This is a genomic window from Anabaena sp. 4-3 (genome assembly GCF_001597745.1).
GTDB lineage: Bacteria > Cyanobacteriota > Cyanobacteriia > Cyanobacteriales > Nostocaceae > Trichormus.
Window position 1 is genome coordinate 375,886 of record NZ_LUHJ01000026.1, and the last position, 57,671, is coordinate 433,556.

General features: G+C 40.7%; 45 protein-coding genes, 1 pseudogene and 1 CRISPR repeat array (1 of these 47 running past the window's edge). Of the genes and pseudogenes, 25 read left to right on the forward strand and 21 right to left on the reverse strand.

The features are described from left to right. Positions 1-205 (forward strand): hypothetical protein (locus A3775_RS24990; RefSeq protein WP_231866966.1); only part of this gene is annotated, 205 nt, incomplete at its 5' end. Between the two features lie 34 nt (positions 206-239). Further along, positions 240-3,006: direct repeats of the CRISPR family, unit length 37 nt; unit sequence GTTGAAACATTAACTAATCCCTATTAGGGATTGAAAC. A gap of 145 nt (positions 3,007-3,151) precedes the next feature. Here the strand turns inward: A3775_RS24990 and A3775_RS08165 are convergent. The 4 genes and pseudogenes from A3775_RS08165 to A3775_RS08180 form a co-directional block, all read right to left on the reverse strand. Continuing rightward, positions 3,152-3,544: a peptidoglycan-binding protein gene (locus A3775_RS08165; protein WP_066424494.1), complete on the reverse strand. Its 393-nt coding sequence runs from the start codon at positions 3,542-3,544 to the stop codon at positions 3,152-3,154. A 194-nt stretch (positions 3,545-3,738) separates the two neighbouring features. After that, positions 3,739-4,725 carry a sodium:calcium antiporter gene (locus A3775_RS08170; protein WP_066377782.1) on the reverse strand — a complete coding sequence of 329 codons (987 nt, stop codon included), beginning with the start codon at positions 4,723-4,725 and terminating at the stop codon, positions 3,739-3,741. Then, positions 4,726-5,389, reverse strand: a pseudogene (locus A3775_RS08175) (hypothetical protein). 230 nt (positions 5,390-5,619) lie between these two features. Continuing rightward, positions 5,620-8,148: a mannose-1-phosphate guanyltransferase gene (locus A3775_RS08180; RefSeq protein WP_066424495.1), complete on the reverse strand. Its 2,529-nt coding sequence runs from the start codon at positions 8,146-8,148 to the stop codon at positions 5,620-5,622. 586 nt (positions 8,149-8,734) lie between these two features. Here A3775_RS08180 and A3775_RS08185 point away from each other — a divergent pair. Further along, a complete protein-coding gene (locus A3775_RS08185; protein ID WP_066377802.1) occupies positions 8,735-8,926 on the forward strand; it encodes a hypothetical protein in 192 nt (63 codons plus the stop codon). Between the two features lie 65 nt (positions 8,927-8,991). On the opposite strand, the gene A3775_RS08190 is transcribed toward A3775_RS08185, so the two are convergent. The 5 genes from A3775_RS08190 to A3775_RS08210 form a co-directional block, all read right to left on the reverse strand. Continuing rightward, a complete protein-coding gene (locus A3775_RS08190) occupies positions 8,992-9,261 on the reverse strand; it encodes a YciI family protein (RefSeq protein ID WP_066424496.1) in 270 nt (89 codons plus the stop codon). A 94-nt stretch (positions 9,262-9,355) separates the two neighbouring features. Next, positions 9,356-10,462, reverse strand: a complete 1,107-nt coding sequence (locus A3775_RS08195; RefSeq protein ID WP_066377776.1) for a hypothetical protein — start codon at positions 10,460-10,462, stop codon at positions 9,356-9,358. A 494-nt stretch (positions 10,463-10,956) separates the two neighbouring features. Continuing rightward, positions 10,957-13,392 (reverse strand): phenylalanine--tRNA ligase subunit beta, encoded by a 2,436-nt coding sequence (gene pheT, locus A3775_RS08200; RefSeq protein ID WP_066424499.1) that lies wholly within the window; start codon positions 13,390-13,392, stop codon positions 10,957-10,959. A gap of 720 nt (positions 13,393-14,112) precedes the next feature. Further along, on the reverse strand, positions 14,113-14,490 hold the full coding sequence (locus tag A3775_RS08205; RefSeq protein ID WP_066424500.1) for a type II toxin-antitoxin system VapC family toxin: 378 nt from the start codon (positions 14,488-14,490) through the stop codon (positions 14,113-14,115). Continuing rightward, on the reverse strand, positions 14,487-14,729 hold the full coding sequence (locus tag A3775_RS08210; RefSeq protein ID WP_066424502.1) for a hypothetical protein: 243 nt from the start codon (positions 14,727-14,729) through the stop codon (positions 14,487-14,489). The genes A3775_RS08205 and A3775_RS08210 overlap by 4 nt, the downstream gene beginning before the upstream one ends. Positions 14,730-15,022: 293 nt before the next feature. On the opposite strand from A3775_RS08210, the gene A3775_RS08215 reads away from it, so the two are divergent. Further along, positions 15,023-15,673, forward strand: coding sequence for a hypothetical protein (locus A3775_RS08215; RefSeq protein ID WP_066377773.1), 651 nt, complete (start codon positions 15,023-15,025; stop codon positions 15,671-15,673). Positions 15,674-15,691: 18 nt separating this feature from the next. On the opposite strand, the gene A3775_RS08220 is transcribed toward A3775_RS08215, so the two are convergent. Continuing rightward, the gene (locus tag A3775_RS08220) at positions 15,692-16,021 is read right to left on the reverse strand and encodes a hypothetical protein (RefSeq protein ID WP_156481579.1); all 330 of its coding nucleotides are present in this window, start codon (positions 16,019-16,021) and stop codon (positions 15,692-15,694) included. Between the two features lie 128 nt (positions 16,022-16,149). Further along, positions 16,150-17,523, reverse strand: a complete 1,374-nt coding sequence (locus tag A3775_RS08225) for a response regulator (protein WP_066424506.1) — start codon at positions 17,521-17,523, stop codon at positions 16,150-16,152. 605 nt (positions 17,524-18,128) lie between these two features. On the opposite strand from A3775_RS08225, the gene A3775_RS08230 reads away from it, so the two are divergent. The 19 genes from A3775_RS08230 to A3775_RS08325 all read left to right on the forward strand — a co-directional run bounded on the left by A3775_RS08230 (position 18,129) and on the right by A3775_RS08325 (position 43,571). Continuing rightward, positions 18,129-18,803: a VWA domain-containing protein gene (locus tag A3775_RS08230; protein ID WP_082803698.1), complete on the forward strand. Its 675-nt coding sequence runs from the start codon at positions 18,129-18,131 to the stop codon at positions 18,801-18,803. A 54-nt stretch (positions 18,804-18,857) separates the two neighbouring features. Next, positions 18,858-19,640, forward strand: a complete 783-nt coding sequence (locus A3775_RS08235) for a PP2C family serine/threonine-protein phosphatase (RefSeq protein WP_066377770.1) — start codon at positions 18,858-18,860, stop codon at positions 19,638-19,640. A 207-nt stretch (positions 19,641-19,847) separates the two neighbouring features. Then, the gene (locus A3775_RS08245) at positions 19,848-22,046 is read left to right on the forward strand and encodes a tetratricopeptide repeat protein (protein ID WP_066377766.1); all 2,199 of its coding nucleotides are present in this window, start codon (positions 19,848-19,850) and stop codon (positions 22,044-22,046) included. Between the two features lie 582 nt (positions 22,047-22,628). Beyond that, positions 22,629-23,402 carry a glucose-1-phosphate cytidylyltransferase gene (gene rfbF / locus A3775_RS08250; RefSeq protein WP_066377764.1) on the forward strand — a complete coding sequence of 258 codons (774 nt, stop codon included), beginning with the start codon at positions 22,629-22,631 and terminating at the stop codon, positions 23,400-23,402. A gap of 350 nt (positions 23,403-23,752) precedes the next feature. Further along, positions 23,753-24,850, forward strand: a complete 1,098-nt coding sequence (gene rfbG, locus A3775_RS08255; RefSeq protein WP_066424563.1) for a CDP-glucose 4,6-dehydratase — start codon at positions 23,753-23,755, stop codon at positions 24,848-24,850. A 122-nt stretch (positions 24,851-24,972) separates the two neighbouring features. Further along, a complete protein-coding gene (locus tag A3775_RS08260) occupies positions 24,973-25,920 on the forward strand; it encodes a glycosyltransferase (RefSeq protein WP_066424508.1) in 948 nt (315 codons plus the stop codon). An 88-nt stretch (positions 25,921-26,008) separates the two neighbouring features. Next, positions 26,009-26,578, forward strand: coding sequence for a dTDP-4-dehydrorhamnose 3,5-epimerase (gene rfbC, locus A3775_RS08265; protein WP_066377762.1), 570 nt, complete (start codon positions 26,009-26,011; stop codon positions 26,576-26,578). A 102-nt stretch (positions 26,579-26,680) separates the two neighbouring features. After that, on the forward strand, positions 26,681-27,994 hold the full coding sequence (locus tag A3775_RS08270; RefSeq protein WP_066377761.1) for an NAD(P)H-dependent oxidoreductase: 1,314 nt from the start codon (positions 26,681-26,683) through the stop codon (positions 27,992-27,994). A 103-nt stretch (positions 27,995-28,097) separates the two neighbouring features. After that, positions 28,098-29,186 carry a glycosyltransferase gene (locus A3775_RS08275; RefSeq protein ID WP_066377759.1) on the forward strand — a complete coding sequence of 363 codons (1,089 nt, stop codon included), beginning with the start codon at positions 28,098-28,100 and terminating at the stop codon, positions 29,184-29,186. 103 nt (positions 29,187-29,289) lie between these two features. Further along, complete coding sequence (locus tag A3775_RS08280) at positions 29,290-31,521, forward strand: polysaccharide biosynthesis tyrosine autokinase (protein ID WP_066377757.1); 2,232 nt, start codon at positions 29,290-29,292, stop codon at positions 31,519-31,521. A gap of 1,403 nt (positions 31,522-32,924) precedes the next feature. After that, complete coding sequence (gene hepC, locus A3775_RS08285; protein ID WP_066377754.1) at positions 32,925-33,710, forward strand: heterocyst development glycosyltransferase HepC; 786 nt, start codon at positions 32,925-32,927, stop codon at positions 33,708-33,710. Between the two features lie 314 nt (positions 33,711-34,024). Then, complete coding sequence (gene hepA / locus A3775_RS08290; protein WP_066377750.1) at positions 34,025-35,875, forward strand: heterocyst formation ABC transporter subunit HepA; 1,851 nt, start codon at positions 34,025-34,027, stop codon at positions 35,873-35,875. Positions 35,876-35,982: 107 nt separating this feature from the next. Continuing rightward, the gene (locus tag A3775_RS08295; RefSeq protein WP_066377748.1) at positions 35,983-36,822 is read left to right on the forward strand and encodes a hypothetical protein; all 840 of its coding nucleotides are present in this window, start codon (positions 35,983-35,985) and stop codon (positions 36,820-36,822) included. Between the two features lie 2 nt (positions 36,823-36,824). Beyond that, positions 36,825-37,949: a glycosyltransferase family 4 protein gene (locus A3775_RS08300; RefSeq protein ID WP_066377746.1), complete on the forward strand. Its 1,125-nt coding sequence runs from the start codon at positions 36,825-36,827 to the stop codon at positions 37,947-37,949. Between the two features lie 40 nt (positions 37,950-37,989). Further along, positions 37,990-38,976, forward strand: coding sequence for a glycosyltransferase family 2 protein (locus A3775_RS08305; RefSeq protein ID WP_066377738.1), 987 nt, complete (start codon positions 37,990-37,992; stop codon positions 38,974-38,976). Between the two features lie 95 nt (positions 38,977-39,071). Continuing rightward, complete coding sequence (locus A3775_RS08310) at positions 39,072-40,274, forward strand: glycosyltransferase family 4 protein (protein ID WP_066424513.1); 1,203 nt, start codon at positions 39,072-39,074, stop codon at positions 40,272-40,274. Next, complete coding sequence (locus tag A3775_RS08315; RefSeq protein WP_066424515.1) at positions 40,192-41,157, forward strand: glycosyltransferase family 2 protein; 966 nt, start codon at positions 40,192-40,194, stop codon at positions 41,155-41,157. The genes A3775_RS08310 and A3775_RS08315 overlap by 83 nt, the downstream gene beginning before the upstream one ends. 121 nt (positions 41,158-41,278) lie before the next feature. Continuing rightward, positions 41,279-42,715 carry an O-antigen ligase family protein gene (locus A3775_RS08320; protein ID WP_066377734.1) on the forward strand — a complete coding sequence of 479 codons (1,437 nt, stop codon included), beginning with the start codon at positions 41,279-41,281 and terminating at the stop codon, positions 42,713-42,715. Between the two features lie 121 nt (positions 42,716-42,836). Next, positions 42,837-43,571: a phosphoadenylyl-sulfate reductase gene (locus tag A3775_RS08325; protein ID WP_066424516.1), complete on the forward strand. Its 735-nt coding sequence runs from the start codon at positions 42,837-42,839 to the stop codon at positions 43,569-43,571. A 55-nt stretch (positions 43,572-43,626) separates the two neighbouring features. On the opposite strand, the gene A3775_RS08330 is transcribed toward A3775_RS08325, so the two are convergent. From A3775_RS08330 to A3775_RS08365, 8 genes are all read right to left on the reverse strand, one after another. After that, complete coding sequence (locus A3775_RS08330) at positions 43,627-44,166, reverse strand: DOMON-like domain-containing protein (RefSeq protein WP_066377730.1); 540 nt, start codon at positions 44,164-44,166, stop codon at positions 43,627-43,629. After that, complete coding sequence (locus tag A3775_RS08335; RefSeq protein WP_066377728.1) at positions 44,163-45,281, reverse strand: phosphotransferase enzyme family protein; 1,119 nt, start codon at positions 45,279-45,281, stop codon at positions 44,163-44,165. Before A3775_RS08335 ends, A3775_RS08330 begins: the two co-directional genes overlap by 4 nt. 107 nt (positions 45,282-45,388) lie before the next feature. Further along, positions 45,389-45,733 carry a hypothetical protein gene (locus tag A3775_RS08340; RefSeq protein ID WP_066424517.1) on the reverse strand — a complete coding sequence of 115 codons (345 nt, stop codon included), beginning with the start codon at positions 45,731-45,733 and terminating at the stop codon, positions 45,389-45,391. 5 nt (positions 45,734-45,738) lie between these two features. Beyond that, positions 45,739-46,107: a hypothetical protein gene (locus tag A3775_RS08345; RefSeq protein ID WP_066424518.1), complete on the reverse strand. Its 369-nt coding sequence runs from the start codon at positions 46,105-46,107 to the stop codon at positions 45,739-45,741. Positions 46,108-46,185: 78 nt separating this feature from the next. Continuing rightward, on the reverse strand, positions 46,186-47,367 hold the full coding sequence (locus A3775_RS08350; protein WP_066424565.1) for an AGE family epimerase/isomerase: 1,182 nt from the start codon (positions 47,365-47,367) through the stop codon (positions 46,186-46,188). A gap of 259 nt (positions 47,368-47,626) precedes the next feature. Next, the gene (locus A3775_RS08355; protein WP_066424520.1) at positions 47,627-48,736 is read right to left on the reverse strand and encodes a glycosyltransferase family 4 protein; all 1,110 of its coding nucleotides are present in this window, start codon (positions 48,734-48,736) and stop codon (positions 47,627-47,629) included. 148 nt (positions 48,737-48,884) lie between these two features. After that, complete coding sequence (locus tag A3775_RS08360) at positions 48,885-49,670, reverse strand: PIG-L deacetylase family protein (protein ID WP_066424522.1); 786 nt, start codon at positions 49,668-49,670, stop codon at positions 48,885-48,887. Positions 49,671-49,887: 217 nt separating this feature from the next. Beyond that, positions 49,888-52,098, reverse strand: a complete 2,211-nt coding sequence (locus tag A3775_RS08365; RefSeq protein WP_066424524.1) for a hypothetical protein — start codon at positions 52,096-52,098, stop codon at positions 49,888-49,890. Positions 52,099-52,897: 799 nt separating this feature from the next. Between A3775_RS08365 and A3775_RS08370 the strand changes: the two genes are divergently transcribed. The 3 genes from A3775_RS08370 to A3775_RS08380 all read left to right on the forward strand — a co-directional run bounded on the left by A3775_RS08370 (position 52,898) and on the right by A3775_RS08380 (position 56,662). Further along, positions 52,898-54,067: a glycosyltransferase family 4 protein gene (locus A3775_RS08370; protein WP_066424527.1), complete on the forward strand. Its 1,170-nt coding sequence runs from the start codon at positions 52,898-52,900 to the stop codon at positions 54,065-54,067. A gap of 92 nt (positions 54,068-54,159) precedes the next feature. Continuing rightward, positions 54,160-55,290: a glycosyltransferase gene (locus A3775_RS08375; RefSeq protein WP_066377715.1), complete on the forward strand. Its 1,131-nt coding sequence runs from the start codon at positions 54,160-54,162 to the stop codon at positions 55,288-55,290. Between the two features lie 229 nt (positions 55,291-55,519). After that, the gene (locus tag A3775_RS08380; RefSeq protein WP_066424529.1) at positions 55,520-56,662 is read left to right on the forward strand and encodes a glycosyltransferase family 4 protein; all 1,143 of its coding nucleotides are present in this window, start codon (positions 55,520-55,522) and stop codon (positions 56,660-56,662) included. Positions 56,663-56,731: 69 nt separating this feature from the next. Here the strand turns inward: A3775_RS08380 and A3775_RS08385 are convergent, their stop codons facing one another. After that, positions 56,732-56,995: a hypothetical protein gene (locus A3775_RS08385; protein WP_066424567.1), complete on the reverse strand. Its 264-nt coding sequence runs from the start codon at positions 56,993-56,995 to the stop codon at positions 56,732-56,734. A 184-nt stretch (positions 56,996-57,179) separates the two neighbouring features. Continuing rightward, positions 57,180-57,671 carry the 3' portion of a mechanosensitive ion channel family protein gene (locus tag A3775_RS08390; protein ID WP_066424569.1) on the reverse strand. 1,140 nt of this gene lie beyond the right edge of the window, so the window shows 492 of its 1,632 coding nt (coding positions 1,141-1,632); its start codon lies off the right edge, out of view — the gene reads right to left on this strand; the stop codon is at positions 57,180-57,182.

The window sequence follows — 57,671 nt, forward strand, 5'->3', positions numbered from 1 at the left end:
CTCACCCCCTCCCCGCGCGGATGGGGGGGTGTTAAAAATCGGCTTTGAGCAACAACGGCTGAAGTTTAGGCAGAGTCAGGCTTTTGGCGATTTTCTGTTTCAAGACACCCGCGCACCTTATCCCGCAAGGGTTTCAGGCATTTTGGTACTTCCCAATCAGAATTTTTCATGCTACAATTACACCATCCGCGCAACCGAACCTTGAAAACTAAATACAGACCGTGTTTCAGGTCGCCGCAGTTGAAACATTAACTAATCCCTATTAGGGATTGAAACGCTGACGACACAGAGGAAGATGATTTTGTAGTTGCGTTGAAACATTAACTAATCCCTATTAGGGATTGAAACGTAATGCTCGTTTTCTTCAGTAGGCTTGTAATAGTTGAAACATTAACTAATCCCTATTAGGGATTGAAACCAATTGCAACAGCTTGCAATTTCACTCCATCATTGCGGTTGAAACATTAACTAATCCCTATTAGGGATTGAAACCCGGTGGGATATCCGGTGGGATATCCGGTGGGATAAATCGAGGTTGAAACATTAACTAATCCCTATTAGGGATTGAAACACTTGGTGAAGTATGGTATTCCTGTTGCTGTCAGCTTTGTTGAAACATTAACTAATCCCTATTAGGGATTGAAACTCTTGAAATAGCTTTAATGCACTTGATTTGATACGTTGAAACATTAACTAATCCCTATTAGGGATTGAAACTTTGTGGTAAGAATGTCCCCAAGAACCACACATGGTTGAAACATTAACTAATCCCTATTAGGGATTGAAACGCGAATATCTTCATCGGTGAAAATGCCAAGCTTTGCTTTCAGAGTTGAAACATTAACTAATCCCTATTAGGGATTGAAACCCCGCTCCTACTCCGGTATTGTCAACTGAGATACTATGTTGAAACATTAACTAATCCCTATTAGGGATTGAAACACAAGACGATTTCTCAACCCCCCAATATTGAATATATTGTTGAAACATTAACTAATCCCTATTAGGGATTGAAACATTGCTATCAGCGATATATGGATTACCATAGGATACGTTGAAACATTAACTAATCCCTATTAGGGATTGAAACTATTCTTTGTTGGTAGTAATCTCCATAAATTTTTCGATCTGTAGTTGAAACATTAACTAATCCCTATTAGGGATTGAAACATCCCTACGACCAACGACCGAAAATTAGACAACTGTTGAAACATTAACTAATCCCTATTAGGGATTGAAACTTTTAAACATCAAGAATTGCCGAAATTCTTCCTGTTGAAACATTAACTAATCCCTATTAGGGATTGAAACTCGGCATCGGTTACAGGGATATAAATCATAGTTAATATATTGAAGTTGAAACATTAACTAATCCCTATTAGGGATTGAAACAAATGAATCTTCTTTGCGACGCTCGTAGCCGATTTTTGTTGAAACATTAACTAATCCCTATTAGGGATTGAAACTGGCACTACAGATCCCAATTCCTTACCCATGTTCACGTTGAAACATTAACTAATCCCTATTAGGGATTGAAACCTCACTCCAATGAATCCCGAAAAATAGTGTTGTATGTTGAAACATTAACTAATCCCTATTAGGGATTGAAACGAAGATCAAATCTGGACATATACTCCGATGCCGGTCGGATGTTGAAACATTAACTAATCCCTATTAGGGATTGAAACTATCCCATCATTAATTGATGAGCCAATATTTTTGTTGAAACATTAACTAATCCCTATTAGGGATTGAAACTCTTAATAGACCAGATAGCCCCTCGATTTGTGACCATTGTTGAAACATTAACTAATCCCTATTAGGGATTGAAACCCACTGTGAAGCGGTGAAGAGAATGCGCTCTAAAGTTGAAACATTAACTAATCCCTATTAGGGATTGAAACTACCAAAACAACATAGCTGGGCAAGCTGCAACTTCCCCAGCTTGTTGAAACATTAACTAATCCCTATTAGGGATTGAAACGATGATAGATTCGACTATGCAGAAGATTGCGAAGAGTTGAAACATTAACTAATCCCTATTAGGGATTGAAACTCTTGATTTCGCCGTAGATGGTGGGTGCGGTCTGTTGAAACATTAACTAATCCCTATTAGGGATTGAAACTTTTTTACCCTCCTTAAATGCAACACGTACCAGAGGTTGAAACATTAACTAATCCCTATTAGGGATTGAAACTTTGTACCTTTCTTTTTGATGCGTTTGCCTGACAGTTGAAACATTAACTAATCCCTATTAGGGATTGAAACTAGAAACCTGATGCTGGAAAGGCTCGTACAGCTAGGTTGAAACATTAACTAATCCCTATTAGGGATTGAAACGGATCAGGAATTCCATCGCCGTCATCATCCAAGTTGAAACATTAACTAATCCCTATTAGGGATTGAAACTTACAATTAATTTTGGCGACATCTAAACCCGAACGGTTGAAACATTAACTAATCCCTATTAGGGATTGAAACATAGTAGCCAAGTGAAGAATGTTTGTGAATTGTCCATTGTTGAAACATTAACTAATCCCTATTAGGGATTGAAACTCTCCTCGGAGGAAGCAGACCGAATTAAAGTTCTGTTGAAACATTAACTAATCCCTATTAGGGATTGAAACAGATGCCATTAGAGCCAAGCATTCTTCTTGGCCAAATCCGTTGAAACATTAACTAATCCCTATTAGGGATTGAAACTACTGGGCTTCGGCTGCTTCACAGGAGGCGAGTTTTTATCCTGTTGAAACATTAACTAATCCCTATTAGGGATTGAAACCTGGGATTGGGAAGCGGAGAAAATTATCGGAAGGGTTGAAACATTAACTAATCCCTATTAGGGATTGAAACAGGCAAAAAATAGACGATTCCATTAGTATCATCGCTAACCAGGTTGAAACATTAACTAATCCCTATTAGGGATTGAAACAATTCATGAGTAGACCAAAGTCAGATGATCCTAGGTGTTGAAACATTAACTAATCCCTATTAACCCAAGTTGCTAGTTATCAAAAAACGTCTAACTTTGAGTAAATATTTATGAGTTTGAGTATTAATAAATACTTTAAAACAGTGTTTTTGTATGAGACATATACTGTTATGGGACAGTAGCTAGCAACTTACGTTATTAGGGATTGAAACTAATGCTTAAAAAGGATTACGATCAACGGGTGGTATACTGTCACGTAATGCTTGCCAGGTTAGCGTTCCTACTCTACCATCACCGACCAATCTCTGCGATCGCTGAAAAGCTACCACTGCTCTAGAGGTTCTAGGGCCATAGATACCGTCAATAGCTCCGTTATAAAATCCTAGCCATTTCAGAACAGCTTGCACATCTCTCACAGGTTGTCCACGAGAACTACGAGTCAAAAGGGGAGCTTCTAAAGGAGAGTATTTTGAAAGTCTACCCACAATTTGGAGATTAGTATTATTTGCTTGTGCCTTAGTTGGTGCAGAAATGAAAGTAAATCCACTTAAAGCTAATGCAAAAACCAAGCTCAACTTGAGAGTTATTGAGCTACAAAATCGAGTATTCATTGTATTTTTCCAAAGCAGATTGTGGTAAAATATATCCAGCCTATTTGATATTTTTGTTCAGTAGCTTGATTGTGTAACTACAGGTAGCACGAGTACCAAACATTTCATCAAGTATAGAAAATACCAAGCAGCAAATCTTCTACTCATAGGTAGAATTTAGGTATAATTTTGCTACACCGTAAGCATCACCAGATTCACAAAACAGCGTATATCATCACAGCTAAATAAGCAAAATAGACACCGTTGAGTGCGATGACTTCCCAAAGTTGGAAACTGTTTTTATCAGCACCCCAATAAATAAAAGCTGCATATACTGCGCCTAGCAATGCTACAAAACCTAAGTTGACGGAAAATATCAATAAATTTTCTACAGGTAAATTGACTAATGCTAGTGGAAAGAAAGCCAGCGTCATAGTAACTGTATTGTCAGCAATGACATTTGTCGTAGCAGCTGTCACCTGACCGCTACGCGCCACACTCCAGGTAGCAAATATTTCTGGTGCAATGCTCATAGTCGAGGTGATAAATAACCCACCTATTAACTTAGAAATTCCTAACAAAGAAACAATATTTTCTGTTGCGGTGACTGTTAAATAAGCACCCAAACCTAACAACAAAACACCAATCACAGCAACGCTAATTTCTTTTTTATTCCAGCGCACAGCTTGAGCATCTTGGCGTTCACGCATAATTGCTTGGGCTACATAAATGAAGTAAGCTACCAACATAATCCAACCGTCAATAGGTTGCAGTCCCCGCCAGGGCTGAGGAACAGTTAATATAGCAGCCAAAGCGATAATTGCTAGATAAGGCAGGGCTTGTACATACAAAGCCTCTGGTTTAACTCGCATAGAATGTTGACTGCGGCGACTAGACTCAGAAGAGTTTCTGGCATTTTTGCGCGAGGCGATATAAGCAACAGTCACAATTGCCGGCACAGAGATAATATTTGAACCGAGTAAATTACCCAAACCAATATCTTTCAAACCTTGAACAGCACTAGCAACGTTAGTACCTACTTCTGGGCTAGCAGTAGCAAGAGCAATAAAAGTAGCACCTGCGGCTTCTGACAAACCCCATTGTTGTCGTAGTTTTTTGAGTGGTTCAGCCAGTTTGTCTGCTCCCCAGTGCGCCCCCCATGCAGCAGCAGCCAGAACCAACACCCAGAATAATAATTTCAATTAACGAAACCTCTCTAATAATTCATCCCGCGATAGTTGAAGTAATAAAGGAGTAAATTCTTCTGGAGATAAAGCCAATAAAGCTGGCATAATTGCTCTTAATTCCCCATCTAATTCACCAAATCTAAATCGCAACAAATTTTCTATAATTGTACGTCTTTCTTCTTGAATTCCTTCTTGTTTAGTTGCTGCTAATTTTTGCTCATAAATGGGTGATAAACGCATAATTAAATTTCTATCCTCCTCGTCTACATTTTGATTCACTTCTAAGGTAGTTTTCAAACTCAATAATAAATCAATAGCTTTGTCACGGAAGGGATGATTTTCGGGAAGTGCTGCTAGTTCATCTATCGCTTGTTGCTGAACTCGTCCCTTACCTAAAATTCTCAACCATAAAGTTTCTTCCGTACAGGGTAATTGATGAATGGCTACAATTGCTGTTCGCAAATAATCGCCTAAAAAATAGACTCCCTCTCCCCAGGTTTCTATATCTAGGTTAGCTCTAAAACCATTTAAGATAGATTCCGAGGCGGTGGGTGACAAAATCCACATCAATTTCTCGAATTTCTGCGGGAACTTTCCGACTTGTTTCCACTGTTCCCAATGGTTGTAATAATTCTTTCTGATAATCTTTAGCAAATTGGTCGTAGGGAAACCTGGTCATATTATGTCTGGTTGAACACTTATCATATCTGTTGAGGCAGGGAATAGGGAACGGGGACAAATCAATTCAAAATTCAAAATACCCTACGGGAAGGCTTACGCCTACAAAATTCAAAATTCAAAATTATTGATTGTTGACTGTTGACTGGGTAAAAGATTCTTCCTTGCCTCCCCTGCCTCCCCTGCTTCCCCTGCCTCCCCTGCCTCCCCACTCCCCCATCCCCGAAGTCCTTAAACTTCTGCTGGGTGATATTCTTGCTGTCTTTCTACAAAACGCTGCACCCGTGAACGATAGTCTCTCACGGTTTCATCTACCCAGTCGCGGTCATTGCTGTTAGCATATAAATGTACTAATGGCTCACTGGCATCAGGTAAGACTAACAACCAACTATCATCAAAGGTTTGACGAATTTTTACACCGTCGATGAGTTCTAGGTTTTGGGCGGGGTGAGTTTCCACTAAGTAGCGCATCAATGCACCCTTAGCCGACCAAGGACAACGTATGGTATAAGTTCTGTGAATGACACGGGGTAATTCTGATCTGACAGTAGCGAGCGATCGCTCTTGTATCGTCAACATTTCAATTAGTTTAGCAATACAGAACATCGAATCAAAGCCCGGATGTAACTGCGGGAAAATAAACCCAGTCTCGCCGCTACCCCCTAACACCACATTGGGATTTTTCTGACAAGCTTCCATTAAAGCTGTTGGGTTAGCCTTAGTGCGAATTACCCGCCCATCATGACGACGCGCCACTTGTTCCACCGCACTCGACGAATGTACAGGTACTACTACCGTCCCTCTGGGGTTAGAAGTGAGAATCATATCCACCATCAAAGCGGTTAACAATTCCCCCCGAATCGGATAACCCGACTCATCGACTAAAATCAACTGTTCCCCATTGGCTGATACCTGTACACCAAAGTTCGCCTTTAATGCTTCTACCACATGACCTAACTGATTAAGTAAAGCTTCCCTGTCAGTAGTAGATACGGCATTTTTATTCAGACTGGCGTTAAGCACCACCGCATCAGCCCCAAATTTATCTAAAAGTTGGGGTAAGACTGCACCAGACACCGCATACATATAATCAATTACCACTTTGGCGCGACTGTTGCGGAGGGCGGAAACATTTAACAGTTTCTCAAAAGCTGTGCAGTAAAGTTCAATCACTTGGCTGGGGTAAGCCACATCACCAATTTCATGGGTAAGGGCGCGACGCATATCTTCTTTAAAGAAAGCCCCCTCAATTTTCTTTTCTAGGGCTTTCGAGATATTAATCCCCTTACCATCCATGAATTCAATTAAAATATAATCCGGGCGGTCTGGGTGTACCCGCACATGAAGACCACCGGCTATCTTCATTGTGGGGATAACAGTCCGTGCTATGGGAATTGCTGTTGCATCTAAGTTCTGTACATCCACACCCACAGACATAAAACCCGCAATCAATGACCTGGTAATCATCCGGGAGACGTTGCGTTGGTCACGGGATACCGCTACCTTAGAACCAGGTTTTAAAGTTGAACCATAGGCAGCCCCCAATTTTACCGCAAATTCTGGGGTAATGTCAATATTAGCTAATCCCTGGACTCCACGTTGTCCAAATAGGTTACGTTGGGCTGTACTACCCCAAATCAGGTTAATGTTTAAGATTGCCCCTGATTCAATTTTTTTACTCGGCCATACCCGCACACCGGGGCTAATTTGGGCTTCTTCTCCAATGGTAGACAAAGAACCAACTACAGCCGCTTCTAAAACATGGGCGCGTCTGTCTACACGAGTGCCACGGGAAATTACACAAGCACTTAATTGGGCTTCGTCCCCAATAATTGCCCCATTCCACACAATCGGACGTTTGAGGTTAGCATCCGCCCCGATGGTGACATTATCCCCGATCACAGTTCCGGCTTCAATCTGGACTCTCGCACCGATGCGGCAATTGTTACCAATTAAGGCGGGAGGGTCAATATGTGCTGAGGGGTCAATGTAAGTATTCTGCCCTACCCACAAGCCTGGGGACTGTTCTTGATAGGCAAAATCCAGTTTAACTTTTTGGTATAAAGCATCATACTGGGCTTCACGATAAGCATCTAAGTGTCCGACATCACACCAGTAACCCTGAGCAATGTAACCATACATCGGTTCATCTTTAGCCAGCAGTAAGGGAAATAAATCTTTAGAAAAGTCGGTTTCTGTGTTTGCTGGTAGATATTCTAAAACTTCTGGTTCGAGGATATAAGTCCCAGTGTTGACGGTATCAGAAAAAATCTCACTGGTGGAGGGTTTTTCTAAAAAGCGGTTAATTTTGCCTTCTGCATCGGTGATGACTACGCCAAATTCAATTGGGTTGGGTACTCTGGTTAATATCAGAGTGGCTTTTGATTTCTTTTGTTTATGAAAGGCGATCGCAGCTGAAAGGTCAAAATCTGTGATACTATCACCACTAATTACTAAAAAAGTTTCATCCAAAAGTTCCGCAATGTTTTTGACACAACCTGCTGTACCTAAAGGTTGGTCTTCTTCCACTGCATAGGTCATCTGTACGCCGAAATCGCTGCCATCTTGAAAATAATCCCGCAAAACATCAGGTAAATAATGTAATGTGGCAATTACTTCCGTGATTTCATGCCTTTTGAGTAAATTAATGATATGCTCCGCGATGGGTCGATTCAGAATCGGCACCATCGGTTTAGGTAAGTCGCAAGTTAACGGGCGAAGTCGCGTCCCCGAACCGCCTGCCATCAGCACTGCACGCATAAATCCTCCTTAACTTTTTGCAGTTGTGACTGCTTTGAGAACCGTGAGAGTATATTGTGTTTTTCTTTAGTCTCCCCTCTACCCTGATTTTTCTGGCACTCCCACAAGAAACATCTGGCCAGGAATAAGTATAATTACTTGTATGCCAGCTTGTGGTAACAAGCAAATCAAGCTAGGTCAATAGTTGCTCATCAAGGGTGTTACTACTGATCAGGTTTAATTATGGTAGCTACCAGAGCCTTAAGACACAACAACCCAGTAGGAAAAAGTAATATAGAAATCTAGAATACTATGTATTTCTCTGTTGATTAATTTGACTTGCTTGGGTTGAGATTATATTTTAGTAATAGATATTTGTATTAATTGTCTGGTAACAATTGTTGCCAAGTAACAAGATGTTATGTCAACAGATTTATATATAAAAAATTGTTGCTTTCGGCACAATTCAATTAATCTACACTAACTGACTGTATATATTTAAGAATGAATGGTTAAGTTACACTGAGATAGTATAGATTATGAAATAACTACATGATGCTGTAAGACTTACGTTAAATTTTGTGATTGACTAGCGGAGTTGATGGCGATGGTTAAGTTAATTATTTTTGGCTTGATTGTGGTTTATGTAGGTGGGGCTTGGAAGTTTTGGAATGGTTTTACTAGAACTAATTTCACTCGTTCTTTACCCAATCGAATTATTTTAACTTTGTTATGGCCGGCTTTGTTTATTGCGAATACATCCTATCGCAATAACTTCAGAAAGGCTTTGAAAGGTTAGCAATTGATTGTTAATTTCATAACAGGGATGGGCTAAAAGTCCACCCCCCAAGATTTTAATTTAATTTAAAAGGCTTGAATCCACTCTTTGATGGTGTATTCTGTCCAAATCCCATTTTGCCAGTAGGGGTCATTTTCAACTAACTGGCGGACTGTGGCTTCGTCTTCTGCTTCGTAAATGCCAAAAACTTTAGTAATATCTTTGGTGGGGCCGATTGTAATTAACACACCGGATGCTTTTTGTTTGGCTAATCCTTCTAAGTGTGCTTCCCGGTAAGGTGCGCGTTTTTCTAAAACGTCTTCGCAGTAACTACCCCACATTATATATTTAGACATGATGATTTGCAGATTGATTAACTACCTGTGGTCATCTTATGGGAAAATGGGGTTAAGATTGCATATCATTACTAGAAAAAATTTAAAACTCAGGTCAACCAAAAACTTCGGGTGAAAACATCTGCGGCAATACTTGAAAATATGGCATGAAACTATTAGCTTGTTCAGAAGTTAGACGAGCTTGGATTTCTTTACCTAGTAAATGCAGCATTTGACGAATGAGTTCCCAATGTACTTTTAATCTAGGATAAAGCATGACACATAGGGGAAATAATTCTTGTTGAATTGCTGAGATATTGCCTTCTAAAGCCGATACCCACAGGTAAACCTGAAACATTTCTACATCCCTAATACTAGAAATTCTCACCTCTGGGTCACTCAACTTACCTGACATAGAGCCGTAATTGGGATACATTTCTATGACTCTTTGACATACCCTCTGAGCAATTTGTGTACTCACTGGTAATAAGTTTTGTACTGCTAACAAGACTGTGGAATTATAATCATGTTCGGCTGCGGCTTCATAAGCACGTTGTAGTGGCATATATAAGTGGTCATCAATAACTTTAAAGTATGCACGAACAAGCGATCGCTCTAAAGTATCCAGTTGTTCTAAAAGCATTTGACTTGTGTAATGAAATTGCATACTTACAAAGCCAATAACTCTAGGATCAGAACTAACATATTTTTTTCGCATAGCTCCGATATCTGCACCAATTATTGTTGTCAATTGGCTAGGAGCAATCTGTTGAGTGTAAACTTCTAATGCCTTTTCATTAAGTTGGCTACCTTCTTGTGCTAATTGCACAACTAAAGATAAAGGTCGAGTAATTCCTTGTTGTGTGTAGACTTGCAAAACTTTTTGATAAATTTTAAATGAATCTCCTGCAATCTCCCAGGGATTAATGTGATCAGGATGTATGTTATGTCTGGCAACTTCTACCGATAACAATGCTTCAGTTTTATTCCAAGCTTTAGCACTGGCACTGCGTAAAGAATCTAAAATTTTATGGGCTGTTTTTTGTCGTCCAAAGGGTGAGACTAAATCTGATAAAGTTAATGTCTGAGAATCTTCTTCAACAATATCTATCTGAAGATTCTGCATATATTTTTTAGCCCATTGCTGCGCTAAAGATTCTATATTGCCCGGATTGGGTATATCTGTGATTAGTGTCGAATTATTGTTTAAACGCTGTAACATACAGAATTTACCTACTACTACCTGTGTTCATTAATATTTTTTATACTGAAACTTAGCCTTTCATATATCTTAATATATAGTTACTATTTATTACAATTACTTAGCTGAAATTTTATTTACAGTGATTATTAAGTATTGAGTATCAGAAGTTTTACCAGTAAATTTATTGAAAGTGCCACTGATATAAACAGTAATTTGGCAATAATAATCAGAAAAAATACGGTTGAGTATGATGTGATAAATATGGTTCTAGTTATGATTTGAGATTCTGGCAAAAAAAACTTAAAGAACACAAACGGCATATACTGGTTGGTAGGCTGGGTTGACTCATATTTCGACTTGTTTGGTGAGAGCCGTTTTCATACCTCTAGGGAAAAGTCAGCTAGGTGGTAGCGTGGGATAGCAAATAGAAGAAGACCCCCGCTAAAACGGTAATTTAACGGGGTCAGAAACTTAAATGACTTTGCAGAAGCTACCTTGGGTAATTAGCAGTGTTAACTTCTGAGGTTAACGCCGAATTTTTCTACTAAAGCTTCCCGGACTTTGTTGTGTACTGGTTCGACTTCGTTATCGGTGAGGGTGCGATCGCTCGCCCGATATACTAGACGAAAGGCTAAACTACGTTGTCCGGTGGGGACATTTTCGCCACGATATTCATCGAACAATTCCACAGATGCCAGTAAACCTTTACCAGCTTTGGTAATGGCTTTTTCTAGTTCAGCCACGGAGACTTTCACCGGTGCAAAAAAAGCAATATCGCGATCGCTCGCTGGGTAGGTAGAATAAGCTGAGAAGGTAGGCGTGAGAATTTCATCTTGGTCTACCGCATCTAATAGTACATCTAAATCCCACTGGAACAAGTACACCGATTCAGGTAAATCTTTGTCCCGGCGTAGTTGGGGATGCAATTGACCAAAAATCCCTAACCTATTCCCCCTCACCCATAACGAAGCGGTACGTCCTGGGTGCAGACGCTCATCACGGCAATCAGGCTGATATTCTACTTGTATGCCCATTTGCTGGAACACACTTTCTAAAATCCCCTTGGCTTCAAACCAGGTCATCTGTTGTTCTTTGCCACCTTTTGACCATTTGCCCAGGGTTCTATCTCCCCCCATGATACCAGCTAATGCGTCTGCTTCTCGCAAACCTTCTTCCCCTTGCCAGAAAATTCGCCCAATTTCAAAACCATTGAGAGAACCGTTACCTTGTTCTAAGTTATATTGAAACGCATCAATCAACCCAGTTAACAAATCGGTACGCAAAGCCGAATATTCGACAAATAAGGGGTTACTCAAAACAATTTGTCGGTCTTCCCCAGGTTTAACTAAAGAATATTGCATTAACTCTGTCAAACCTTCCGCCCGTAAAGCTGCGCGTAACTTGCGAATTAATTCTTGGTCAATGGGTAAATAACCAGCTTCGGCTTTATCTGGTAAGGTATCACAGAAATTATCATAACCGTAGAGACGGGCAACTTCTTCAATTAAATCTATTTCCCGTTCTAAGTCGCGGTAACGATAGGGTGGAACTGTCACATTCCAAGTTCTCTCACCTGCGGGAGTTAGTTGACAACCGAGTGCGGTGAGGGTTCTTTCTACATCTTGTGCTTCTATTTCTCCGGTTTCCTCACCCAAAATTACAGGCCCTAAAACTTCATTTATTCTGTCTAAACGCAGGGAAATAGAACGACTCCAGGTAGTAGGATCAGGACGGGTATCTGCGATTTCTTGATGAACAATCACACCCCCAGCTAATTCTATAATTAGGGATAAAGCGCGACGACAAGCAACTTCTAATTCTGCACGGTTAACACCCCGTTCGTATCTTCCCGAAGCTTCGCTACGTAAACCCACACTGCGGGAGGAACGGCGAATGGCGACAGAATCAAATAATGCTGCTTCTAAAACTAAGCTTTGGGTTGCGTCATGAACTTCGGTTTCTTCCCCACCCATGACACCCGCTAAAGCTACGGGTTGATTATTAGCTGTGATTAATAAGTTTTGGGGTGACAAATTGCGAGTTTGTCCGTCTAGGGTTTTTAGGGTTTCCTTGGCGTTAGCAAAACGCACTCCGATGCTAAGATTACCATTACCCGCGACGGTGGTTAAACGCTCTTGATCAAAGGCGTGTAGTGGTTGTCCCCATTCCAACAACACATAGTTAGTAATATCCACCACATTATTAATAGGTCTTACCCCAGCAGAACGCAAGCGTTGTTGTAACCATTCGGGGGAAGGGGAGATTTTTACTTGGTCAATAACAGTTCCAATGTAAGCTGGACAAGCTTGGGTATCGGCGATTTTTAAGCTTAACGCGCCTGGGTTTTGGGATATGGATATTTCCCCAGGTGCAGGGATGCTGAGTTTTCCACCAGTCAAAGCGGCGACTTCCCGCGCTATCCCGACCATACTTAAAGCATCTGCACGGTTAGCGGTGGCGGTGACATCTAAAATTACATCATCTAACCCTAATAAGGGACGGACATCACTACCCAAGGGAAGATTTTCTTGAGTAAAAATATGAATTCCGTCTACATCAGCAGGTAAACCGAGTTCTTTTAAGGAGCAAATCATCCCTTGAGATGGGACACCCCGCAGTTTGGCGGGTTTGATTTTTAAATCGATGTTTGGTAAATAAGTTCCGGTTGTCGCCACGGGGACATAAATATCCGCCCGGACATTCGGCGCACCACAGACTATATTTAATGTCTCAGATGCACCGATATCTACTTGACATACACTTAGTTTATCAGCGTTGGGGTGGGGTTGACGCTCAAGCACTTTCCCCACGACAACGCCGTTTGCCCATGTGCGACGGTCTTCTATATCTTCGACTTCAAACCCAGCCATTGTCAGGGTGTGAGCTAGTTCTTCGGGGCTTAATTTTATCTCTACCAGTTCCCGCAGCCAATTCAGAGAGATTCGCATGAGTGTGCTTGTTTTCTGTTTCGTCTTTTGCTCTAATTTTAGGTCGCCTCGTGACTGTTGAGGTTTCCCCGTTCCTCATCCTACTACGTTGTTAGAGGTTGTTGGAAACAGGGTTTAGGGGTGGGTTTTTTCGCGCATACCGCTAAAGCGGAACCGCAGGGAAGGCGCAAAAGCTCAGAATTTTATATGTTGTATTAAAACTCTCTTGTGGTGTAAGCTCTCTAGCCCGTCCGGTGCAGGCTAGAGAGCTTACACCACAAGAACTATATTTTTGCACTACTTTAGCCTTGCCACGCTACTACAGATATTTGATGTTTAATTAAGTTGACTTACTTAGTTCATCAAATACGAAGCTAATAGCACTACTTCAGAGTCTGCACATCAGGAAAGTTGAGAATTTTCTCATCAGCAGTTAGCAAAGGACAATGTTGACACTCTCCGCCCTAAAAGTGCGGAGATTCTTGGGCTGAATCCTGCCTCCACCAACGATGTTGATTTTGGTCTTACAGTTTCATGTCTAGTCCGAAACATATCTCTCGATATACCCCACTTAAGGACTACTCCCCAAGCGTAAATTTGGGTATGCCCTACCCTATTTAATTGCTTTTCGACCTTACAGTTTGGACTTATTTTTACACCATTGACTGTTAGGCATTTTGAGATCACGGAGTAGGACGTTTTACCTGTTTCCTCATCGTTCTCACGGTCTACAACCTACTGCTAGTATACCAGAAAGCCGTCGTAGAACGACGGGGTTTTCAACCCAAATTTTCGATAAAATCTGGCTGTAGCCACAATCATTTGATCAAACGGGTCGCTATGGAAGCCGCTTAATTGAGTTGAATCAATGATGATCGGCAAGGACAAATTTAATAGTTGTATTCCTGGATAAGCTAAAGCAACTTCTAGCCATTTATCGATAGTCAAAGGTAAAGTTAGTCTGTTTTTTTCTACCAATTTGGCGATTTCCCAACAAGAAAGAATGCTGACACCTAAACCGTCAGACTCATAATTTTTTAACCATTGTCGCTGTTGTTTAGTTAGCCGTGAATCATTCTGCACCCACCAAACCCAAATATGGGTGTCAAGTATAATCATTGCAAAACTTCCCAGTCTTCTAAAGCTACGGGTTCTGTTGGGTATTCATAACTGTATGGTTGGGTGTTATGCAAAGGATAAGGATTCGCATCTATTGGGGCTGTTTGTGATGCTTGATGTTGTCGATTTTTAGTTTCCATAATAATTACTTCTACAGCATCCCCAGCATTAAATGGTAAACCCTGTAGTGTCAGATTTCCATCTTCTGTTAAAACAACTTCTACTTTATGAACGTTCATAATTAAACACAATCGTCTGAGTTTTTAGCCTTCACTAAAATTAGATTAACAAACCCCTTGCTGGGAAGAGGTAAGCGGAAAGTCCGCCGACTGAAATCTTCACTGGAAGCAGGTTCTAGAGACGAATGTCAAACATCAAGCTGATAAGCATATTGTAAAGCGATCGCCTACTATTGTCGAGTCCGTTGTTACACACATACACAAACCCACCCGTTAGGAATTGCGAAAAGCGTCATTGCTATTTTGAAGTTATCAGCACTCTATTCTGTAAACGGCTGAGTTTTCAGGAGACAATGATGACAGTTGACTACAAGCACATCCAGAGGTGGATTTTACAACCTGCGCTGATCGGTTTAGCAACAGTAGGTATGCTAGCCTGTCAACCACAAGCAACTTTTTCTAGTCACGGTGCGATCGCTACACCTAAGTCTACACCAAAACAGGTGTCACAAAAACCCGGTACTTACCGGAGCGATCGCTTGCGGTTTCAATTTAGCTACTCTGCCAAAGATTTTGTCATAGATAATCAGATATCCACCCCCAGAAATAACGTTGATTCTCCTTTGTCCACTATTGATATTTGGACTAAAAACCACGCGCAAAAAATCCGCGCTGGTGCATATCAAGGAGGTACAGAATACCCAGCTAATGTTAATATTACTGTCAATAACAATCCGCGAAAATTGAGTTTACAAAACTGGGTGAAGCAGAGTCAACAATTCGGTGTAACTCGTGATTTTCAATCGGCTAGAATTGCTGGACAAACAGGAATTAAGTTTCAATCTAGTGGCTTATACGAAAACGAACACGTTGCTTTTTTCAGTCCTAAAGATTCTCGCATTATTGTGCTGACATTATCGAAAACTGGGTATGGTAATAATGATGCTATTTATCGCCGAGCATATCAACAGATAATCAATTCCTTTGCTTTTGTTAGCAGATAGAATATTAAAGGTGTCTGCCTAAGTTCGCGTTTTCATTACTAAAGAAATCAACATTCCAATCACACCTAAAACACCAGATGGAATAGTGATAATTCCACCCCATGCGCCAATAAATATCATTCCTGTCACCAAACCTGCCATCTGGGGATTTTCAGGACATTTATAGGATATACCAATATCTACTTGACAGCCAAAGCGTTGAGCTAAGATTAAGCCTATCCCAGCGATGATAAACGGCAACACACCGTAGAGAATGCAAACACCAAGCAACAGTAATTGCCACCGAACTGCTAAAGAATAGTATAGAGCGATCGCTGCTAATCCTGGCCCTACAAGAAACAATATCAAAAAAAAGATTGAGTAAAACATAGCAGCCAAAATAGCCTCTATACAAATTAGACAGTGATTTTAAGTATTGCTTTGTTCCCTATTCCCAATGCCCGATGCCCTATTCCCTAAATAGTATTTTACAGCCTTTAAGCTAAGTGCATGAATACTATTTTTAACAATTCTGCACGGGTAAATGGTTTAGTTAAATATCCCGAAGCACCGACTAATCTGGCTTTTACTTTGTCTACCAGTCCTTTATTGCCTGTAACAAAGATAATCGGTGTTTCTTTAAACATAGAATTATTGCGGACAATCCGACATAATTCATAACCATCAATTCCCGCCATATTCAAATCTAGTAAGATTAAATCTGGTTTGTGTCTAATAATTGACATAGCGGCTTTTAATGGGTCATTAATGGCTATGACAGTAAAATTTTCATTTTCTAAGAAGTAGCTAATTTCTTTTAAAATTGTGGGGCTATCATCCACAGACACAATTTTGTATTGCTTTTCTGGGGTAGTGGTAGCAGGGGTTACTCTTTCAGGAACAGAATTTGTGTTATTTAGTTGTTGAGCGATGGCTGTTGTATCAGCAGAAATCCGCGATCGCCTAACATGAGTGACATTTTTTATCTCTACATTTGGGTTGATAGGAGTAGCATTTTGACTCAATTCTACCACTGTATCAACTAATTTCTTCCCTAGGAATCCAGTTGTATACTCAGGTATTTCTGGCAAATTGACCACCATTTTGGGTAAGAGGTCATAAGGTGGATCTGGTTCATTTAAAATAATCTCGCCAGTCAGGATGTAAGGGTATAAATATTGCGCTAGTTGCAGTTCATCTTGATTCATAATCACAGCCAGGTGTCGCAAACTAAAACCCTTCATCCAATAAGTTAATTTTGGCTGGAGTTCGGTTGCCACTTTGCCAGAAATTGGATTACTCAGTAACAAGTAAGGACGCTGATAAGGAGATGTAAATTTTGGTAGGTAAGTTTGCCAATGTTGTAATTTTGCTTGACAAAAGTTGATAACTTTAGCTACATCTAACCGACAAATTACAGGCAATTTTTGAGACGAATCACTTAAACTATAAGTGCCATTTTGAATCAAAATAAATGCTTCCATTACTTCTTTAACTACTTCTTGTATGAGTAATGAAGCTTGGTGATTATCTAGATATCCTTGATTCATCAGCCATTGAATCGCCTGATAATCCGGTGGGTGATTTTCGTTAACTAGATAGGGTGAGTCAGTCTCAAATAACAAGCGCAGTTGCACACGAATTTCTGGCGTTACCAGGGGACATTGGTGACTGAGGCGGCGGAGATGGCGTTCTAGTCTGTCAAATGGCTCTACAGAATGGGTAGCATAGGTGAGTATTCCATTTTCTAGGTAAATTAACCAAGTAATTAAATTACTCTCAGCTTGTAAACAAGTGGTATCCAAACAACTAGATAATTGTCTTAATAAATTCTGAGGTCGGAGTGTTGTAAATGTGCCGATATTATTCATGTTGTAGGATGGTTTTGGAGAAACACACAGGATTTAAGTAAAATTTTCTCATTGAAAATGTGAATATTTATGTGATTTTACAAGCTTTTTGTCCATTAACTCTGCTCCAGAAGAGACATATACTTGACAAAGTAGTAAATTTTTCTTTTTAATAGTTTGTCAAATCCTCACCTATATTTGGGGTTAATATTTTCTCAAAAGTTGAGCGGAAAGTTATCTTAGTTACATTAGGTATAAATTTATGGTAACTAATTTGATTGTAAATTTATTATTTATATAGAAAAATAAAATTCTCACATCAAATCTTTAAAAATTTATATAGGCAAATGCAAATTATTTATTATATTCTGTGGTTGCTGTAGATAAATTATGGCAGATGGGCGTTCGCCACCCATGCGAACTTTAATCTATGTTTTTATGTCTCTACATCCTGATTAAAATTTGCTTAAATCTGTAGAGCTTACGGTGAAAATAATCTTTTAAATGAAGATTAAAGCATCTACCAGCAAACATCTACCTGTGGTCTTGTTGCCTGCGACTGTGGCAACTATATACTTTGGAAAAAGGAAAATAGAGCGTTGAACTATAACATAACACAAAAGGTTATGAATGAAACCTTAATGCTAGATGAAGTAGTAGAATTTGCGGAGAATCCAGAACCACGTTGTCCTTGTGTGTTGTTGCTCGATACATCTGGTTCGATGCAAGGCACACCTATAGAGGCATTAAACCAGGGCTTGCTAAATTTTCAGGATGAGTTAGTCAAAAATTCCATAGCCGCCAGACGGGTAGAAATAGCAATAGTTACCTTTGATAGTCATATCAATGTGATACAAGACTTTGTAACGGCGGATCAATTTCAACCGCCGATTTTGACAGCCCAAGGATTAACCAGTATGGGTGCGGGGATTCATAAAGCCTTGGATATGGTGCAGGAGAGAAAATCTTTGTATCGTGCCAACGGTATTGCTTATTATCGTCCGTGGGTATTTATGATTACTGATGGTGAGCCACAAGGAGAATTAGACCATTTAGTAGAGCAAGCCGCAATACGTCTACAAGACGACGAAGCCAATAAACGCGTCGCCTTTTTCAGCGTCGGTGTAGAAAACGCGAATATGACGCGTTTAAACCAGATTGCCGTGCGGACACCCCTGAAACTCAAAGGATTGAACTTTATCGAAATGTTTGTTTGGTTATCAGCTAGTATGTCAGCAGTTTCCCATTCTCAGATAGATGAGCAAATAGCACTACCGCCGATTGGCTGGGGATCTATTTAGATAGGGTGCGAATTGCGGCCTCACACTTTCACAGCTAGCTGACGAAACAAGTATATGAAAACATCAAAACAGAACCCTCATTGGCAAGTAGTCGCCGCCTCTGTTTGTGGTACAAGCCACCTCAAAAATAAGCAGCTGTGTCAAGATGCTCACCACTGGCAACAGTTGCCTGATAACGTGTTGGTAGCAGCGGCCGCAGATGGTGCGGGTTCTGCCAGTCAAGGAAAAGTCGGGGCGATGGTAGCTGTAGAAACAGCGATTGAGAATTTATCGCTCAAAAACATCACTAGATATTCCTTGGCTGATGATGAAACTGTACAATTGTTGTTAACTGATGCTTTGGTAGCCGCTAAAAAAGCTGTAGAAGATGAAGCGGCGGCTTGCCAACAACAGCCCCAGGATTTAGCAACTACCTTAATTATTGCGATCGCCTCACCAGAAATGGTCGCAGCCGTACAAATTGGTGATGGATTAGCAGTAGCTAAGGATCGCACAGGCCACCTCTTAGCCTTGACCATACCTCACAACGGCGAATATATCAACGAAACGACTTTTTTAACTTCACCAGGTGCCTTAGATACAGCGCAGATGAGATTATGGCGGGAAGCCATAGTCAACATTGGAATCCTTACCGATGGACTACAAATGCTGGCTTTGAACATGGTTGTTGGTGAACCTCACAAACCTTTCTTTTTTCCTTTATTCGAGTTCGTCGAAAAAACAGAGGATAAAACAGCAGCGAAAGAACAGTTAGTGAGGTTTTTAAGTTCTGAACGGATTACACAACGTACTGATGATGATTTGACGCTGATTCTCGGTGCCTTCAACCATTCATGAGCCAGGATTCTGCAAGTTCGGTAAACAACAAGGCAGAAAGTAAGGGAGTAGGGAGTAGAGGAAGATGAGGAAGCAGGGAAGCAGAGGAAGCAGGGAAGCAGAGAGGAAAAATCTCATCCCCAATCCCTTCCAATCCCCAATCCCCAATCCCCAATCCCCAATCCCTTCCCATGCCTTTGCCAATAACCCCTTAATCGTGATTTGATCATGAAGGTACTACGTTATCTTCCCCAAGAAGAAATTCTCAGCCTCAGCGTTAGCTTAGGGCGTGGCGGTGAAGCTTGTATTTATGCTGTGCCATCGGCGGGCGATTTAGTCGCAAAGGTTTATCATAAACCTACGCTGGCTCATGGTAATAAACTCCGGGCGATGCTTGCCAACCCACCGGAAAACCCAACGGCGAGTTTGGGGCATATTTCCATTGCTTGGCCGCAAGAATTACTGTGGGGGGTAGATGAAAACACCAGCATCATTGGCTTTTTAATGCCTCGCATTCGCGGAATGCGTCCCATCATCGACTTTTACAACCCCAAAACCCGCCGCCAACACTGTCCATTATTCAATTATCAGTATCTCCTGCGTACAGCTCGCAATCTGGCCGCAGCTTTTGCCGCTTTACATAACAGTGGTTATTGTGTCGGTGATGTCAACGAGTCAAATATCCTCGTCAGTGACACAGCATTAGTCACCTTGGTAGATACAGATTCCTTCCAAGTGCGTGAACCAGAAAACGATATAGTTTATCGTTGCCCGGTGGGTAAACCTGAGTTTACACCCCCAGAGCTACAAAATAAAATTTTTGCTCATCACGACCGCCAAATTAGTCATGATTTATTTGGCTTAGGAGTCCTCATCTTCCAATTATTGATGGAAGGGACACATCCTTTTTCTGGTATTTATCAGGAAATTGCCGAACCACCGCCCTACGAAGCCAGAATTGCTTCTGGACATTTCACCTACAGTAAAAAGCGGCAAGTTCCCTACTTACCTACACCGATTGCACCACCTTGGCAAACACTTCATCCCAGACTGCAAGCCTTGTTTTTGCAGTGTTTCGAGGATGGACACTATACCCCCCAAAAGCGTCCTCATGCTCAAACTTGGTTGTCTGCCTTAGCGGAAGCCGAGGACTCTCTGACTACTTGTAGTGTTAATCCCCAGCATCGCTACAGCAATCACTTGCATACTTGCCCTTGGTGTGAACGGGCGGTACGTTTGGGTGGTAGAGATCCTTTCCCCTCAATGCAAGCGATTGAGAGAAGAGAACATCTACGTCCCCGCAAGACTACCAAAAAAGGACGCACCCTAACTGTACAACCGGCTGCTTTACCACTGCCAGTTATGCCCTTGTACCAAAGTCACTGGCAGCTACCCACCTCTAGTTTTGCTCCCTATCGCCCTCGACGGCGAAAAAGACTTTATCCTCTGGTTAGTTGCTTGCTGGGGTTAGGGGTATTGGGGTACTTGGATGTGATGATGAAATTTACCCGCCCCTTAGTTTCAGCTAATAATTATGCCCAACAAAGCTTGATTACACAGCCAGCGACAAGTAGTCAGACTCAGACTTTTGCAGATTACTACCAGCAAGGTGATGCTGCTTATCAAGAACAAAATTACAAGCAAGCGGTAGATAGCTTTAGCCTGGCGATTCAAAAAGAACCTACCAACGCCAAAGTCTACATTAATCGCGGGAATGCCCGCTATAACCTCAAAGACTACGAAGGCGCAATGATAGACTATACAGCCGCTTTGCAAATTAACCCGCAAGAAGTCAAAGCCTTTGTCAATCGGGGTAATGCCCGCTATATGCTGGCGGAATTTAGCAAAGATCCTGATCGAGAATACAAGCTAGCGATCGCTGATTTCAACCAAGCCATCAGCGTCAACCCCAAAGAAAGCGAAGCCTATATCCGTCGGGGAATTGTTTACGCCCAAATGGCTAGATATAGCGGTGACACTCTCAAAGACTATCAACTAGCGATCGCGGATTTTGACAAAGCATTGGAAATCAACGATACCAAATCTGAAGCTTACTTTCAGCGTGGTTCTGTCCGCTATCAAATCGCTCAATATAGTGGTGATTCTCACTGGGAATATCAGCAGGCGATCGCTGACTTTGACCAAGCCTTAAAGATTAACAACCAATTGCCCAAAGTTTACCTGAAACGCGGCATGGTGCGCCATGAACTCGCCCAACTCACTGGTACATCATCTGATCCTAGTCATCTCAAAGCCATTGCCGATTTACAGATTGCTGCCCAACTTTCTCTAGAACAAGAAGATACAGAAACTTACCAGCAAGCATTAAGTAGTATCTGTATCATTGAAGAAAGCAAATGTAACGCTTTATTCCAGAGTGCTAACTTGTGGCGATTTGCAGATACAAACTCCACCCTTACACAGTAACTAGCATCAGAATTCAGCATTCCAAACCTAAAATTTTTGAGAAGATATTTGGTAATTGGCTTCCAGATGTATAGCATCCTCCTGTGGACAAGGACTTGCTAACAACTATTCTCGATTCAAAATACTGTATTCTGAGTTTCTCGCTAGTTATACCCATGAGAAACAAGAATGTAAGAGATAGATTTACTAGGGGCGCAAGGGCTTGCGCCCCTATAATAATTGATATCTTGCCGAGATTTTTTGAATTCGTAGTGTATCTTGAGGAATTAACATATTATTTAAGAGTTTTTAGTGTTGATTTTTACAATCCTAAAATACTCAATGTAGAAATTCATCACTCTAATTTATTAGAAGTATTTTACTACTTGCAGTCAATTATTTAGCCAAATATTTGGATTTATCAAGGTTTAACAGATAAAAGTTTTTTATTTATCCTTTCTTTATACAATTTCCGAGAAGAATAGTTAGACTGTGTACGAAGAAAACTACAAGAGAAATCAAGTTTTCTCCCATCCATGTGCATCCTCTTCATCCTGATAAATTTCTCACAACAATTAATTTATAAATCTCCGAGGTAGTTGCATGAAAGCGGTGATTTTGGCTGGAGGACTGGGTACACGCCTCAGTGAAGAAACCAGTATCAGACCGAAGCCGATGGTTGAGATTGGTGGTAAACCAATTCTCTGGCATATTATGAAAATTTATTCTAGCCACGGCATTAATGATTTTATTATTTGTTGTGGTTACAAAGGTTACATCATTAAAGAATATTTTGCTAACTACTTTTTATATATGTCTGATGTAACTTTTGATATGCGATTTAACCAGATGAATATCCATTCTGGTTATGCTGAACCTTGGCGTGTCACCCTAGTAAATACAGGTGATAACACCATGACAGGCGGACGCTTGAAGCATATCAGAGAACATCTTGGGAATGAAACTTTTTGCTTTACCTACGGTGATGGTGTCAGCAATGTGAATATTACCGAACTAATTAAATTTCATCAAGAACAAAAGACACTAGCAACACTCACAGCCGTACAACCAGCCGGTCGTTTTGGTGCGATTTCCCTAGGACAAGAACAAACTAAAATTACCAGTTTTCGAGAAAAACAAGATGGTGATGGTGCCTGGGTAAATGGTGGTTATTTCGTCTTAGAACCAGCCGTAATTGATTTTATTGCTGATGACACTACAGTTTGGGAGAAAGAACCATTAGAAAAGTTAGCAGATTTAGAACAATTATCAGCTTTCAAACATAATGGTTTTTGGCAACCAATGGATACATTAAGAGATAAAAACTACTTAGAAGAATTATGGAATCTTAACCAAGCTCCCTGGAAAGTTTGGTAACACCAATACACACAATACCAGTGAGGAGATAATTACAACAACTACAAACTCCTTTGGCGTAAGCTTTTGGCATTTTGCCAAAGATTATTAGCAATACTGTTGTATGGTAATACTTAACAGATGTCACGGAGTTTATTGCAAAACAACCGAATTTATTCCCAACCCAGGGGCAATTTACGCCTAAATCTAGAATTGATGTAAATCCCCCCAATGGTAGAAATCAGATGATATCTACCCCAAATAAAAACATGGAAGTATTTATGTCTTTTCGTAAGTAATAAATACTAGATGTCATAAAAATTAACCGCAAAAGTTAGAAATTCTGCTCAACTAAAGTGAACGGTTTGGTGATGGAATCAAATTTTTGGCATAGAAAAAAAGTTTTTCTCACAGGACACACAGGTTTTAAAGGCAGTTGGATGTCCCTATGGCTACAAATGCTAGGGGCTGAAGTGTATGGTTACTCTTTAACTCCGCCAACATCTCCGAGTCTGTTCGAGTTAGCTGATGTCGCTGAAGGCATGACATCAGTAGTGGGAGATATCAGAGATTTAGACTATCTGCAACAAGCAATGCAGACTTTCCAACCAGATATTGTCATCCACATGGCAGCTCAACCCTTAGTGCGGGAATCTTATCAGCAGCCAGTAGATACCTATGCAATCAATATCATGGGAACAGTCAACGTACTGGAAGCAATCCGCTATGTATCCAGCGTCAAATCAGTAGTCATCATTACCTCTGATAAGTGTTACGAAAACCGAGAATGGATTTGGGGCTACCGCGAAACAGATCCGATGGGCGGATATGATCCATATAGCAGCAGTAAAGGATGTGCAGAGTTAGTCACTACAGCTTATCGTCAGTCATTCTTCAATCCTGCTAACTACTCTCAACATGGCGTGGCTGTAGCTACTGTCAGAGCCGGAAATGTAATTGGTGGTGGGGATTGGGCTAAAGATCGTCTCATTCCTGATATTCTCCGCGCTTGGTTGGGAGGAGAAGAAGTTGTGATTAGAAATCCCCAAGCAGTTCGCCCTTGGCAACACGTTCTAGAACCACTTCATGGTTACTTGATTTTGGCGGAAAAATTATTTACTCAAGGTTGTCTGTATGCAGGTGGCTGGAATTTTGGCCCTGATGAGTCAGGAGTGAAAACAGTCTCTTGGGTAGTTGAGCAACTCCAGCAATTGTGGGGGAACAATGCTAGTTGGATTCAAGATAGTAGATTTCAACCTCACGAAGCCAATTATTTAACCTTAGATTGTTCTAAAGCTCGTAATCTGATCAATTGGCAACCCCAATTAGACTTAGCAACGGCATTAGCCTGGATAGTAGATTGGACTAAAGCCTGGGAACAAGGCTATGACATCAAGCAAAAAACTCAATCTCAAATTCAGCAGTTTATGCAACTATCTAGCAATGCTGAACAGCTAGTGTCAGTTTAGTCCAAGTCACAACAAATAACTCCCTACTTTTCCAGGGGAGTTGCGGCAATATAGGACTCCTATTTGATTGTGGCAAAGCTAGGTGCAAATCAAAGAGCCTTCTTTCCTATTGCCTATTGCTTATGAGCAAATTATTAACCATTGCCATTCCCACCTATAATCGTGCTGAATTACTTGATCAACAGTTATCTTGGTTAGAACGATCTATCAAAGGTTTTGAATCAGACTGTGAAGTATTAGTTGCTGATAACTGTTCTAGCGATCATACTCCAGAGATTATAGAGAAATGGCAGAAAAAGCTGATTAATCTCACTTTTAAATCACACAAGCATCCGCAACATTTAGGCATAATGCAAAATATTATGTATTGCCTAAATTCAGCAGCAACCCAATATGTTTGGGCAATTGGTGTTGATGACCACATTCAAGATAGAACAATAGCTGATGTTATTGATAAACTTAAACAACAGCAGAATCTATCATTGTTATTTCTCAACTTCTCTGGTTGCAATAAAATTACTGGGCATCCAATATATCCACCAAGTATTATTGGTAATCGCTGGTTTGATGCTGATTGTGAAGATGGTTGTAGTGATGGTAAAGCGATTTTTGAGCATTGTTTTGCTAAAAGTTTGGGTGCAGTTATCTTTTTGAGTGCTAGTATCTATCGCACTGATTTAATAAAACGCGCTCTGCAAAATTGGTCAGATGCTGCAAATAACTGGATGTCATTAGCATACATAGCGGGCTATTGTGCTGCACACGGCAATGTGATTGTCACAAAAAAAACTTATTTAGAATGTGCTTTTGGTGCGACTTTTTGGCACAAAAAGCCCAAAGCGGTGCTATTAATGCAATACAAACATATACCTGAAGTCATATCTAAACTGGAAGCAAGTGGATATTCGCAGGAATTTTGCAGACGGATACTTTTGCAGTTTTGCCAAGAGATTGACACAAAGGTTTTATTAAATAAGTTGCGACGATGGCCGATTGCTGCTATCAGAACAGTCATGCCTTTTTTGATTTTAGTTAGGATGGCAACTGTTGATGTGGTGTTTTTTCAATAGATAAAGTTCCTGTTGAGCATCTTTATCTAGAGTAAATACTAAGTGATTAGTAATTATTTCTTCTGTTCAAATTATATTCCTGTCAACTATGATTTTCACTCCTACATCGCTACAAGACGCATTTATTATTGATTTAGAAGAAAAGTCAGATAACAGAGGTTTTTTTGCTCGGACTTTTTGCGCTAGAGAATTTACAGACCACGGTTTAAAACCAGTAGTTGCTCAGTGCAATATTGCTTATAACTATACAAAAGGCACAGTCCGGGGAATGCACTATCAACTCAAACCAGCAGCCGAAACTAAACTGGTGCGTTGTATTAAAGGTGCTATTTATGATGTAATTATTGATATGCGTCCTGACTCACCGACATTTTTATCTCACTTTGGTGTAGAACTCACAGCAGAAAACCGCCGCGCTTTATATGTACCAGAAATGTTCGCTCATGGTTATCAAACTTTGAGCGATGATGCTGAAATTGTCTATCAAGTCGGTGAATTTTATACGCCAGGATATGAAAGAGGGCTACGTTATAATGACCCATTTTTTAACATTGAATGGCCGTTAGAAGTCACATTAATTTCTGAGAAAGATGCCAATTTTCCCCTGTTAGAAACCATTCCCATCGGTAGTTCTAATCCAGTGGAAGCAGTTTGTTAGGCATGGGAAGGGATTGGGGATGAGATTTTTTCCCTCTACTCCCCTGCCTCCCCTGCTCATGCCTCCTGCCTCAAAACAATACGAAATAAAGGAATTAACAAAATGATTATTATTGATCGCGCTCTAGAAGCTCGTGCTGCTGCTGGTAATCCCGTGAGAGTGGGAATGATTGGGGCTGGTTTTATGGGTCGAGGGATTGCTAACCAAATTATCAATTCTGTTCCTGGTATGGAGTTGGTAGCAATCTCTAACCGTAGCCTGGATGGTGCTAAACGTGCGTATACAGAAGCAGGTATTGAGGAAATTCAAATTGTTGAGAGTGTAGGCGCATTAGAGACAGCGATCGCTCAAGGGAAATATGCGATTACTGAAGATGCCAACTTCATCTGCCAAGCCCAAGGTATTGATGCGATTATCGAAGTGACTGGTGCAGTGGAATTCGGTACTCAGATGGTGATGCAAGGAATTGCTCACCGCAAACATATTATTATGATGAACGCCGAACTCGACGCTACTATCGGCCCCATCCTCAAAGTTTATGCAGATAAAGCCGGCGTGATTCTCTCCGCTTGTGATGGCGACCAACCAGGAGTAGAGTTGAACCTTTACCGATTTGTCAAAAGTATTGGTTTGACTCCCCTATTGTGCGGAAATATCAAAGGATTGCAAGACCCCTACCGCAACCCGACCACTCAAGAAGGATTCGCCAAACGTTGGGGACAAAAAGCCCACATGGTGACAAGCTTTGCCGACGGTACAAAGATATCATTCGAGCAGGCGATCGTTGCCAACGCCACAGGCATGAAAGTTGCCAAGCGGGGAATGTTGGGTTACAACTTCACCGGTCATGTAGACGAAATGACCAATATGTATGATGTGGAACAACTTAAAGAACTCGGTGGCATCGTAGACTATGTAGTTGGAGCTAAACCCAGCCCTGGCGTGTTTGTCTTTGCTACCCATGACGACCCCAAACAACGCCACTACCTCGACCTCTACAAATTAGGTGAAGGCCCTCTATATAGCTTCTACACCCCCTATCACCTCTGCCATTTTGAAGTACCCTTATCTGTAGCCCGTGCAGTTTTATTCCAAGATGCTGTGATGGCTCCTTTAGGCGGCCCCTTAGTGGACGTAGTAGCCACTGCCAAAATTGACCTCAAGGCAGGAGACACTTTAGATGGCATAGGCTATTATATGACCTACGGACAATGTGAAAATTCCAATATTGTCCAACAACAAAAGCTTCTACCAATGGGTTTAGCCGAAGGATGCCGTCTCAAGCGTGATATTCCCAGGGATCAAGTCCTCACCTACGATGATGTAGAACTACCAGCAGGCAGACTGTGTGACCAACTCAGAGCCGAACAAAATCAATATTTTGCCTCAGAGAAAGTCCTCGCCACAGTTAGCTAGCATCTGACTTATTTGGCAATCGTAATTTAGAAATATTGCCCCCCTTCGGACAAGGGGGGTTCAGGGTATCTGATCGGCGGTTAATTAATAATTTGAGAAGACCATGAAAATTGCCCTAGTTCATGATTATTTAACGCAGCGTGGTGGAGCAGAACGCGTCTTTGAACTACTTTGTCACCGTTATCCAGAAGCGGATATTTTTACATCTTTATATGATCCTGAGAGAACTATCGATGTAGGCGATCGCATAGTTAAGACAACTTTCTTACAAAAAATTCCTGGTGCAGCCAAATATTTTAGATTAATGGCTCCCTTATATTTTCCTGCCTTCCGGGCTTTAGATTTGCAAGACTACGATTTAATTATTAGCAGTAGTACCAGCTTTGCCAAAGCAGTGAAAAAGCGACAAGATGCCAAACACATTTGCTTTTGTCATAATGTCACTCGTTTCTTGTGGGATACAGAAACTTATTTACGAGAATATAGTGACTATCGCTACTTTGCCCCCTTCATCCAAAGAATTTTTCAATTAATGAGAGATGTAGACCTGAAATATGCTCAGGAACCTGATATCTACATTGCCAATTCCAGCACAGTTGCCCGCCGCATTCACAAGATTTACGGCAAACAAGCACTGATGATTAACTATCCTATCGATACCAGTAACTTTATTTTTTCAGATACCAAAGATGAATACTATTTAGCATCGGCGCGGATGATTAGTTATAAGCGACTCGATATCATAGTTGAAGCATTTAACTGGTTAGGATGGCCGTTATTAATATCTGGAGATGGCCCAGAAAGAGAACGATTACAAGCTAAAGCGTTGGATAATATTCAATTTTTAGGTCATGTCAGTGACAGCCAACGTAAAGATTTGTTTGCGAAAGCGAAATCCATAATAGTAGCAGCCTTAGAAGACTATGGTTTAGTACCTGTAGAGGCTAATGCTAGTGGTACACCAGTGATTGCTTATGGCGCAGGTGGTGTATTAGATACGCAAATACATAGACACACCGGAGTATTTTTTACCAGACAAACACCGGAATCTTTACAAACTGCATTATTAGAGTCCGGAAAAATTGCTTGGAATTATGAAAATATTCGTAATCATGCTGTGAATAATTTTTCAGAACAAGTCTTCTTTAACAAAGTTGAGCGAGTTATTGACGAAACTTGTGGTGTCAATTGAAGAAGAAGACTGTCCTTTTATTTCAGCTTGGGCAATTAGTGAAAATTACCAAATCTGATTTGTTAGTAGTTCACGTAGCGTCTCGCAGATAAGGATAATAAACGTGGTTCAAAGCAGTCTAAGCACCAATATCGTCACTTCAAATCAAGATACAGAACCTAGCTATGGAAAAATTTTTACGGTACTTATTCGGAGATTTCCTTGGTTTTTAGCAGTATTGTTCACCACAATTGCCTTAGCAGCTTTCATCACTTCTAAAACCAAACCTACCTACAAAAGTACAATGCAGTTGTTGGTAGAACCTAACTACCAAGGTAGAAGAGAGACAGCCGGGCCAGAAACTCAATTTCTCGAACCTGATGTCCAGATAGATACTGCAACTCAACTTAATTTGATGCAGAGTTCAGGACTGATTCAAAAAGCAGTTACAAAACTACAATCTGAATATCCAAATATTACTGTCGCTGACATTAAAAATGCTTTAGTCTTGAATCAAATCAAGACGAAAGAAGATAATGTAGCGACTAAAATTTTCCAGGTAGACTACACAGCTAACGATGCCGAAAAGACGCAAAAAGTTCTGGCTGCTATTCGTCAAGTTTATGTGGAATACAACAAAGAACAGCAGGATATGCGTCTGCAAAAAGGTCTACAAGTTATCAGAGAACAATTAAGCAAAGCCAGCGAAGAAGTAAACGCGGCTGAAGCCAACTTACAACGGTTCCGCAGAAATCAGAATTTAATTGATCCAGTTGCACAGGCTAAAGCTTTAGAAGATGCTTTGAACGCTGTTGAACAGGAACGCCGTACTACTCGTTCTCAGTATCAAGAGGCTTTAGCCAAGCAAAAATCTTTGCAAGAACAACTCAACCGTTCTCCTCAAAATGCTTTAGTTGCTTCCCGTCTGAGTCAGTCTACTCGCTATCAAGGCTTACTCAACGAAATTCAAAAAACAGAACTGTCGTTGGCTCAAGAACGCCTACGCTTTACAGATGAGACTCCTAGCGTGCAGAAGTTGAAAGAACAACTGCAAAGCCAAAAGGAATTATTGCAACAAGAAGTAGGCAGAACTTTAGGCTTTAAAGGAGTCAGTGTTTTCAATTCCAGGGAACCGCTTCTGGAACAAGGACAACTAGGTGAAATTGACCTTAACCTTGCTAGTCAACTGGTAGAAACACAGACAACTATAGTTGCATTAAGTGCGCGTGACCAAAGTTTGGCACAGAAAGAAAATCAGCTACGTCTAGAAATCAAACGCTTTCCGCCCCTATTGGCTTATTACAACCGCATACAACCACAGTTACAATTTAGTCGCGAAAGATTGGAGCAACTGTTGCGGGCAGAACAGCAATTGCGCCAAGAATTAGCCAAGGGTGGATTTAATTGGGAAGTTGTGGAAGAACCCCAACTAGGTGTGAAATTAGGCCCTAACCTCCAGCAAAATCTGATGTTGGGTGCAGTGGTAGGGTTAATGTTGGGTGGTATTGCCGCCTTTATTCGGGAAGCATCTGATGATTCTGTTCACACTACGGCTGAGTTAGAAAAACAAGCTGCTTTGCCTTTGTTGGGAACTACTCCTAAACTAGCACCAGCTAAAACCAAAGAATCTATGATTAAGCTACCTTTTGGTAAGCCAGAAATACCTGCACCTTGGACGATTGAGGTTTTACAATCTCCTCACCGTTGGGAATCTTTGGATCTGATTTACAAAAATATCGAACTTTTAAATTCTGTCTCTAGCTTGAAGTCGTTGATGATTTCCTCGCCTGTGGTGGATGAGGGTAAGTCAGCTTTCGCTTTGGGTTTAGCGATGAGTGCGGCGCGGTTACATAAACGGGTACTGTTGATTGATGCTAACTTACGTCATCCGAGTCTGCATGAACAGCTAAATATTCCCAATGATCAAGGGCTTTCTACTCTCTTGGCTAGTGAGATCACTTTGCCTAATCAGATTGGAACTCATTCTGTAGGCTCAACCTATATTGATATTTTAACGGCTGGCCCTCAACCTGCTGATGCTGCTAATCTTTTGAGTTCTCCCCGGATGCAGGAATTGATGAACGCATTTGAGGAGAACTATGATTTAGTAATTATCGATGCGCCGCCTGTTTTGGGTTTGGTGGATGCGATGCTGACGGCTTCCTCTTGTCGGAGTGTGGTATTGGTAGCTAGCATCGGTAGGGTAACTCGCAGCCAAATCGCCCAAGCTACAGGTATGTTGAGTAGGTTAAACCTGATTGGAGTTGTGGCTAATGGGGTGGCTAACTCTGATAGTACCTATGTACAGTATGCTAGGGAATATCGATATGCTCTACAACAAGCGGTAGAGAAGTAGAAGGGATTGGGGATTGGGGAATAGGTAAAAATTCTTTTCACCTGCTGCCTCCGCTTCCTGCTCCCTGTTGAATTCATCTGACTTGAGTCATACTTTTTGATTGTGCGATCGCCTGTTCAGGGTTGCGATCGCACTTGTGTTTTTGCTGGGCTGATATATTAGTCATTAGTCATTGGTCATTAGTCATTAGTCATTGGTCATTAGTTACAGCAGGGAACAGGGAACAGGGAACAGTCCCCAATCCCCAATTCCCAGTCCCCAATTCCCAGTCCCCAATCCCCAGTCCCCAATCCCCAATCCCCTGCCTCCCCACTCTCTGTGTTTCTTAGGAGTTATAATCTCTTCTGCCTTCTGACTTGATTGACAAATTTATATAATTTAATAATTTTATGTCCAAAAAATGTTGAAATAAACTTGACTTTTTTAAATGTACAATTTAAACTTTTTTTGTGTTAAAATTAACTCTAAAATTATTACTAAATAAATAAGTATATTTATGCCAGCTTTATATTTTGGCTGGGAAACACTTTTTATTTAAAGAATAAATAAAGAATCAGTTTTGCTATATAGTTATTTATATGGATTCTTATATCCTAGATATTGAAATTAATTTTAGGTGACTCAACGGTAATAGTGGACTAGCTTTCTTAAATTTATTGAACATAGTAGACAAGTAGGCAAAATAAACATAATTACAAAGTTATTAAGCTCATCATGGGGTAACATACCTCTACATTTACCCAACATCCCTAATTTGTATCCGAGACATCTAAATTTCCAGTTAACTTTCTAATTATGTTGACTACTACCTATCTACTTAGTATGTCATCCAGCACGACGTAAATTCAATAAATATATTTCTGCAATTCAAGACAACAGGGAACTCTTAACAGGAACGTTTGAAGGGGGTTCAATCCCCCATGAACGCCAACCGTCAATAGGTGGGGGTATTAAACGCTGTGATTGGCAGAGGAAACAGCCAACAAATCTCAATTAAACTCAAAAATTGACTGTTGCCCGTTGTCTATTAAGAGTTCCCTCTCCCGTTGGCGCAGCCTCTTGTAGAGAAGGGAGATAAACAGGCTACTAGAAAGTTAAACAGCACAAAACATCGGTCATTTGGCTTTTAACTGAATATCTCAAATCTAGCAGAATTACCAAAGTGTCATATCTTGCACCATTCTCAATCAGAATAGGCGATGCACAGCCCACAACGTAAAACTCATAATCTTAGCTACCTGCTAGCAATGCCCACCCTACAAAAATTGTCATCAAGCAACGGGTGCAAGATGTGTAAATATCTATAACTTTGGGCTAGAAAGCACGATTCACATCGCCGTCTTTGACATTGATAGCCTTTGATATCAACTCAGCGATTTACTTGACATAAATCCCAAGACATTATGACAAGCACAATAGTTCCAACTCTTCTTCATAACTATCCTGTAACCCCACAACAGCAAGAAAATCGCGCCTCACGCTACACTCTCCAATGGCGGCGGGGTCAACTGTTGGTAAAGGCTTCTACAAAATTGCCACAGCCATATTTACCTTCTCTAGATAATCAGCAATTGTTAGTAGAATGCTTAAAACATTCACCAGTCAACTTGGTGAGTATAGATGCCAAACTGGGTAAAACTGTGTTACAGTTCTGGGCTGAGGGCTGTGAACAAGCTAATAAACCTATATTCCTCCGCATACCTTCTGGTTCTAAATTTTTCCAACGAACTAGCCAAAATGGAATGTGGTTGCAATTGATAAACAGGGTGATTGCCGGCGGATTATTGCTGTTGTTAAGTCCAATCATGGCAGTATTGATAATACTGATGCAAGTTTATTCACCCAAGTCAATCTTTACTCGTGAATGGCGTGTAGGACAAAGGGGTAAACTGTTTCGCACGATTAAGTTTTGTACTACTCATCAGCAAAATACCACTGTTTTGGGGCGTTGGTTGAGTAAATCAGGTTTAGATCATCTGCCACAATTATGGAATGTGCTACGAGGTGAAATGAGTTTGATAGGAACTCGTTGTTGGACTTTAGAAGCAGCCATAAGTTTGAGTTTAGAAAGACAACATCAACTCAAGCAACTACCAGTAATTAACAATTCATGGGAAGTGAAGGCAGAAGCCCAGGTGTTACATTTGGACGGACAAACCTGTAGTTTAAAAGAGGGTGTAAGGGTGTAAGGGAAAGACTCTTTCATGTTTGGTTATCGGTTTTGCTCGTGATTAACTGTGATGTAACTGTGTTGAGTACAAAGTGGTGCCAATAAAACTACCATTCAGCAGTGCTGAGTTGAAGTATTCACTCAGCACTACATCTGTAAATAGAGTATGATTTTTCTGTAAAATTTTACTACTTTACAACATCTTTAAATCAGTGAGTTTTTTTGAGGATTATGACAGTAATTGATAAATTTATCTGTTGGCTGATAATAAAGCCGAATTAGTTACTTAGCGTATATCGCTGATAAATAACCAAGTCTGATTAGAAAATAATCATGCGTTTTCAACCAAATCAACTCATCCGTAATCTATTAAAAGCTACTAGCTTCTGGAAAGATAACTATTTAATTTTGCAAGAATTCAAAAAATTCCGCAAAATAGCAATCTTAGCTTTGGTGTTCTCAGTGCTAGCGGCTACTTTTGAAGGTGTAAGCATTGGATTTTTACTTTCATTTTTGCAAAGTTTAACCAGCCCAGATGCTCAACCAGTCAAAACAGGTATAGAATGGTTTGACATTTTAATTTTAGGGGCGAAAGAACCAGCGATTAATCGGTTGTATCGGATATCTGTACTGATTTTATTCAGTGCTTGGTTACGAGCAACCTTTAATTATTTTAGCCAAGTTTATATAGAATTAGCGCAATTATATCTTGGCGATCGCCTGCGAAAAAGTATTTTTGAACAACTGCAATCTTTCCAACTGAGTTACTTTAGTAAAATTTCCTCTGGGGAACTATTTAACACGATTACCACAGAAATTGAAAGAATTAAGCAGGTTTTCAGTGGTGCAGCCTTTTTATTGACTAGAGGCTTGGCAGTTCTGGTTTATGTAATTTCCATGTTTGTGATTTCATGGCAGCTAACATTAGTATCTACCATGTTATTTTCATTGTTAGCGGTAGGCTTATCTAATTTGAATGCCAGAGTGCGCGAAACCAGTTTCGGAATGTCGGTGGCTAATGGAAATTTTACATCAGCAGCCGTAGAATTTATTAATGGGATGCGGACAGTTCACGCCTTTGGAACTCAAAATTTTGAACGCGATCGCTACTACAAAGCTAGTCAAGAAGTCGTCAGTTCTACTACCAAAGTCATCATCACCTGGACATTGGTAAAACCAATTGCAGAAGCTATCGCTACCACTGTCTTAGTCGGGATGATTGTATTAGCATTCACTAACTTTGTCTCTGATGGTCAGTTACAAATTTCTTCTCTATTAACCTTTTTCTTTGTACTCTTCCGACTTGTCCCATTTATTCAAGATATTAATGGCACTAGAGCATTTTTAAGCAGCTTGCAAGGTTCGGCAGACAATATTAAAAACCTGCTGAGAACGGATGATAAGCCTTATTTCCAAAATGGTAAAATCAAATTTACCGGCTTAAAAAGGTCAATTGATTTAGTATCTGTAGATTTTGGTTACAGTCCTGATCACTTAATTTTGCGTGACATTACCTTGAGCATTGAGAAAGGTAAAACTACAGCTTTAGTTGGTGCGTCTGGTGCTGGTAAAACCACACTAGCTGATTTAATTCCTCGCTTTCATGATGCTACTCAAGGCGATGTTTATTTAGATGATATCGACATTAGGAAGTTTGAGATTAATTCCTTACGTCGCAAAATCGCTGTCGTTAGTCAAGACACGTTTATTTTTAACACTTCTGTTTGGGAAAATATCGCCTACGGTACACCAGAAGCGACTCCAGAACAAATTAAAGAAGCGGCAAAACTAGCTAACGCCTTGGAATTTATTTTAGAAATGCCTGAAGGCTTTGACACCAAACTAGGAGATAGGGGTGTACGCTTATCTGGAGGACAAAGACAAAGATTAGCAATAGCTCGTGCTTTATTACGTAACCCAGATATTTTGATTTTGGATGAAGCAACTAGCGCGTTAGATTCTGTATCAGAGCGATTAATTCAAGACTCATTAGAAAAGCTATCAGCAGGGAAAACAGTAATTGCGATCGCTCACCGTCTTTCTACTATTGCTAAAGCCGATAAAGTCGTAGTTCTTGACCAAGGACGCATCGTAGAACAAGGCGGTTATCAAGAATTACTAGAGCAAAAAGGTAAGCTGTGGAAATATCACCAAATGCAATATGAAATGGGACAAGCTGGATAGAAATATTTCGGGAGAATTTCTTTAATCTTTGATGAAGAAAACCAACAAACTGCTGTATTCAGCAACAAGCTAAGTAAATAATTCTATCTCTTACTCAGGGAAAACGAATGGTAAATATTGGCTATCATACTGCGCGATTTCAAGGAAAAATAAATCGTTCTCTATATAAGTCTCTGCTACCTCAAATAGTTAAACGTTCCATTCCCCACCCTGGTAATGTGACGATTAATGTCTATGCTTTATCTTGTGAACGTGACTTACCAGAACAAGTAGCTAGTATTCGCTCATTTATTCGGAATATCGGCATTCCCCAGACATTTACTGTGATTTCGGATGGTAGCTACACTGATGCTAGTTGTCAGTTACTGCGTTCTATTCATCCCTGCGTTGAGGTAGTACCTTTAAACAAGTTGATCAGAACCGACTTGCCGCAATGCGTTTCTGATTATGCCCAACAGCATCCGATGGGGAAAAAGTTATCAGCATTGATGTCAATTCCCGTTGATGGTGCAACTATTTACACTGACTCAGATATTTTGTTTTTTCCTGGTGGAAGTGATTTAGTTGATTTAGCTAATTCAGATAGTAAATCCTCTTATTATCTGCCTGATTGCTCAGTGTCTTTAGATGCACGCATCATTTATGAGCCAGAAGAAAAATTAAATCCTGTCAATGGTGGATTTATTTTATTTAAGCATGAGTTTGATTGGAATTTGGCAATTGAACGTTTAGCAAACCTGTCCGGACTGCCGATCTACTTTACTGAACAAACAATTGTACATTTAACAATGCACCATAATCATGGTGTACCACTATGTACAAAAAAATATGTTTTGGATGTTACAGACCAATTTATTTATCCTGATAAATTTGCCAGTAAAGAAATTGCTTTACGGCATTATGTAAGTGATGTCAGACACAAGTTTTGGTTTAATTTTGGTTTTTAAGGATGATTGCGAACATAATTGATTCCCCAATGATTTATCACTGTTCTCAAACAGATATTAGAGGCGGTGGCGGTATTGAAACTTACGTGGCTTCTTTAGTATCGGCTCAACTTCCAGGGGTAAGCGATCGCACTATTACGTCTTTAAAAACAGTAGATCAAAAGCAGTTCAAGTTACTGCATATTCACGACCCGGATATGTTAGTTGATTGGCGGCAAGAATGTCCAGCAATTTTGACTTTGCATAATCACTCTATTTACTGTCCCAGTGGTACACAATATCTAGCAGATAGGGGTAGAGTGTGCGATCGCGCCATGCACCCTTTAGGATGTGCTTGGGGTCATCTAGTCGATGGCTGTGGTAGTCGCAGACCACAAAATATTCTCCAAGACTGGCGAAACACATCTCAGGTGCTAGAAGCCCTCAAAAAATTACCTATTCCGGTAATTGCTAATAGTGATTATGTCCGTCAGCAAGTCATTAGTAGTGGTATACCACCGGAACGGGTAATAACATTGCGCTGTGGTGTCCAACCACCCAAAACTGAGACTGCACCTTTGAGTCAAGACATCCATCAACAGCAGCGCATTTTATTTGTCGGTCGGATTGTTCCGTACAAAGGCATTGAATGGCTAATTAAAGCCTTAGTGAAAACTCACCCAAGTATCCATTTAGATATTGCTGGTGATGGTTGGGGTAAGCCGAGTATGGAACGTTTAGCAGCGAAAATGGGGTTAAGCGATCGCATTACTTGGCATGGTTGGTGTAGTGGCGAAAAATTAGCCGCACTGTATCAACAATGTTTGGCTGTGGTTTTTCCCAGTTTGTGGCCGGAACCGGCTGGTTTAGTCACACTGGAAGCCTATAGCCATTATCGACCCGTAATAGCCAGTGCAGTCGGAGGAATTCCAGAACATCTGCGAGATGGTGAAACAGGTATTTTAGTTCCACTCAATGATGTGCAGAAGTTAGCCAATGCCATCAATGAACTAGCATCAAATTATCTCAAATGTCGGCTTATGGGTCAACAAGGTCAGGCTTGGTTCCAGGAAGAATTTACACTTGATGTGCATGTGCAACGACTCGAAAAAATTTATGCCAGAACTATTGCTGAATTTCAACCTTAAATTCTGAATCTGAACCAATTTCGCCAGCCTAATCACAATTATGAATCATCTTAATTCTTCAGAACCTCTGGTTAGTGTAATTATCCCCACGTATAACAGAGCAGAATATTTAAAACAGGCGATCGCCAGCGCAGTTAAACAAACCTATCACAACATTGAAATTATCGTTTCTGATAATTGCAGCCCCGAAAGTCCCCAAGCAATTGTCGAATCCTTTCAAGACTCGCGGATTAAATTTTGGCGACATCCAGAAAATATGGGGATGTTGCCCAATCAAATGAACGCCTTCAAAATGGCACAAGGTAAATATGTCGCTAGCCTCCATGATGATGATATTTGGCATGAGGATTTTTTAGCCAAGTTAATACCACATTTAGAAGCAGATTCTCAGTTGATTTTAGGTTTTTGCGACCAGTATATTATTGATAGCAAAAGTCAAATTAATCACGAAAAAACAGAAGTATATACTCGTGATTATCAGAGAGATAAATTAGCCGAAGGAGCTTACCAAAATTTTGTCAAAATAGGCTTAATTGACAAAAGTATCCCCACAGCTTCAGCTTGTGTCATTCGCAATCATCTGATTGATTGGGATAGTATTCCCCCAGAAGTTGGCGGAATGTGGGACTTATATTTAACTTATCTATGTTGTATATCAGGTTATGGAGTTTACTATTATCCCGAAAGATTAACCCTATATCGTGAGCATGAACAAACTGATACTCAACTCAGTGGTAGTAGAAATGCTCAGGCAAAAATTCGTAAAGCTCAGAGCGAAATTTTCTGTTACAAAATCTTCATGGAAGATATGCGTTTAAAAGAATTTCGTTCCTACTTTCAACAAAAGTGGTTGGAAGCTCATACAACTTTAGGAATTGGTTTATTACGTAATCAACAAACAACAGCAGCACGTTCCTATCTTTGGCAAGCATTCACGCAACAAAAATTTAATTTACGGACTTTCGTAGCATTAAGTTTGAGTTTTACTCCACGAACTTTAGCTAATCCCCTGTTGGGAGTGAAGTAAGTAGGGAGGTAGGGGAGCAGGGGAGAAAAACTAATGACTAATGACTAATAACTAATGACTAATAACTAATGACTAATAACTAAGGACTATAATAGATGAAAATCTGTATTGTGACCCATAAAGTTAGAAAAGGTGATGGTCAAGGTAGAGTCAATTATGAAGTTGTGAAAGAGGCTCTACGTCAGGGGCATCACCTCACATTATTAGCTAGTGAGATTGCACCGGAATTAGCAGAAAATCAAGCTATAAATTGGGTGAAAATTCCGGTTGATGGCTATCCGACGGAATTTATTCGCAATTTCATTTTTGCTCAAAAAAGTGCTGATTGGTTGCGAAAAAATCGCGCTAATTTTGACTTAATAAAAGTAAATGGAGCGATTACAAAAGCTACAGCCGATGTGAATGCTGTGCATTTTGTGCATAGTTCTTGGTTGCGATCGCCTGTGCATATTTCCCGTGTGCGTCGAGACTTGTATGGTGCGTACCAGTGGCTATACACAGCCCTAAATGCCCATTGGGAAAAACAAGCTTTCCAAAGAGCCAAAATTGTCGTCGCCGTCTCGGAGAAAGTCGCCCAAGAATTAGTCGAAATTGGTGTACCCCGTTCCCGAATCCGGGTAATTGTCAATGGCGTGGATTTACAAGAATTTGCGCCCGGTGTAGCCAACCGTCAACAATTAGGGCTACCAGAAAACGTCACCTTAGCGTTATTTGCCGGAGATATCCGTACACCCCGGAAAAACTTAGATAGCGTGCTGCAAGCTTTAGTCAAAGTTCCCGACTTACATCTAGCTGTAGTCGGAAATCCCGAAGGTAGCCCCTTTCCTGAGTTAGCAGCAAGTTTGGGGTTAAGCGATCGCGTTCATTTCGTCGGCTATCGTCGTGATATCGCCGATATTATGCGAACCGTCGATTTATTCGTGTTTCCTTCTCGATACGAAGCCTGCACCTTGGTATTGTTAGAAGCACTCGCCTCTGGATTACCCGTAATTACCGCCACCGCCACCGGGGGAGCAGAATTAGTCACCCCAGAGTGCGGCGTAGTTTTACCCGACTCAGATGATACTGACGCTTTAGCAACCGCCTTGTTGTCAATGGTGAGCGATCGCCAGCGTAGGCAACAAATGAGTCAAGCCGCTAGGACTTTAGCCGAAAAGTACAGTTGGCAGACTATGGCACAAACCTATATGGATCTATTTGAGGAGTTCATTAGCCATGCAGAACACAGTTCTTATCCCCACCTATCGCCGTCCTCTCGATCTATCACGTTGCCTTACGGCACTACAAGCGCAAACTAAACCAGCCAACCAAATAATAGTAGTTGTCCGCGACACAGATACAGAAACAAGGCAATTCCTCGCCAACTTCGATCCTCAACACCTACCACTACAAACCGTCACAGTCACACAACCAGGGGTAGTTGCCGCCCTCAACGCTGGCATGGCAGCAGTCACAGGTGATATAGTTTCCATCACCGATGACGATGCCGCCCCCCGTCCTGATTGGTTAGCAAGTATCAACGCCCATTTTCTCAAAGATACTGCTGTCGTTGGCGTTGGTGGTCGTGACTGGATTCACCAAGGCAACCAAATATTAGACGCATCCCGCCCAATAGTCGGACAATTGCAGTGGTTTGGACGAGTCATTGGCAACCATCACCTAGGAGTAGGAGAACCCCGCGAAGTCGATATTCTCAAAGGCGTAAACATGAGTTTTCGCACCCAAGCCATCGGAGAATTACATTTTGATCAACGGATGCGAGGCACAGGCGCACAAGTACATTTTGAAATGGCCTTCACCCTAGCCTTAAAACGTGCAGGTGGAAAAATAATTTACGATCCCCAAATTGCCGTAGATCACTATCCAGCCCAAAGATTTGACGAAGACCAACGTCATAATTTTAACGCGATCGCCCAAATAAACCTAGTCCATAACGAAACCCTCATCCTATTAGAACATCTCCCACCCCTACGCCGTACCATCTTCCTATTGTGGGCAATCATCATAGGTACAAGAGACTGCTACGGCTTCCTCCAATGGCTGAGATTCTTCCCCAGCCAAAGCCAACTAGCAACCCGCAAACTCATAGCCTCACTACAAGGACGTTGGCAAGCCTATCAACAATTCCAAACCCAAAACCCACTCAAACCGCCCCTAACACAACTACAAAACTCAAACTAATTTTGTAGGCGCAAGCCTTCCCGCAGGCTATGCGTGAATTTTGAATTTTGAATGAGAGAATTTTGAATTTTGAATTAACATTAGCGTGCCTCTGCGTTTAAAAAAATTGTAGGAAATACCAGTGATTTCTCAACAAATACTCTTTAACACCTTTTCAAACCAAAAATTTTCACCCAAACAGCGATCGCTAGAAGGTTGGCTAGTCATCCTCGGCTTTATACTACTAACAACAACTTGCTATTTTGCCGGTGCTGCTAGCCTACTCCGGATAATTTATCCAGCCACAGCTTTTGTTGTAGCGATATTTTTATACTTGCGCCATCCCATCCTGTATATCGGCTTCAACTGGTGGATTTGGTTTCTCACCGCCTTTGCCACCCGGCTAGTTGACTATCGCATCGGTTGGGATCCCACCCGCCAAATGATGGTAGCACCCTATTTAGTATCATTTGTCAGCATTGCTACCTTCATCAAATACTTACCCAGTGCAGCCCGCCAGGGAGGCTTACCCTTTATTCTCCCCGCCTTGGGTGTATTTTATGCCTTTCTAGTAGGATTAATTTTTAATGCACCGCTTCCCGTAGCCAGGGGCTTTTTAGATTGGGTTAGTCCCATCATTTTCGCCTTTCATTTGTTTGTCAACTGGCGAGACTACCCCAGCTATCGCCAAAATATGCAACGAGTATTTTTCTGGTGCGTATTACTCACAGGGGCTTACGGCGTGTATCAATTTGTAGTAGCTCCAGAGTGGGATCGTTATTGGCTAATAGAATCAAAACTTTACACCAGTTCCGGCTCACCTGAACCCTTTGGGATGCGGGTATGGAGTACAATGCACTCTGTTGGCCCCTATGCAGCCGTCTTACAAGCTGGCTTATTGTTAATGTTTACCAGCACTCAAGGGGCGTTAACTTTTCCAGCGTCCGCCTTTGGTTATTTATCATTCCTACTTACCCAAGCACGTAGCAACTGGGGAGGTTGGCTACTGGGGGTAGTGATGATTTTCATATCAGTAAAAACGCGGATTCAAATGCGTTTAATCGCCATCATTTTGATGATGGCAATCTGCGTTGTACCCTTGACAACTATCGAGCCAATTTCTGAAGTTGTGGCTGAACGGATGGAAAGTTTTACCAATCTGGAACAAGATACTAGCTTTAGAGATAGATCAGGGAACTATGACAGAAACTTGAATCTTGCCTTAACTAATGGACTGGGTAACGGTTTAGGAAATATTTGGAAAGTCAACGAAGAAACAGGACAAATCGAAGTATTTGTAGTTGACAGTGGAATTTTAGATATGTTTTTCACCTTGGGATGGTTTGGAACAATCCCATATTTAGGCGGATTAATCTTATTACTTTACAACGTTTGTAGCTATAGTGAAGCCCGGTTTGATAGTTTTGTCAGTGCTGCCCGTGCTATTGGTATAAGTTTTTGCGCCCAGCTAATTATCAGTAGTGGAATGCTGAGTATCATGGGGATGATTTTGTGGGGATTTTTAGCGATGGCAATGGCAGCCCACAAGTATTACAAGCAGCAAGGAATTAGTTATTAGTCATTAGTCATTAGTCATTAGTCATTAGCTTCCTTCTCCTCCGCTTCCCCTACTCCCCCAACTGTACTGGTGCATCTGAAATTGGTACAATTCAGGGTGCAAGAGAGGAGAACATTCACAGATGGTAGCTACCCATACGGATTTAAATATTGCTGCTCTAGAGGCAGAATACAGTCAGAAATCACCAAGGGAAATTCTCAAGTTTGCCTTGGATACTTTTAACAACATGGCAATTTCCTTCAGTGGTGCTGAGGATGTTGTTCTCATTGATATTGCTTCCAAGATTACCAAAGATTTCCGTGTGTTTACCCTTGACACAGGACGCTTGCACCCAGAAACATATCAGTTATTGGATCAAGTTAGAAAACATTATGGTATCAAATTAGAAGTAATGTTCCCTGATACGGCAGAAGTTCAAGCTTTGGTAGAAGAAAAGGGAATGTTTAGCTTCTACGAAGATGGTCATAAAGAATGCTGTGCAGTTCGCAAAGTTAAGCCCCTGCGCCGCAAACTTAACACCCTTGATGCTTGGGTAACAGGACAACGCAAAGACCAAAGTCCCAGCACCCGCAACCATATTCCTGTAATTGAACTTGATACTGCCTTCTCTACAGAAGACCATCAATTAATTAAGTTTAACCCCTTAGCCAACTGGTCTTCTGCTCAAGTGTGGGAATATATCCGCGCTTTAGATGTACCTTACAACAAATTACACGAGCGCGGTTTTATCAGCATTGGTTGCGAACCCTGCACCAGACCTGTTTTACCCAACCAGCACGAACGGGAAGGCCGTTGGTGGTGGGAAGAGTCTACCGCTAAGGAGTGCGGTTTACACGCAGGTAATTTGCAAAAATAGTTAAGTAGTAGGTGAGGTGCGTTAAGTTTTGACTAGCGCACCTGAATTTATCAGGTCACAACTCAATCATAAAACTATCTCGTAAATGAAAATCAGCATCTACACCTTTATGAGTTAATGCCCAGTAGGTTAGATGACTGTTTTGTTGTTTAATGACAGTGGTAATTGCTACTTCAATGGGTTGGTTTTCTGAGATGATTGGATTCAAATCAACATTCAAAGTCAGCACTAAACTATCTGATTGATTCTGCACACTCAACGGCAGCACACTAAAAGCTGTTTCTTGTTGCATTCCTTGGCGATAGTTATCAAAGTGATAGATGTTCCAATGTCTAGCCGGGGAAAGGTTAAATTCCCAATAACTTTGAGAATTTTTCACACCCAAAAAAAACTCAAAGCAGGTATTTTCCCATAGTTCATGTTTTCGCTTTGGTGTGTCTGCGGGTGGAGGAATGATAATTTTTTCTAAGTCGCCTGTTAGTTGGTAGGTGATGGTGAGTTGATTTTGATGACGGTTGATGTTACCTGTGATTTTGACATCAGGTAAAGATTCCCCAGAGGGGAATGGTTGTAAAGTAAATGTTTGTTGGTTCATTTCATGTCTTGAATAATTTGGCGAATCTGAGTTTCTTGAGATTCTATACTTTCGGTAAGCTTAAACTGTACAATTGCTCTGGCTAAGTTATGTTCTGGATGCTTGACTTTAAAGTAGACATTCCCGGCTAAATAATCCGCAAAAAACCGCAACCCTAACTCAAAGGCTATCAGGCGAATAGCATCATACATATATGTGTAATCGTTCTCAGTCAAAAACGCTTGAGCTACGGAAAGATAACCTCGTAATATTCCCTGACATAAATCTGTATCAAAATAGACATTATTCCAGTCTGCTGTTTCTTCCCCAGCCGGATTACAACCAGAACGCAAACAGTCACCAATGTCGTAATGTACTAACCCCGGCTTTACTGTGTCTAGGTCGATGACACTGACGGCTTTGTGAGTGCTGGTGTCAAACATAACATTATTAATTTTGGGGTCGCCGTGCATTAACCGCAGAGGTAGTATACCCTGAGCTTTGGCATTTTCTAGGATATGTGCAAAGGTGGCGCGATCGCTCACAAACTGTAGGCAATAATTTACTTCTGGGGAGGGTTGCGGTGTAGTCGTCGCCAAAACTTCTTGATAATGGCGCAGGTAAAGCGGTGTGATGTGAAAACCTTCCAGGGTATCGGCTAATTTTTCCGGTGGTAAGTCGCTAATTAAGTTGTGAAACATCCCCAAAGCGTAGCCAATTTCTTGCGCCTGTTCTACACTTTGCATGGTGTCGAAAGACTGCGACCCAGCAATAAAGCTAATTCCTCGCCAAAAGTTGCCCTCAGCATCAATATAATAGTCTTGAGCTTGCTGTGTTGATAAAACGCGGGGTACTTCCCAACGACGGTCTAAGGGGGTATGTTGTAGTCTTTGGCGTACATGGTCTGTGAAAGTACGCATATTCTGCATAATCAGTTGGGGTTGGCGGAATACCTGCGTGTTGATGCGTTGCAGGATAAAATGCTGTTCCCCAGGAGCATCAAGAGTGACTAAGAAAGTATCATTTATATTACCACTGCCAAAACCGCGAACATCCACAACTTGACTCTCAAGCGTGAATTGTTGAGCGATCGCCACCAGATTTCCTATACCATGAGTCCTGATAACTGTTGTCATATTGGTTTTTACTCCCCACAGATGAATTGCACAAAGGCAATAGGAAATTATAGTAGCTTAAGTTTTCCGCCCAGTATATATATAAGTGTTGCAAAGAATGCGATCGCTTATTCACCACGGCGACAAATCAAGTTAGCATAGTTGAGTTCATCAGGATTTCGACGGAACAAATCGAGGATGTCGGAAACCGCAGAAAAATCATGTTGGCAAATTTGTTTGCCTTGAGCATCATACACCCGCACATAACCAGATTGATCGTCCTCCTGTCCAGGCATAGCAATCAATGCTGGAATTGCATAAACCACCGCTTGATACTTACTATCAGGGTTAGTATATCGCTTGCGTTCATAAGCTAAGGGATGATGCGCCCCTCCTATCAGCCACAAAATATAGACTACTAATGCAACACCTCCAGCCAAGACTAAAAGCTGCGGTTTCCTTGAGTTTTGCATGATAATTAGTTTCTCATGTTCCCTTTGCTGATCAGAAACAGAGAACCGGGTAGCCAAAATCCGAAAATCAAACCTAAGCGGGAAGTAATCGCTAGCCAGTTGAGACTACGATTGTGGAACATATCATATATCGAATAAACGCACGAAGCCACACCAACTAAACCAACCACCCGTAAACTAATAGCGTGACTTTGGGGAAACCAACAGGCGATCGCAAATACAAAGCACAATCCTACAAGAACTGTTGTACCAATGATAAATTCTACTTGTTTATCCGGTGGTCTGGTAGCAAATACACCAGGAGATTGCATCAACAGCGAAATTCCCCCCAGCATTGATAAAACTCCCAGCACTTTCCAAAAAGTTTTACTCACAATTACTTCTCCTTTGGTGATGATTTTATACCACCTAGTGGGATAAGCTATTTTAGTACAAGTGAGGAGATTAGCGATTTAAACTGACTGCAAACTCAAAGCTTCAAACTGTCGCCAACACAGGTACATAGCACGGGGAACATGAAAACATCCTTTCCATTTACCCCCTTTCAGATTTAACAACACATCTCCACGGCGATTGAGATAACCAAACCACTCACCATATTCTAAATCAGCAAAGTGTGACCAAGAATAATCATGGATTTTCTCATACCACTCCCAACACTCTACTCTCCCGGTGAGACGATAACCCATTGCTAAGGCCACTAAAGTTTCTAAATGCACCCACCACAGTTTTTGATCCCATTCCAACTGCTGCGGGGGATGTCCATCTGCATCCATAAAGTAATATAAGCCACCATATTCATTATCCCAAGCAAAATTCAGGATATTTAACACCACATCAACAGCTTGATTAATGGTTTTGCGGTCGTTTTTACGGTTGGCGATATCCATAATAAACCACATGGCTTCAATCCCATGACCAGGATTAATTAACCTGCCATCAAAACAATCAATGTGAGAACCATCAGGAGTAACGTTTTCATACATCAATCCCCGTTCTTTGTCCAGAAAATCTGTCATGACTTCCTGAACGGTTGCAGTTAAGACACTTTCTAAAGTTTCTTCAGATAGCAACCATTCCATTTCTAGGGTGAGGTTGGCTAAAATCATCGGCACAGCTAAGGCTTTCATGGGGCGTGTGCCGGGGTAAGTTTTGCTATATTTACCTTTAGGATGTTCTTGACGGCGTAGCACATTGTTGTATGCTTGCATTGCTACCTCCTGCGCCCATTCTTCACCAGAGGCTAAAGCATACTGACTAAATGCCATTGCCGCAAAGCAATCAGAGAATATATTATAAGGCTGAACTAATGGTTTTCCGGCACGAGTCAGGGCAAAATACCAGTTACCTTCGTTATCTCTGCCGTGTTTAGCTAAAAATTTTGCGCCATTACTAGCGATTTTTAACCAGTTTTCCCGTTGTTCTAGTTGGTTGCACAGCATGGAAAAAGTCCACACTTGGCGATTTTGCAACCAGATAAATTTGTCTGTATCATATACCTCGCCTTGACGATTTAAGCAGGTGAAATAACCGCCTTGTTCCCAGTCTACTGAATGTTTTTCCCAAAATGGCAAGACATCATTGAGAAGGGTGTGTTGATAAAGTGCTGCTAGTGCTGAAAAATCCTGCGCCATATTCCCCTGGTGAAAAGCAACAGGGTTCATTATCGCTTTGCTGGCGATGAACTACAAGTATTTTAAATTTTATATCATGTCCGTTTGAATAGTTATCATATCTGTTGGGGTAGGGAACAGGGAACAGGTAACAGGAAGGAACAGGCAACAGGGAACAGGAAGGATCAGGGAAGAAGAAAAGATCAGCATCGAAAACTTATCATAAGTAATTAGCCGGACATGATGTTAATTGGTTTGACAGCACCCTGTAGTCAGTGGTTTATCTACCAATTAAAACTTCTTCTTTGATGATTTCCCGATGAAGATTGTAGTTTTTGGCTAATTCGCGGTAGACAGTGAGGGTTTCCTCGTTGACGCGCGTAGCTTTGAAGCGTTCAAGGTTTTTTTGTGCGCGATATTTATATTTTTCCAGTTGTTGCGGATTTCTGAGTAATTTGCTCAACGCATCTGCTAAACTTTGACTATCTTTGGGTGGAATCAGAACACCAGCCTGTCCATGATCCAAAGTTTCAGGAATGCCATCTACATTACTAGCAATAATCGCACACCCAGCTTCTCGCGCTTCTGTCAGCACTAAACCAAATGATTCGCAATGGGAAGCCAGCACAAAGATATCGGTTGCTAGCATATAGCGTTGTGGTTCTGGCTGAAATCCTTCAAAATGAATGCGATGACTAAAGGGTGTATTGTTCACCATTGTCTCAAACATGGTGCGATCTGGCCCATCCCCGACTAAATATAAATGTGCTGGCGGAAATTCCGGCGCGAGTTTCATAAAAGCTGTGATTAATTCCGCAATTCCTTTGCGGGTATACATCCCGGCTACAGTGGTAATTGCTGGACGATGTAATGGTAATGGTTGATAATCTGGTAGTTGGCGATGCCGGGGACTACCCAAGGTGCCGTTAGTAACTATTCTCAGTTTCTTTTTGGGTATACCACGCCGGATCATAGAATTAGCTACAGCATGACTAACTGCTATGACTCTATCTGCTAATCCCATCAGGATGGCACTACGCTGAAACTCATTGTGTACTGTGGAGACTAAACCATAATTACAGCCATTTCTCAACATCGCCGCTAGCACTACGCCTGTCATCATGTGTGCATGAATAATATCTGGCTGAAATTTTTGTATCAATTGCCGCAACTGCCATGCAGCTTTAATTATATTAAATGGTTGTCTAGACTGATCTAAATGAAAATGTCTGACACCATAACTTCCGAGTAAGGCGGCGTATTCTCCTCCCGCCGAAGCCACAGCAATTTCATAACCACTTTTTGCTTGTAAACAGGCTAGGTCTACTGCTACATTGACAATACCATTACCGATTTCTTGGACATGATTAGTAATATGTAATATTCTCACCTAAATGTTCTCCATAGGAATTATAGATAATTACCTAGACAAATTCTTGTTTTATTCTGGTTATCGACCAAAAATTTATATGGGCTGTAAATTTGATGTGAAGATGCGCCCTAATAATGATTATTATAAGCTGAACAGAATTTACTATCTAGTCCTCAGTTTTGAAAAAGATTTCATGGTCATTTAAAAACTGTTTGACAAAGCCCGACGGTAAGCTTTGGAGTTGGGAGGAGTAGGAAGCGATCGCGCGATTTTTTTGTTCTTGTACCCCAGCAATGGCAACTCTATAGGCTGCTGCTATATCCTGAAGCTTTAGCAGGATAAATAATGGCGACCTCCAAAATAACCACACGGGATACTGATAAAAATCAACTTGAATATTTGCGGCTTTAATTGCTGTTTTTACTAATGTAAATGTCGCTTCATGGTCTTGATGACAATCTTGGCGATGGGGAACATAAACTTCTTCTGGCTGATAATAGTTTATCATTGCAGCTAACTGTTTAATTATCTGTTGATATTCTTCATTTTCTAATTTCTTTAAACCTCCATCTGCTTTAGCTAAAAAGTGAATATCTGTGGCTGCTACCCCTAGAATTTCTAATGCTTTTATCGCTTCTTGTTTGCGAGTTTCAATGATGTGATTCTGCGCATCTTGATTTAATGCTTCTGCACCCGCGCCATTAGTCAAAAATACCACGACCACAGGTATTCCTAATGCGCGTTTTTGGGCAATCATCCCGCCACAGCCAAAGGTTTCATCATCTTGATGGGGAGAAAATACCATTGCTGATTTCTGACTTAAACCTAGTTTTTGACTTCCAGCAAACAACAGCCAATTCCATAGTAATTTAGAGTGTAAATATTGCAGTTTCTCTAGCCATTGGTTAGGCATGAGCTTTTGTAATTGCTGGAGGTGATTTTTCATGGTCATATTGTTGTATTCTCTACAAACTTAAAATCTATTTTGTGTGTTACTGGTATTTTTATTTCTTGAGAGAATAAACAAGATTATAAGTTCATTATTATGAAGAACAGATAAAGAATGATTGTGAAAAAGATGTGGTTTAATTTAGACCAAAAATCAAAACCCCGACTGTTTAAACAGTCGGGGTTTTGATTTGTGATACTTGAGAATGTTGATAAAATCTTTACAGGCGATAGACAATTACTTTGCCTTTCCAATTTTCTTCAACAAATACCAGATATTCACCATTAGCACGACGCACAGCACGAATACCTTGAGGGATATCAATCCAACCGCTTTCACCTGCAACTTCTGGGCCTGGTTTTAATGTTTTGACTAAAGTTCCTGTCTTAGCATTATAAACATTGACTACGGCGGTTTTAGATGTCACGGAAAAAACATAATCGCCAGCGATACTCATAGCTGCGGTGACAATTTCCCGCTTACCTGTGGTGTCGTGGGGGACAACAATTCGCCAACGGGGTTGACGATTGCCTTGACTCCAATTATCAAACCTGGCAATTTCCGAACCGGCGGCTTTGGCATCATCCCCAATTGATGGATGTTCCGCCGTGAAGCCTGATAAATACATGGTGTCGGTTTCGGGGAAATATTCGATGCGGCGTAAATCTGTAAAAAAGCTGGGAGTCTTATCCTTTTTCATGGTACGATAGCTGTAAATCGGATTACCATGAGCATCTAGTCCTTGAACGGGATAATGACGAATGCCGTCTTGAGTGCGTAAGGTTTTCCAGACATCACCTTTGCTGTCTACCCACCATCCCCCCATGTAAGGATAGTCTTGGCTAGTGTCGTATTCACCTTGATCAAAAGCACCGTTACCGTTGCGATCGCGCCAAATCCATTCCCCCTTTTGCGGTTGATAAGCTGGCCATTTACCACTCATTGCTGCTTTACCATCCCCACGAGTACCGACAAACATCCCGGCGGGAATGGCAATTTTACCATCCTTAGCGGGATTGAAACGATACACTTGCAGAAAACTGGTGTACATATCTGTGAGGAAGATGAAAGGCTTACCGTTGATGCGGCGCACAAAGGTAGCATCTGGGGATGTATGCAAACGGGGATCTTGAGGATATTTGAATGGATTTAAGGTATAGGCTTTGTAAGTCCATTGTTTACCCGCCGGTTTACTATAATCCATTGCAAATTGTTCTTGCTTAGTGAAAACGCTTAACCCATCACTTTGAGGATCAGCATCAGCATTTTCTACAAAGAATAATCCTAATAATTGCCAAATTTGCTTACCTGATGGGGAAAATTTTCTTAAATCTGTGCCGGAATTATTAAACCCATTACTATTAACATAAATATTGCCTTGCTTATCTGCACCTACGCCAGTCAAACCATAAAATTTTAAGCTGTGGACTTCTCCGGGTACACCGCTATAAATTCCGCCTTTGTTACCGAAGGTTCCCACTTGTACAGGCTGATTTTTGATATTGTAAATCAATACTTGCTGACGAGTACCGTTGTCTGTAACTAAAAGTCTGTTTTGGTGATCGATAGCGATCGCCGTTGGTACACTAACATTAGTAATCTGTTGTGGTAATTGCTTTCCGGCTGGAGTGTAGCGTACAATCTTCGCAGGATTACTGGCATTTTTACGTTGAATAATCCAAAGATTATCCTGTTGATCAACTGCGATCGCTCCTGGTCTAGCAATACTAAAACTACGTTTTTCCTGCATTGTATCAGGATTGTAGACGCGAATTTTGTTAGTAGCAAAATCACTAACAAATAACTCATTACCTATCGTTGCTAACCCAGTAACTTCACTTTTGTTACTGACAATTAACATACTTTTATCCCAACCCCTTCCCCCAGGGAAAGGCGCAGGTTTTCCTGATAAGTCGTAACGTCTGACACAATACCAAGTTGTTCCTTCGGCGGGATAATCTTGATCTATTTTGCCAACAGCACCTTGAATCATCGCCATGTAAATATATTTGCTGTCGGCTGTGATAGCTTCCCCACCGCCTCGACTCCAACCGTGAGTATCACGCAGAATCGCCACAACATCGGCATCCTTATATATTGATGCTTCTGCACCTGCTTCATCCCAATGACTATTAGTATAAATAGTGCCATTGGAAGCAACATACATTCCTTCAATATAATTCTGTACCCACTTATTCCCACCACGAAAAGTATTACCTATCCAAGATGTTTTATAAGTAGTTGCGGGAACACTACTTATAGTTTCATCTATGGGAATACCAACGGTAGTCAGAATTAAACCCGTCATCACTGCCAAAAAAAATAGTAAAAATTTTAATTGGCGAAACTTAAGATTGAGCGATAAATTTCTGAGGCTTTGGACTAACTTTAGCTGTACTTTACGCAAATACTGAAATATTTGGCTTCTCATGCAGTAAGTTTCCCAACATTTTATCTATTGCTAGGGTAAGTTAATTAATCTTATCTAGTCATAAGTAATAAATAATCATCTGTCAAATCCAATATTTGATAGTTAGCATTAGTAATTATTATTTATATTTTTAACCTCCATAAATAGTAATCAAGTAATCATTCATACTGTACCTTACCTAGCACAACTTGTAAGACAATAGTGGAACTATTGACTTGATGAAATTGTTAAATTTAAAACAATCTATTTATATTAACTGCCCATCATGCCTTTGACGAGCAGACATATACATACATAACAAATAGTTACGGCTTCATATTTCATGTTTAACAAATTTTTATCAAAACCACATCATTGGTTTATTTTTGCTATGAGTTTGTCTAAAAGAATATTAATTGTGTTTATATTGACTTTTTTCTCAAATTTAGTAACTATAGATTTCAAAAAAAATTATTTATTGCTACTGGTAGTTTTACTATCTTTACGTTGTCTAGTATGAGGCTGTGCGAATAAACACCTCATTGGAATTGAAATGAGGTATCTACCATTTCTTTCACAAAAACAGGTAAGTTTTGATATATCCATAATCAGGAGATGATTCATTTAATAAAATCTTTAAATACTAGATGATTCCATATAAAATCTCTATTTTATCATAGGAAAAATTTACTGATTAGATAGATGAGAAGCGAATATAAATACTAAAGACTGTCGATGTACTGTTATATACAAAACAAATAAATGGGTTTTTGTATAGAAATAAACAGAAATATTTTGGCGAACAAATTGGAGATAAATAGTGAAAGATAAAACAGCTAATATTAGTTCAACCTCTGCTTCTATTCTCACTTTAGGAACAGGCTGGTTTCCGAAAACACCTGGAGGATTAGAACGTTATGTGTATGAGCTAATTCATACATTAGCGGCGGATAAATACCAAGTAGAATTATGTGGAGTAGGTTTACCAAACACAGAATTAAATTTACCAATCACACTGACTAACTTAGCATCACCAGATACTTCTATCTGGCGAAGACTATGGTCTATTAGGAAAAATTTCCAACAACATAGAAGAAGTAAACCCGATGCGATTAATTTACATTTTGCATTATATAGCTTTCCGATTTTAGATATTTTACCGAAAGGAGTGCCGATTACGTTTAACTTTCATGGCCCTTGGGCTTCGGAAAGTAAACAGGAGATGGTGAATAATCAACTGAGCATTTTTATGAAGCGTCGGCTGATCGAACAAACGACTTATCATCGCTGCGATCGCTTCATAGTTCTTAGTAAAGCTTTTGGCAATATTTTACATAAACAATATAAAGTTTCGTGGAAGCAAATCCATATTATTCCCGGTGGTGTTAATATCGAGAAATTCCAACCAAACTTATTACAAACAGCCGCTCGTCAGCAGTTAGGCTGGCCAGATAGTCGCCCTATTTTATTTACATCCCGGCGGTTAGTAAACCGGATGGGACTAGATAAATTGTTGGCAGCTATAGCAATTATTAAACCAAAAGTACCTGATGTTTGGTTGGCGATCGCAGGTCGAGGATATCTCAAAACTACTCTAGAACAACAAGCGAAAGCATTAGGCTTAGAAAACAATGTGAAATTCCTAGGTTTTCTCCCAGATGAACAGTTACCCATAGCCTACCAAGCTGCTAATTTAACTGTGATGCCAAGCCAATCTTTTGAAGGATTTGGATTAGCAATCCTAGAATCTTTAGCTTGCGGCACCCCCGTTTTATGTACACCAATCGGGGGGATGCCAGAAATTTTGCAACCCTTTTCACCAGAGTTAATCACCACTTCTACCGAAGTTTCAGCCATTGCCGAAAAATTAGAACAGATATTACTAGGACAAATGCCCACGCCGTCACGGGTAGATTGTCGTCAGTATGCTGCAACTAACTTCAATTGGCAAAAAATCGGTCAGCAAGTGCGTCAAGTTCTCTTGGCTTAAATAGTAATTGTCTCAACAACAATTTAATAGCTAAGTGACATCTCTGTGATTGTAAAAATCAATTCCACTCGGACACCGGAGATAAAATTTCTATGCTTGCAATTAATGCACTTGCTAATCAATACTATATCTACATCAAAAAAGGACAGCAACCAATTCCTTGGGATATATACGACAGCAAGCCACCAGTTAAATTTGGTTTAACTGATTATTTGAGTAAAGTATTTCAAGCTATAGAAACAAGTTCGGCGATTCGTGATTTCATCTTTTATATAACCTGGGATGAAATGGATGAATTGCCAACTTATGGTCAAAATGTAGTTGTTTTTGTTGTCGGAGACGAATGGTATCGGACACCAATGTATGCTCATAAAGTCAGGGCTGTATTTAAATGTATAGGAACTCGTCCCGTCTTAGGATGTAATCCTCTACTTCAGCCTTCTTTGCTGAACTTGCTCACCTTAATTCAATTTCTCAGAATCTTAATTGTTTCCTTCCCTGGATTAGCAAATTATCAATACCACAAATTGAAAAGTTGGTTATCAGGTAAAGGTAAAATCACTCCAATTTATGACATTCCTCTAGGGTATAACAATTCCAAAAATCTACCAATTAAGCCCATCGAAGCACGGCTGTATGATACTTATTTCTCTGGTAGTATTGTACACATATCTTATCCGATATGGTCTTTGAAGCATTGGCTAGGAACTCCCAAAAGCTTGGCGAGAAAACTGATGATTTCTAGTCTCCAAAAATTGCAACGCAAAAATCCCCATTATCAAGTCGAATTAGCAATTACAGCAGGTTTTCATGACAGAAAACCTGAAGATGAGCGTAGTTATTGCGAAATTATGATGGATACTAAAATCTGTGTTGTTCCTAGAGGCACATCTTTTGAGACAAATCGGTTATTTGAAGGTATGAAATATGGTTGCGTTGTCGTTACAGAAGCTTTACCTTCACGGTGGTATTTAGACGGCGTGCCTGTGATTCAAATTAAAGATTGGCGGGATTGGGAAAAAGTTTTAGAAAACCTACTACGTAATCCGCAATTAATCCAAGAAATGCACCATAAATCTCTGGATTGGTGGCAAAATAAATGCTCAGAAACTGTTGTGGCGGAATACGTTGTTAAACAATTGAATGCCAGTATTACACTCAGCAGTCAACAGCAAAACCTATTACCAATAGCAAATTTGTCTATGTCTTTAACTCCACCCTAAAGAGGATTAGGGATTTGAGATTTTGCTAGCATAAAACTAAATGTTCTTTAAGCAAGTCTGATATTGTCATATCTTGCAGCATTCTCAATAAGTGTTAGGTGGGCATTGCCAACAATATAAAACTCAGGGTTTTAGCTACTAAAAAGCAATGCCCACCCTACAATTTTCTAGTATTACGCAATTGTCATAATGAAACTTTATTCACTAAACTATCAATAATTTATTTGTGATGAAAATCTTATTTTTAGACCAAAGCGGTAAACCTGGTGGGGCGGAATTGTGTTTAATTGACATTGCTAAACCTTACCGCGATCGCGCCTTAGTTGGTTTGTTTGCAGATGGTAGTTTTAAAACATTACTACAACAAAATCATATACCCGTTGAAGTTCTCACCACCCAAAAAATTCAAGTTAGAAAACAAAGTAATTTCTTCCAAGCATTTGGTAGTTTAACACAACTCGCACCCCTAATATTTAAGGTAGCCGAAACCGCGAAAAAATATGATATAATCTATGCCAATACTCAAAAAGCATTAGTTATTGGGGCAGTAGCTAGTTTTTTAGCTCGTCGTCCCTTGGTTTATCATTTGCATGATATCCTGTCATCAGAACACTTTAGCCAAACTAACCTTCGCGTTGCTGTTAACTTAGCTAATCGGTTTGCTACATTAGTCATTGCTAATTCCCAAGCTAGTAAAACAGCCTTTGTGCAAGCCGGAGGAAAAGCAGAAATAACTCAAGTTGTCTATAACGGTTTTGATGGAAAACTCTATCAAACCAGTCCGGCGGAAACTCAAAAACTGCGGCAACAATTAGGAGTAGAAAAGAAATTTGTCGTTGGACAATTTAGCCGACTTTCACCGTGGAAGGGACAGCATATTTTAATCGATGCTATTGCTCAATGTCCGCCAGAAGTGACAGCAATTTTAGTTGGTGATGCTTTGTTTGGTGAACAAGATTATGTTAAACAATTACATCAACAAATTACCCAACTAGGACTAGAAAAGCGCGTGAAATTTCTGGGATTTCGGAATGATATCCCGCAATTAATGGCAGCTTGTGATTTAGTCGCCCATACTTCCATTGCACCCGAACCTTTTGGTAGAGTCATTGTTGAGGCGATGCTGTGTGAAAAGGCTGTAGTGGCAGCTAAAGCTGGCGGTGCAACAGAATTAGTAGAACACGGAATTAATGGGTTTTTAACTACGCCTGGAGAGTCACAAGAATTAGCAGAAATTATTAATACTTGTCTGCAAGATCAACAGACAACTGCAACTATAGCGAGTCATGCTAGAACTACCGCTAGTCAACGTTTTGATGTCGCTCATATTAATCAGCAAATTGCCGAACTATTATTAAGCTGCGCCAAATAAATTATGTAGAGACGTTATACATAACGTCTCTACATCAAGGAATCAAGTATAATTGCAGTGATCAATTAACTAGGCTACTTCCCGCAGTTGCGTGGGGATATCCACCTCTGATAATGGTAAAGCCAGTTGTTCGGTTTGAGGTACAGCCGCTTGTTCTAACACCTGAACTTCAATATTTACACTGATTAAATAACTACCTGTATCAGCACCTACTGCTTCAGCAATTAATTTAGCAATGTCTGGACGTTTTGCTGTAAGCGGATCTCTGAGGATGCAACGATCCCATTCATGCTTGGCGGTGGGGTTGAGATTGAGAATGTAATGTTTCATCATTTTACCAGATCCTTTAATCCCTCTTCCAGAAGACCGTGACATAGCTGTTATCTTGCTGTACTAGGCTTTTTCGACGTTAGAACTATTATAGTACATTTGTACTAAACAGGGATTGGGGACTGGGGATTGGGAAAAAGTTCTTCTCCCCTGCTCCCCTACTCCCTACTCTCTCAAGCAACAGAGGTTAAAAAGATTTACCGTTCTCTGGAGAGTTCAATAACTGAACATCATTCACCCAAATTGCTTGCTGAGGTACGGGAATGTCAACGCCGACTTGATCGAAGGCGATTTTCAGACGACGACGGTATTCTCGCGCTACATCCCATTGTTTGAGAGGTTGGGTTTTAATCCAGACGCGAATCATCAAACCGCGATCGCCAAAATTATCTATCCCTAAAACTTGGGGTGTTTCCACAATTTGGCGTTTCCATTGTGGATCTTGATTCATGTTGAGAGCCACATCTTTAATTAACTGCAAAGCCTGTTCAATATCAGTATGATAAGCCACTGGAATCGTTAAATCGGCTCTTGACCAACGACTCGAAAGATTCGCCACCACTTTAATTTCACTGTTGGGAATCGTAATCAAGCGTCCTTCTGCGTCTCGTAGCTGTGTCATCCGTAAGTTGAGATTTTCGACTAAGCCGCCGACATCTCCCACAGCAATCACATCGCC

Bases quoted from the DNA above. Each gene is read 5' to 3' on its own strand.
- A3775_RS08225 (WP_066424506.1), bottom strand. From the start codon at position 17,523: ATGAATAATATCGGCACATTTACAACACTCCGACCTCAGAATTTATTA.
- A3775_RS08185 (WP_066377802.1), top strand. From the start codon at position 8,735: ATGGTTAAGTTAATTATTTTTGGCTTGATTGTGGTTTATGTAGGTGGG.
- A3775_RS08380 (WP_066424529.1), top strand. From the start codon at position 55,520: ATGAAAATCTTATTTTTAGACCAAAGCGGTAAACCTGGTGGGGCGGAA.
- A3775_RS08195 (WP_066377776.1), bottom strand. From the start codon at position 10,462: ATGTTACAGCGTTTAAACAATAATTCGACACTAATCACAGATATACCC.
- A3775_RS08180 (WP_066424495.1), bottom strand. From the start codon at position 8,148: ATGCGTGCAGTGCTGATGGCAGGCGGTTCGGGGACGCGACTTCGCCCG.
- A3775_RS08335 (WP_066377728.1), bottom strand. From the start codon at position 45,281: ATGACAACAGTTATCAGGACTCATGGTATAGGAAATCTGGTGGCGATC.
- A3775_RS08310 (WP_066424513.1), top strand. From the start codon at position 39,072: ATGAAAATCTGTATTGTGACCCATAAAGTTAGAAAAGGTGATGGTCAA.
- A3775_RS08270 (WP_066377761.1), top strand. From the start codon at position 26,681: ATGATTATTATTGATCGCGCTCTAGAAGCTCGTGCTGCTGCTGGTAAT.
- pheT (WP_066424499.1), bottom strand. From the start codon at position 13,392: ATGCGAATCTCTCTGAATTGGCTGCGGGAACTGGTAGAGATAAAATTA.
- A3775_RS08205 (WP_066424500.1), bottom strand. From the start codon at position 14,490: ATGATTATACTTGACACCCATATTTGGGTTTGGTGGGTGCAGAATGAT.
- A3775_RS08275 (WP_066377759.1), top strand. From the start codon at position 28,098: ATGAAAATTGCCCTAGTTCATGATTATTTAACGCAGCGTGGTGGAGCA.
- rfbF (WP_066377764.1), top strand. From the start codon at position 22,629: ATGAAAGCGGTGATTTTGGCTGGAGGACTGGGTACACGCCTCAGTGAA.
- A3775_RS08305 (WP_066377738.1), top strand. From the start codon at position 37,990: ATGAATCATCTTAATTCTTCAGAACCTCTGGTTAGTGTAATTATCCCC.
- hepA (WP_066377750.1), top strand. From the start codon at position 34,025: ATGCGTTTTCAACCAAATCAACTCATCCGTAATCTATTAAAAGCTACT.
- A3775_RS08350 (WP_066424565.1), bottom strand. From the start codon at position 47,367: ATGGCGCAGGATTTTTCAGCACTAGCAGCACTTTATCAACACACCCTT.
- A3775_RS08215 (WP_066377773.1), top strand. From the start codon at position 15,023: ATGATGACAGTTGACTACAAGCACATCCAGAGGTGGATTTTACAACCT.
- rfbG (WP_066424563.1), top strand. From the start codon at position 23,753: ATGGAATCAAATTTTTGGCATAGAAAAAAAGTTTTTCTCACAGGACAC.
- rfbC (WP_066377762.1), top strand. From the start codon at position 26,009: ATGATTTTCACTCCTACATCGCTACAAGACGCATTTATTATTGATTTA.
- A3775_RS08245 (WP_066377766.1), top strand. From the start codon at position 19,848: ATGAAGGTACTACGTTATCTTCCCCAAGAAGAAATTCTCAGCCTCAGC.
- A3775_RS08260 (WP_066424508.1), top strand. From the start codon at position 24,973: ATGAGCAAATTATTAACCATTGCCATTCCCACCTATAATCGTGCTGAA.
- A3775_RS08385 (WP_066424567.1), bottom strand. From the start codon at position 56,995: ATGATGAAACATTACATTCTCAATCTCAACCCCACCGCCAAGCATGAA.
- A3775_RS08365 (WP_066424524.1), bottom strand. From the start codon at position 52,098: ATGAGAAGCCAAATATTTCAGTATTTGCGTAAAGTACAGCTAAAGTTA.
- A3775_RS08235 (WP_066377770.1), top strand. From the start codon at position 18,858: ATGAAAACATCAAAACAGAACCCTCATTGGCAAGTAGTCGCCGCCTCT.
- A3775_RS08325 (WP_066424516.1), top strand. From the start codon at position 42,837: ATGGTAGCTACCCATACGGATTTAAATATTGCTGCTCTAGAGGCAGAA.
- A3775_RS08330 (WP_066377730.1), bottom strand. From the start codon at position 44,166: ATGAACCAACAAACATTTACTTTACAACCATTCCCCTCTGGGGAATCT.
- hepC (WP_066377754.1), top strand. From the start codon at position 32,925: ATGACAAGCACAATAGTTCCAACTCTTCTTCATAACTATCCTGTAACC.
- A3775_RS08375 (WP_066377715.1), top strand. From the start codon at position 54,160: ATGCTTGCAATTAATGCACTTGCTAATCAATACTATATCTACATCAAA.
- A3775_RS08190 (WP_066424496.1), bottom strand. From the start codon at position 9,261: ATGTCTAAATATATAATGTGGGGTAGTTACTGCGAAGACGTTTTAGAA.
- A3775_RS08295 (WP_066377748.1), top strand. From the start codon at position 35,983: ATGGTAAATATTGGCTATCATACTGCGCGATTTCAAGGAAAAATAAAT.
- A3775_RS08210 (WP_066424502.1), bottom strand. From the start codon at position 14,729: ATGAACGTTCATAAAGTAGAAGTTGTTTTAACAGAAGATGGAAATCTG.
- A3775_RS08340 (WP_066424517.1), bottom strand. From the start codon at position 45,733: ATGCAAAACTCAAGGAAACCGCAGCTTTTAGTCTTGGCTGGAGGTGTT.
- A3775_RS08300 (WP_066377746.1), top strand. From the start codon at position 36,825: ATGATTGCGAACATAATTGATTCCCCAATGATTTATCACTGTTCTCAA.
- A3775_RS08165 (WP_066424494.1), bottom strand. From the start codon at position 3,544: ATGAATACTCGATTTTGTAGCTCAATAACTCTCAAGTTGAGCTTGGTT.
- A3775_RS08230 (WP_082803698.1), top strand. From the start codon at position 18,129: ATGAATGAAACCTTAATGCTAGATGAAGTAGTAGAATTTGCGGAGAAT.
- A3775_RS08360 (WP_066424522.1), bottom strand. From the start codon at position 49,670: ATGACCATGAAAAATCACCTCCAGCAATTACAAAAGCTCATGCCTAAC.
- A3775_RS08315 (WP_066424515.1), top strand. From the start codon at position 40,192: ATGCAGAACACAGTTCTTATCCCCACCTATCGCCGTCCTCTCGATCTA.